This window comes from Streptomyces sp. NPDC090499 (assembly GCF_044769305.1).
GTDB lineage: Bacteria > Actinomycetota > Actinomycetes > Streptomycetales > Streptomycetaceae > Streptomyces.
In genome coordinates, this window is the sequence record NZ_JBIVXP010000018.1 from 1 (window position 1) to 57370 (window position 57370).

Below are 57370 nucleotides of genomic sequence, written 5' to 3' on the forward strand. Positions count from 1 at the left end.
CGGCTGCCACCCGCTACCGCACCGCCCCCGATCTCCTCGCCGCCACGGACGAGCAAACCAACACACCGACAAGTTGATTCTTTACGGCTTCTGTGAACCCAGCACCTCTGATGGCGGGCCTCGGGGAATACTTCGGCCGGGGCTTTCCAGGAGCCGAGCGCCCCGTCGCCGACCGCGAGGACGGGAGCATGCATGCCCCGGCCCGCACAGTCTCGCAGCAAGTCGGCCCGGGAGTCGGCAGATTCACGGTAGCCGTCGCTCATAGCGATCAGCTCTTTGGTGCCGTCCTCGCGCACGCCCATCAGCACCACGACGCACGACTTTGCCTCGGCGAGCCGTTTACGCAGGTGGATACCGTCCGCCCACACGTAGACGAAGTCGCTGCCGGCAGATCCCGCTCGCCGAATGCCTGGTGATCGGCCTGCCATTGGGCTGTCAGCCGTGTCACGGTCGCCGGAGAGAGTCCGGCGGAGCTGCCGAGGAACTGCTCCAGCGCCGGCACGAAGTCACCGCAGGACAGGCCGTGCAGGTAGAACAGGGGCAGCACCTCGCTGATCTTCGGGGACTTGCGGCACCACGGAGGCAGAATCGCCGAGGAGAACCGCTTGCGCTCGCCCGTTGCCTCATCGACGCGCTTGTCGTTCACCTGCGGTGCCTTCACCTCGACCGCCTGGGCCACGGCTGTGACCGACCTTGGCCGGTGGTAGCCGTTACGGACCACCAGGCGGCGCCCGTGCTCGTCACGCTGGTCCGCCAACTCGGATATGCAGGCGTTGACTTCGGCTTCCAGCGCGGCGGCGAGCATCCGTTGCGCACCCTCACGGACGATGTCGTCGATCAGGGAGCCGGTCTGGGTCGTCCCGTCGGCATTCACTAGGCTCAGCACGGACGTGCCTTCCCGACCGACGGTGCAACGTCGGCCTACTCGATGACCGGAAGTCGATCACTCGGGAAGGTACGCCCTTCGCGTCCGCCCGAGGTCGATCCACAGGTCATGAGCATTGCTCGGACCCCCCCGGTGCGCGCGCTGACTCCGTCAGGCAGTTGCCCTCACCTGTTCGACGACGCGGCGAGGCGCGTGCATTTACCGGGCTCTTTCAGTGTCGGAGCGCCTGCCCGGTCAGGGGCGTCCCTCTTTGTCTCGGAGCCGGCGGTCAAGGAACTCGATCAGTCCCGACTCCGAACGTGCCAACCGCTCGCGTTGCTCAGGGAGAAGGGACTCGAGGGCATCGACCAGAACTCGCTTCCGCGGGACGTGAACCATGTTCCCGGAGTAGCACCTGCAAGTTGAGCACCAGGCGAACCCGATGCAGCGCTCGAACATGGACGACTCGGGCGGATAGAAGCGGTACCGGTACGAGCGGACGGGCGTCCCGCATGCGGCGCAGATCCGGCGTTCGCCGTCCGGAACGGACCAGCCGCTCCCGACCTTGCGCCAGTGCTGCCGCCCGGCCGGTGCTCTTCAAGTCGTCATGTCCGGCATTGTGCCCGACCGGGGCTGCGCCGCACAGCCGTCCGTACACATCTTGGCCGTCGGACACCGTGCCGGCCGCGCCGAAGGCCGGCCGAACGGTGGGGTGATCACTCGCAGCGCTGGCGCAGGGTGCCCGGCATTGAGGATCTCCTCAACGGGAATGGGGGGCTGGGCCGCCGGGCGATGAGACGGGGACGTGGCTGGCCTGCGATGGACATCCCGCACGGCAGTCTGAACATCGGTCAGGTGACCGACAAGTCCTGGGAAGGGCGGGCGGCCTGTGTATCCGTGTCCAGGCCGCCCGACGTGATCAGCTGAAGAACGGGTCGTCCACGACGTGGACCCAGCCGCCGCCCGGCTGGCGTCGGAGGATCTCGGTGGTGGTGGTGACCAGCGGTTCCGGTCCGGCCCCGGTGAGGGTGGCGATGTTCGACACCAGGGCGACGTCGTCGACCTGCCGGATCTCGCGCGGTTCGAGCTTGAGGCGGGCGCCGCTGTCGACCATCTGCTGCATGGCCGTGCGGATGGCGTCCGTGCCCACCAGGTGGTTTCCGGGAGTGGGGACGAAGTGGGCGTTCGGTTCGTAGAGCGACACCAGACCCTCCACGTCGCCGGCCTCCAGGTACTCCATGTACAAGGCCCCCACCTGCTGGGGTGTCTCGGCGCGGCGCCGGGCGGTGACGCCGACCGGCTTGTCGCCCCAGCCGGCCGCGTCGATCAGGTCGTACCAGGTGGGATAGGCGCCGTAGGGCAGGTGGCGACGTACCAGGTCGCCGATGAAGGTCGTCGGGGACGCCTTCTGGGGCTTGGCCACGCCCTGGGTGATGATGAGGTCGCTGAACCCGTGGGCCAGATCCCGACGCGGCAGCAGGGCGTGCACTTCGTCGGCGAGGCCGGCCGGCAGGCTCTCACGCTGGATTCCGAGGATGTCGGTGGCGATACCCAGGTGGGCCAGCGCCACCTCCGTGCCCTTGCGTGACGCGATGCCTTCCGAGGTGTGCAGAGCGATGGCGTCCCAGGCGACGGCGACACGCTCTTCCTCGACACCGTGCTCGCGGAGGAACGCCGCCGCGATGTCGGCGCCTTCGACTTCGAAACGCTCGTCGCCGTTGCTGCCCTCCTCGCTCAGTCCCAGGTCGTGCAGGACGCAAGCGACGAACAGCAGTTCGTCGTCGTAGTCGGTACCGGCGCGCAGCCCCTTGTTCCGGGCGTGGGCGCGGGCGAAGACGTAGCTGCGGACGCAGTGATCGTGGATGAAGGCAGGCGTGGCCTGTGCCGCGAAGACGAATGTGTCCCGGGTCAGGCTGGTGTCGGGGAGGTCGAGCTGCTCGAAGACGGACAGGTCTGCTTCGGCGGTCATGATGTGTCTCCTTCTGTCGGGCCCCGGTTCGGGGCGGACCGGCACGGTGGCCGGGCGGCACGCTCACGCGTGCCGGGTACGGGGGTGCGGCTGCACGGCACGTGGTGTGACAGCCGGTCGCCACAGGGGGGATGTGCGGCTGGGGCGCTGCGCCTACAGCTGGGCGACGAACGCGCCGAGGTGCGCGGCCACCTGGCCGGGCACCTCAAGGGGGGAGAGGTGGCCGGTGTCCTTCAGGACGGTCAGCGTGGCGGTCGGTATCAGCGGCAGCAGATGGTCGGCGAGCACGGCCGGCGGGTCGACCCGGTCGTGGCTGCCCGCGAGAACCAGCACCGGCACCTCGATGGCCGGGACACCGGCCGACACGTCCTGGACCAGGCCCTGGCGCGGCCACTCGAGACGGGCCTCGTCGCCGCCGCGCAGACTGTCCTCGACCACCTGCCGGCGCAGCTCGGGAGACAGCCCGCCGTGCGTCAGCATCAGGTCGATGCTCTGCAGAACCGCCTCCTCGCTGTCGTAGGCGTGGGAAACCGTCTCCTGCGCCTGCTCGGTCACCCCGACCGGCGCGGGCGGCGCGGGCGCCACGAGGACGACTCCCCTCAGACCGGCCGGCTTGCGCGCGGCCAGCAGCTGAGCCACCTTGCCGCCCATGGAATGCCCGACCAGCACATAGCGGGAGTATCCGAGCGCGTCGACGACCCGCTCGGCGTCGTCCGCGAGCTGCTCCAGGCCGTAGGGTCCCGGCACGCTCGTGGAGTCGCCCCAGCCACGCTGGTCGTAGGCCACGAAGCCCTGCCCGGGGTCCAGCCGCTGCAGCACCGGGATCCAGGTGCGCCGTGAGCCTCCCCAGTAGTGCAGGAAGACCAGCGCCGGGCCGTCACCCTCGCGGACGTGGGCGTACACCTGGCCGCCCCGCACGTCGAAGAAGCGGCCCACCACGTTCTGCAAAGTCATCGCCGGCTCCTCGTCCACGGCCGGGTTTCTCGGACCGCTCCACCGGTGTGTGGCGTCGGCTGCCCCGTGCTCGCTCTTCGATGCTGCTCCGGAACCTCCCTTCCGGGCCACGGCTCATCTGCCAGTGTTCGCAATTTTCGGGCCAGGTCGTGCAGCTGGACATTTGCTTTCAGGTCACGTGGTCAAGGGCTTGATCTGGGAATTTACCTCCGGAACAGTCCTGGGCGGAGGAACGGCGCATCCCCGGCCCTCCCCGTGATATTGGTGTCGGACGTAATATTGCGGCCATGAACAAGCACCGGGTCATGGTCCTGGCGGTCGACGGCGTGCTGCCCATGGATCTGGGGATCCCCACGCAGATCTTCAACGCCCGCCCGACCACTCCTTACGAGCTCACCGTGTGCGGCGACACCGAGGAGACCGTGACCACGAGCGCCGGGTTCACCCTCGGGCTGACCGCGGGTCTCGAGGCGCTCGCCGAAGCGGACACGATCATCGTCCCGGGCTTCGAGGACTTCCGGCGTCCTCCGCGCCCACGGGTGAGGGCCGCGCTCAAGCTCGCCGGCCGCGCCGGGATACGCGTCGCCTCCATCTGCACCGGCGCCTTCGCCGTCGCCTCGGCCGGACTGCTCGACGGCCGTACCGTCACCACGCACTGGGCCAAGGCGGACGACCTCGAAGAGCTCTACCCCCGGCTGCGCGTCGACCGCAACGTCCTCTACATCGACAACGACACCATCCTGACCTCCGCGGGCTTCACCGCCGGCATCGACCTGTGTCTGCACCTGGTCCGCAAAGACCTCGGCGCGGCCGTGGCGAACGACATCGCCAGGGACATCGTCGCCGCCCCGCACCGCGACGGCGGCCAGGCCCAGTACATCAACAGGACCCTCCCCACCCCGCAGGCCACCACGCTCGCCGACACCCGTGCATGGGCCCTGCTCCACCTCGAAGAAGACCTCACCATCCCCCACCTCGCCGACCAGGCCGGCGTCTCCCCGCGCACCCTGACCCGCCTGTGGCGCCAGGAAACCGGGGTCAGCCCCCACCAGTGGCTCCTGACCGCCCGCATCAACCGCGCGCGTGAACTCCTGGAGGCCACCGACCTCCAGGTGGAGCAGATCGCCGTCCGGTGCGGACTCGGCAGCGGCGCCAACCTGCGCGCCCGCTTCCGTGACACCGTCGGCAACACCCCCACGGCCTATCGCCGCACCTTCCGGCACCGGACCGCCTGACGGCGAAGGCCGGACCGCGCGGTGACCGTGTCCGTCGACCCGGACGCGGGTCCGCCGCGGCAGTGTCCAGGGCCGGAAGGCCGCCGTACGGCAGGGCGTCGAGAAGGCCCGTGGCCCCTGCGCGGGAGCCCTCACCGGCCGCTGGTCCACCACCGAAGGCTCCAGCGCGTCCGGTCCGTGACCGAAGGAGCTGCGAAGTGGCGCCCTCCGTGGCTGCGTCCGGTCGACGACAGCTTCAGGAAGCGAAGGTGCGGCGGTAGTTCGACGGGCTGGTCCTGGTCGTCGCGGTGAAGTGGATGCGCAGTGACTCCGCGGAGCCGAAGCCGCATCGGTGGGCGATGTCGTCGATGCCGAGGCGAGTGGTCTCCAGGAGTTCGCGCGCACGGGCCACGCGTTGTGCGGCCACCCAGTTCATGACGCTCGTTCCGGTCGCGGCCCGGAATCTGCGGCGCAGGGTGCGGGTGCTCATGTGGCTGTGCCGGCCGACCGACTCCAGGGTGAGCGGCTCGTCGAGGTGTTCCAGGATCCAGGTGATCACGCCGGTGATCTCGGTGTCGCCGTCGGGCGGGATGTGTTCGATGAACTGGGCCTGTCCTCCTTCGCGGTGGGGCGGGCTGACCAGGAAGCGGGCCATCGTGTTCGCGGCGGCCTGGCCGTGGTCGAGTCGCAGGAGATGCAGGCACAGGTCTGTTCCGGCGAGGACACCCGCGGAGGTGAAGACGCCGCTGTCCTCGATGTAGAGCTCCGCCTCGCGGACCTTGACCGACGGGTGGCGGTCTCGCAGCAGGCCGGCCCAGTGCCAGTGGGTGGTGGCGCTGCGGCCGTCCAGGATGCCGGCCGCGGCCAGGGCGAAGGCGCCCGTGCAGATCGACACCATCCGGCTGCCCCGGTCGTACGCGTCACGCAGCCGTTCGACCAGTTCGGCGTCGGGAGCCTCGGTGGGGTCCTGCACCCCGGCGACGATCACGGTGTCCGCCGTGTCCAGCCGGTCGAGCGGCTGGACCTCGCGGGGCACCAGCGGGTTCTGTGCGGGAACCGCACTCACCAAGGTCAGCTCGTAGGGGGCGCCGCCGGGCCAGCAGGCGGTCACCCAGTCCGGCCAGTGACCGAACACCTCCTGGGGAACGGCTACGTCCAGCAGCACGTAGCCCGGCTGCACCACCAGGGCGACCTTGGCCGGATCCTTGGGATTAGTGTCCATCTGGCCATCGTAACGGTGACCTCGGTCTTTCTAGGCTGGTCGCGTCACGTTGATCGCGATTGGTGAGGAGATGCGCAACATGTACGTAGTCGTCGAGACGTGGACACCGAAGCCCGCGTTCTTCGCCGCCGACGAGGAGGCGCGGAAGGACCTGTTCGCAGGGATTCAGGAAGCCATGAAACGGCTCGCGGAGATCGGCGTCGTGACGCTCGGCTGGGGCAGGGCGGAACCGGCGTCGCACTCCACTTCCCACGAGTGGTTCGCGGTCTGGCAGGCCCCTTCGAAGGAGCTGGCCGACGCGTTTCTGGACGGCGTCGAGGACTCCGGCTGGTACGCGTACTTCGAGCAGTCCAATGTCGTCGGTGAACTGCGGTCCGCCGAGGCCGTCGCTGCCGCGCACGTAGCAATTGAGGTCGAAGCCGAGTGAAGTCGCTGAACCCGCTCGAGAATCTGCCGGACGCCATCGGAGGGTGGCCGCGCACGGCTGCCGCGGAGGCCGCCGTCGCGCTCGCCGCCGAGCACTCCCCGGACTGGCTGTTCAACCATTGCGTGCGCAGCTATTTCTACGCGCGTAGTATCGCCGCCGCCAAAGACCTCGTCGCCGGGACGGACTACGACGACGAGACCCTCTTCATCGGCACGGTGCTGCACGACATCGGCCTGACCGACGAGGGGCAGGGGCCGAACCGGTTCGAGGTGGACGGTGCGTTCCGGGCCGCCCGCTTCGCCCGTGAGCACGGCCTGTCCGATGCCGCGGTCGACCAGATCTGGGATGCGGTGGCGCTGCACAGCTCCGCGGGGATCGCGGCCCACAAGCATCCGAACGTCGCCCTCGCGCATTTCGGTATCGGGGCCGACATGTTCGCCTTCGGTGTCGAGGAGGTGGACCGGGCGGTGCTCGACGCGGCGCACGAGGCGTTTCCGTATCTGGATCTGCGGGACAGGATCCATGCGCAGGTGGTCCATCAGATCGACGAGCAGCCGTCGAAGTGGGCGCCGGTGTCGTTCGTCGACATCGTGTATCGCAAGCACTGGCCGGACAATCCGTTCCCCGGCCTGGACGAACTGGTCGCCACCCCGGTACGTCCGGACTGACGACGCCGCGCGGCCACCGCACCCGGCCGCAGCCGCCGCGCGGCCGGGTGCCGTGGCCGTTCGCCGACGGGCGGCTGCGACGAGGAAGGCGCGGAGCCGGGCACCCCGTGTGCCCGGCTCCACGCCGGTGCCGACCCGGCATCCCGTCCCGGGCCCCTGAACGTCGGCATCCCGTCCCGGGCCCCTGAACGTCGGCATCCCGTCCTCAAGGAAGGCCAGGGCACCGACCGGCGGGGCGGCGGCCCGGTCGCCTCGGCTGACGCGCTCGTCCACGGCCTGGAACAGCACGTGGCCGCCACCACGGCCACCCGAAGCCACCCCTCAGGACTCTGTGAACGAAAGCGCACGCATGCCCGCCCTGACCCGGAAATTCCACGCCGCCGGTGACACCGGCCTGAACAATGCGTCCGTCCCGATCACGGGCGAGCGCGCCGCGCCGCTCCCGGTCGACGGAGGGATCACGCTCGCCGAGCAGCATCGGATCCCTGCGTCCGCCACCGGCAGCGGCAGGCAGCCGACCACTGTGGTGGGCACGGCCGCCGACGCGGACCACGGTCTGCAAGAGGCGATGCTCCAGCGGTGTCCCGCTCTGGGTCTGCCGGTGTTCCCGGACCGGGGTACCAGGGCCGCCGTCGGTGTGACCGGCCGGGGCTGACCGTGTCCACGCTTGCCTGTGTGCCCGCGCGGCGGACTGCTGGTGCCACCGCCTGGGCGGCGATGGCCGCGGAGTTCGTCCTCACCGGCGGTGTCCTGTTCGTCGTGGTGACCGCGGTCCGATGGGTGACGGCATCGCCACTCAGCCGGGCCCTGCCGGAACCGTATCTTCAGCATGTGCTCGTGGCGGTGTCGGTCGGCGCGGCGCTCGCGGGGGCGCTGTCCTCTCCCTGGGGCCGCTGGTCCGGCGGGCATCTCAACCCGGCGGTGACCCTCGGCCTGTGGCTGACCGGTGCCTTCCCCGGCCGCCGGGTTCCGGCGTACTTCGCCGCCCAGTTGACCGGTTCGGTGGCGGGTACCGGCCTGGCCCGCCTCGTGTGGGGCCCGGTCCTCGGGGACCGGATGGCCTACGCCGTGGTCGAACCCGCTCGTTCCTGCTCGCCGGCCTTGCTGTTCCTCGTCGAGGCCGTGTCCACCGCCGCCGTCCTCACCGTCACCCTGCTGCTGATGTCCCGTGGCGCGTGGGCGCGTTGGGTCCCGCTGGCTCGCCCCGCCGCCACCGCTGTGATCGTGATCGCCCTCGGCACCCTCACCGGCGGATCCGCCAATCCCGCCCGCCAGTTCGGCCCCGTTCTGTGGGCCCACCGGCCGGGTGACTGGTCGCATCTGTGGCTCTACCTGGTGGCACCCCTCGCAGGCGCGGCCCTCACCGGTGGGGTCGCCCGGTACCGGGCGTACCGCCCTGCCCATCCTCCGGAGAGCGACGGCGGACGGTCGTACGAGGGGCGATCGGAGCGCGGCCGATGAGCTCATGGAGGAACGTGCCGAAGTCTGGTGGCGCTGGTGAATGCCAGGCTGTGTCCGGGGCGGGTGGGCCGTGTTCCCGGTGCGGCGCGATGCGGTGTCGAGTGCGGCGTGCCGGTACGGCCGCCGACCGGCAGGCGGAGGGCGGTCGTCCAGCGGCGTGCGCCGGCCTCGTGGTCAGCGGGCCCGGGGCGGAGGAAGCTCGTCGCCGCTGTGGCCGCCCGCAGCTGCGATCATTGGTGGATGGCGGGTACGGAAAGCCCGGATGTTGTCGACGTCAGCTATCACAACCCGGATCAGCCCCGGCTGGGGTTGGAGGTCCTGTCCTTCGCGACACTGCGTGAGCGGCTGCTGCCGCCCGTCGCGGCGGCGCCCAGTCGTCCGGACTTCCATCAGCTGACCCTGGTCACCCGCGGCGAGGGCACCGCGTTGATCGACTTCGTGGCTCACCCGTGCGCTCCGGGAACCCTGCTGCATGTGCGTCCTGGCCAGGTGCAGCGTTTCCCCGCGGATCCTCGAGGGGGCATTGCGGATCTCGACGCGACCTTGGTGGTGTTCACGCCCGCCTTTCCACCACCGGTGCCCGCCGGCGCGGCCGTCATCGACGAGGGGCTCAGCCCTGCCGCCTTCGCACTGTCCGCGGGGGAGTACCGGGCCATCTCGGTGGCGGTGGCCGAGATAGCGGCGGAATACGCCACGCTGGCCGGGCGGGACGCTGCACAGGCGGAACTCACCGTGGAACTGCTGCGGCAGCTTCTTGCCGCGCTGCTGGTACGCATGGCCCGGCTGCCGCATCCCGGTGCATGGAATCCCGCGGCGGGAGGCGAGGTGTTCCGGGTCTTCCGCGGCGAACTGGAGCGCGCGTTCGCCACGCGGCGCCGTGCTGCCGAGTATGCCGCGCACCTCGGCTACTCGCCGCGGACGCTCACGCGAGCCTGTCTGGCCGCCACCGGCCGTACCGCGAAGGATCTCATCGACGACCGTGTCGCCCTGGAGGCCAAGCGGCTGCTGGTACACACCGGCCTTCCTGTCGCGTCCGTCGGGCGCATGCTGGGCTTCACGGAACCCACCAACTTCGGGAAGTTCTTCGAGCGGACGGTGGGTGCCACTCCCGGGGCGTTCCGCGCCACGCAGCGCTGACAGCCCCGACCGCCCGGACAGCCGGCGGTATCGGGACCGCGGGGCGGAGACGGCACCGGACCCGGGCTCTGCGAGGCGCCCGCCTTGAGCGGATCAGCGAGTCCAATTTCGACCATGGCGCGTCTCCTGCCCACCTCGCCTGCGCAGCACGCATCGCGCACTGTTTAAGCACGCAGTCAGCGCGTTGTCCACGACCGGTCGAGCCTCTGACTGCCTGGTGAGGCCGGGAAGAATGGAGAAAACAACCATGCCGTACGCAGACGTCAACGGTGCCCGTCTCTACTTCGAGGACAGCGGTGGTGAGGGCCCGGTCGTGGTCTTCAGCCACGGCAACCTCATGGACCGTGACATGTGGGTGCATCAGATCCAGGCCCTGGCCGGGGACTTTCGGGTCGTGGCGTGGGACGAGCGGCTGCACGGCCGGACCGAGGACGACGGCAAGACCTACACCTACTGGGACTCGGCCGCCGACCTGACCGGGCTGCTCGATCATCTGGGTGTGCGGCAGGCGGTGCTGGTGGGGCATTCGCAGGGCGGCTTCCTGTCGATGCGGGCCGCTCTGCTGGCCCCTGAGCGGGTCAAGGCCCTGGTACTGGTCGACACCACCTCGGTCTCCTGGCCGTCCGAGGCGCTGGAGCAGATGCGTGGGGTGTCGGAGGGATTCCGCGGAGCGGGTCCGGAGGCGGTGGGGCCCGTTCTGCTGGGGATGCTGCTGGGCCGGCCCGCGATCCACGACCAGTGGCTGGCGAAGTGGAGGGCGCAGCCGCGTGAACGGCTCGCCGACGCGGTGCAGGTACTGATGGAGGTGGACGACATCACCGACCGGGTCGGTGAGATCACGGCGCCGGCCCTGGTCGTCCATGGCGACGCGGACCAGCCGATCCCCTACCCGTTGGGCCAGGCACTGGCCGGGCAGATCCCCGGCGCCCAGGAACTGGTCACCGTGACCGGGGCCGGACACACGCCGAACCTCACCCATCCCGACCAGGTCAACCCGGCGTTGGCCGACTTCCTTCGCCGGTATGCCTGACGGTCCCACCACACCCCCACGCGGGGAGCCTGCGGCGACGGTCAGCACCGTGCCGCAGCCCGCGGAGCACCCCGGCAGGCCCTCACACACGGCTCGCAGCACCCGACATGTCGACGAACCCCACAACATCCAACCCTGGAAGGAACGGCCATGCCGACTCCCCTCACCGACCCGGCGCAGCTCCCCCCGGCCTTCGAGAAGGCCATGAACTCCGGGAATCTCGACGAGGTCCTGAGCCTGCTCGCGCCCGGCGCCGTCATGCGTACCGTCACCGGTGAGACCGTCACCGGTCAGGCGCTGCGCGACTACACGGCCGGGTCGATCGCCGGCAACGCCCAGCTGTCCAACGGCCCGTCACGCATCGTGGCCGGCGACGACATCGCGTTCATCAGCGAGGAGTGGACCCTCGAGATCACCGGTCCCGCCGGCAACCGGAAGAAGGCCACCGGCACCACCGCCAATGTCGCCCGCCGCGGCCAGGACGGCACCTGGCGCCTGGCCATCCTCAACCCCCTCGGCCCCGCCGCCTGAACGACCCTGGACGGCCGGGCTCCTCGGTGCCCGGCCCCCGCAGCAACCGGCGTCCGTCCCTGACGTACGTGCGCCCATCCACCTAGGGCAGTCCGCTCCGCCGGCCGAAGGTCTGCCGAAGGTCCTGAAGATCCTCTTCAGCGCCTGGCGCGACCGGTCGGGCAAGGTAGAGGGCATGCGTGTGCTGGTGATGGACGACGACACCCGTCTCGTGGAGCTGCTCCAACAGGGGCTTCGCGCAGAGGGGTTCGCGGTGGACGCCGCGAGCGACGGCCTTGACGGTCTCGCCAGGGCGGCGGCGGACACCTACGACGTGATCATTCTCGACGTCATGATGCCGGGCCTGAACGGCTACAAGGTGTGCGCCCACCTGCGCTCGATCGGCGACAACACTCCGATCCTGATGCTGACGGCGAAAGACGGCGAGTACGACGAAGCGGAAGGGCTGGAGACCGGGGCCGACGACTACCTGACGAAGCCCTTCTCCTTCGTCGTCCTCACCGCCCGGCTGCACGCCCTGATGCGTCGCACGCGCCCGGAGCGGCAGATCGTCCAGCACTTCGGGGACCTGGAGATCGACACAGGAGCCCGCCGCTGCCGCCGCGCCGGCACGGACATCGCCCTCACCCCTCGCGAGTTCGACGTCCTCGCGCTGCTCGCGGCCACGCCGGACATCGCCATCAGCAAGGCCGCCATCCTGGACCGGGTCTGGGACAGCGCCTACGAGGGCGGCCCGAACATCGTGGAGGTCAACGTCAGTGCGCTTCGCCGGAAGATCGACCGTCCCTTCGGCCGGGCCAGTATCCAAACCGTGCCCGGCGGGGCCTACCTGCTCCGCTCCGACGGAGCGTGACCGCGGACACCGCCGGCGCCCGTGGCTGCGGCCGCGGACCGTGCGCGTGCGGGCCACCGCCGCCGTCGCACTGGTCGCCAGCCTCGCCCTCGCCGCCTGCTCGGTGGTGCTGCTCTACGCCGTCCACACCAACCTGGTCACCTCCGCCCAGGACACGGCCCGCGACCACGTCGACAAGGCAGCCCACCAACTCGGCTCGGGAACACCTCCGTCCGACGTACAGGCCGCCCTGCCGGACATCATCCTGGACACCGCGCCCCCTGCCGACGCGTTGTCGACCTCGTCGGCGGACCAGGGGGCCAGCGCCAGTGTGAGCACGCCCACGGGGCCGATCCTGGTGCAGGCCTTTGCGAACCGTGCTCCCGCGCACACCGCCGTCATCACTCTCACCTGGGCCCTGGTCCCCTGCACCGCCCTGCTGGTCCTGCTGGTGGCCTACCTGACGTGGTACGCGATGGGCCGGGCACTGCGACCGGTGGAGCACATCCGGGCCGAGTTCGCCGACATCACCGCCCACAGCCTCCAGCGGCGCGTCCCCGTCCCCGACTCCGAGGACGAGGTCGCCTCGCTGGCGGAGACGATGAACGGCACCCTCGACCAACTCCAGCGCGCCGTCGGCCGCCTGCGGACCTTCACCTCGGATGCCTCGCACGAACTGCGTGGCCCCCTCACCACCCTGCGGGCCCGCCTCGAACTGGCCCTGGCCCGTCCCGACCTGGCGGAATGGACCGCGGTCGGCAGCGAGGCGCTGCGCGACACCACACGACTCGAGGACATCGTCGCCGATCTGCTGCTCCTTGCCCGCCTGGACGCCCGCCAGCCCCTGAAACTCCAGCCCCTGCGCGTGACCGACCTCCTGCGCCGGATACTCGCCGAGCGCTACCCCGGTCAACCTGTCGTCCTCGTGGCGGGCCCCGGCCCCGACGAGGCGGTTCCGGGCAGTCCCACGGCACTCGCCCGCCTCTTCACGAACCTCCTCGACAACGCCCTGCGCCACGCGCACAGCACCGTGACGGTGGAGGTGCGTCACACGGAGAACGAAGTGGCCGTCGAGGTGAGCGACGACGGTCGGGGCATCCCCGCACCCGACCGGGAGCGGGTCTTCGACCGCTTCACGCGTCTGGACAACGCCCGTACCCGCAGCGAGGGAGGCACCGGCCTCGGCCTCGCCATCGCCCGCGACATCGCGACCGCCCACGGAGGGACGCTCACCGCGGAGCCCCCTCGGACCACGGACGGGGGCGCCCGTCTGCTCCTGATCATCGCCGGGCAGGAGGGTGACCGGGTGTCTACGGCACCCCGGACCGGGCACCCGGGCACGCTCCGGTGAGGAGCCCGGGACAGCAGGTGCTGAAGCGGATCTTCAGGACGTTCAGCGGATCTTCAGCCGGCCGGGGCGAGAGTTGCCTCGTTCTCGATCCCGAGGGAGCCGGGGCCGGACGCGTGCCGGTACCCCGGTCTCCCTCCACCTGCGAAGGAGTTGAACGCATGAAGGTGCGCATGAACGGCATCTCGCGTCGTCAGGGCGCCGTGACGGCCGGCGTACTGGCCGTACTGCTGGCCTCGGGCGGGGTTGCCGCTGCGGCCTCGACCGGCAGCGGTACCACCGAGCACGGCGGCGTCACGGTCTCCGAGGCGCCCGGCAACCCGCACCCGCACCACATCAAGCCGGGCACCGCCAGGAAGCTGCGCGACCTCGCCGTCGTCAAGGGCGGTCGCGTCACGGCCGAGGAGCCGTCCCTGGTCGAGGTGCCCGGCGCGCAGCCGAAGGGCTGGGACCTCGGCGAGGCCACGCCGGTGAAGGACGCCCCGGTCGTCGTCGGCGGCGAAGGCAACACCACGCTGCGTTAGCCGCACAGCGACAGGGCAGACGTGGGGCTGCCGGGTCGCGACCACAGAACGCCCGGCCGGAGATGTCCGGCCGGGCGTTCTGCAGGACATCTGCACGACGCGCGGCCGACTCCGCCCGAAGGCCGGTCCTGCTCCTCCGAGGGGGCGCCGGGCAGTCGGATTCTGACCATGGAGAGTCGTCTGCGTACCCGGCGACGACGGGCCTCCGAGCATAGTTTCGACGGTGCCGGCCCGGTCACGCAGAGAGCCGGTTGACGGATTCCGGAAAGGACGAAGCACGATGAGTTCTGTGGAGCGCATTCGGCTGACCTACGCCTTCGATGCCTACTGCGGCTGGTGCTACGGTTTCGGACCCGCCTTGCACGAGTTCGCCGCCGCCAACGCGGACCGGATCGAGCTGCGCGTGCTGTCCGGCGGTCTGTTCACCGGCTCGCGTGCCTTGCCGGTGTCGGCGTACCCGCACATCCCGGGCGCCGACGAGCGCATCTCCGAGCTGACCGGCGTCACTTTCGGCGAGGGCTACCGTGCCGCGCTGGCCGACGGCACGGTCGTGTTGGACTCCGCCGATGCCGCCACGGGCCTGGTCGCGCTGCGCAGCCGGCCGGGCGTGAACGCCCTGGAGGCGGCGGCCGCGATGCAGCGTGCCTGGTACGTCGACGGCCGCAGCCTGTCCGGCGCCGCGGTCTACCGGGACCTCGCCGCCGAGCTGGGGCTGGACGCCGAGGCGGTGGCGGCCGCGTTCGCCTCGCCCGCCGCCCGTGCCGAGGCGGAGGCCGACTTCCTCGAGGTGCGCCGGCTGGGCGTCGACGCCTATCCGACGCTGCTGCTGCACACTCCCCACGGCACCGACCGCCTGGGCGGCGCGGCCACTTCGGCCGACGCGCTCACCCACGCCCTGGACCAGCACGTGGCCGCCACCACGGCCGCCTGAAGCCCGGACCTGGGCCCGGCGGCGGCTCCGGCCCCGGGCGCCAAGGCCGCCACCGGCGCGATGAGCCGGGGCTGACCCATGCTCGCGACGGCCTGCGCGCCGGGTGGTGGGCCACCACGACCACCACCTGCGGGTCCTTGTCTCCTGGTCCCGATTCCGGCAGCGATGCTCACCTCCCGGGCCGCCTGGCGTCGGGCGCTTCGCTCCCGCCGTCCTCCGCGGAGTGGCCGCGGACGGTCGCGCGGAAGGCGATCGGAGACCGGCCGGTGCGCTGGTGGAAGAACTTGCTGAAGTTGGTGGCGCTGGTGAAGCCCAGTTGCGCCGCGACACGGGCGGCTGACTGGTCGCCGTGCGCCAGCAGGCGCTTCGCTTCCAGAACGACCCGCCGGTCGATGAACTCCTTCGCCCCCACCCCGGCTCCGGTCAGCGCGGCCCTGGACAGGGTGCGCGGTGAGTAGCCCAGGACCCGGGCGTAGTCCTCCAGGCGGCGGGTGCGGGTGAAGTCGCGTTCCACCGCGTCACGGAAGCGCAGGAATGTCTCCCCCGGGTCCGGTGCCGGGCTGCCCACGGGCGCGGTGCGCTGCGAAAGGCGCAGCACGAGGACCGCCAGCAGGTGGCGCAACACCGCCACGTGAGCTTCCAGGGAGATGCCGCGCAACGCCTGGAACTCCAGCGCCAGATGGCCCACGGCCATCTCGAGTGCGCGACGGTCCTCGGGACCGGGAACCTGGAGCACGGGGGCGTACGGATCGTCCGTCCGCGCTGCTGCCACGGCGGCCGGATCCAGGAAGTCGCCCTCGAAGAGGACCAGGGTGCCCTCGGCGTCGTCCAGATCACCCCACTGCTGCACCTGACCGGGCCGCGTCCAGAGCCAGGAGCCCGGCTCAAGGGCGTAGCCGGTGAAGTCCACCGTGTGCCACAACGAGCCGCTGGACAGGGTGATCAGGTGGTGGAACGTGGGCCGCTGCGGCGCCTGCAGCCGTCCTTCGCCCATGCGGACAGCGGCCCGCTCCCGCAGGTCGGCCAGAGAGATGATCTCGATGCCGGCAGGTGTTCCGACGGCCGGCGCGAAGCCGACGTCCGCGATCTCGCGCGACGCGTCCTGTCGCTTTCTCACCGCCATCACAAGCCGCCATCACGCAGGGAACCTGGCCGATGCCAGCCTAACCGGAGTACCTGGCACACCCAAGTGTCGGATTCTGACCATGATCTGTCGGCCTCCTACCCGGCTCACCCGTGAGGGCGCCAATAAGTTGAATATCGAAGCTTTCACTTTCAACCGTAGGAGGTACCCGTGACGTCGCCCATCGTGTCCATCGCCTATCACTCCGGCTACGGCCACACCGCCGTCATCGCCGAGGCCGTCCAGCGCGGCGCCAAGGAGGCCGGCGCCGTCGTGAACCTGATCGCCGTCGGTGAGATCACCGACGCCCAGTGGAGGCAGCTGGACGCCTCGGATGCGATCATCTTCGGTTCCCCCACCTACATGGGAACCGCCGCCACCGCTTTCCACGGCTTCGCGGAGGCCAGCTCCGAGCGCTGGTTCGGGCAGGCCTGGAAGGACAAGCTCGCGGCCGGATTCACCAACTCGGCCTCCAAGGCGGGCGACAAGCAGTCGACGCTCCAGTACTTCGCGACGCTGCCGTCGCAGCACGGTATGCACTGGATCGCGCTCGGTCTGCCGGGCGGCTGGAACTCGTCCAAGGGGAGCGAGGACGATCTCAACAGGCTGGGCTTCTTCCTGGGGGCCGCCGCTCAGTCCAACGCGGATCAGGGGACCGAGGCGGTGACGGCCAGCGACATTGCCACCGCCGAGGCGCTGGGGCGGCGGGTGGCGGATACCGCCGCCACGTGGGTGGCCGGCCGCGCCGCTCGCGCCGCCTGATCGCGGGCTCCTCGCCCCGGCTGCCGGGTTTCCGTACGGCACCGGGGCGGGCGGCAGACCCCCGGTCCCGATCGACCACCCGGCGGCGAACCCGCCCCGGACGGTCAGGCCTCGACGACGAGTTTCTCCCGAGGCCGGGAGCAGCACAGCAGGATCTTGTTCCGGGCGATCTCGCGCGGCCGGATGCCCCCGTTGTGCCGCATGTCGACGGATCCGGCCAGCCGGGTGGTCCTGCAGGTGCCGCACATTCCCTGGGCGCAGGAGGCGGGCAGGCTCAGGCCGGCCCGGGTGGCGGCCGCCAGGAGGGTGGTGTCCGCGTCGCAGGTGAGGGTGCGCCGGCTGCGCGTGAACTCGACGGTGAAGACGCGTCCTTCGGCGGTGTCTCCGGTGCCGGTGCCGGTGCCGGTGCCGGTTCCGGAGACGGGGACGGCGACGGCTTCGGCGGCCGGTGGTGCGTCGAAGGCGAAGCTCTCCTCGTGGTGGCGGTCCATGGCGAACCCGGCCGTGGCGAGCATGTGGCGCACGGCGGCCATGTAGCCGGCGGGGCCGCACGTGAAGATCTCCCGCTGCCGGAAGTCGGGGGCGACGAGGAGCGCGTCCTGGTCGTTGGTGGCCGTCCACACCCGCGTCAGGCTGTCGAGGTCGTAGTCGACCCCCTCGACCGCGTCGGGGTGCACCAGCCAGGTGGTGCGGACCAGGGTGCGGTCCGGTGCGAGCGGGATCACCGAGAAGGTGATCGCGTGGTCGGAGAGGAAGTGGAACCAGGCGTTGGGCTGCAGGTGCATCGAGAGGCGGCCCAGGCGGGGCGTGCGGAAGTCGGCCAGCAGGCGTCTGCAGGCGGCCGTACCGTCCTCGGTGAAGGACTCGCCCGCGCCGTCCAGCGGTTCGCGCTGGATGCGGAAGCCGGTGGTGCGGGTGTCCAGTTCCTCGATCGCCTCGTACGGCAGACCCAGTGACTCGTACGTCGTGCGGGACTCGGCGTCGGCCCGCAGACAGCGTTCGTAGGCCGGTCGCAGGACCGGCGGCACGTCCTGCTCGGCGTAGCCGTACACGGGGAAGAGGGAGCACTGCAGTTCGGGGTGGCCGCCGCAGTGGTAGCACTCCCGGTTGTTCTCCATGGTGAGCTTCCAGTTGCCGTTCTCCACCAGGTCGATCTGGGCGGCCACCTTCGCCCGGCGCAGGCCGTGCGGCAGGATGTACGGCTCGATACGGGCGGCCACCTCGTCGAAGTCGGCCGGCGGTTCCCCGGCGAGGCAGACGAAGACCAGGCCGGCGACCGTGCGGGCGTGCACGGTCCGCAGACCGAAGCAGGACGGGTCGAAGTCGGCGGGTTGCGACTCGGCGTGCAGCAGGCGGCCGTCCACGCCGTAGGTCCAGCGGTGGTAGCCGCAGACGATGTTGCCCACCGAGCCGCGTTCGTCGTCGAGGATGCGGGCGCCGCGGTGGCGGCAGACGTTGTGGAAGGCGCGTACCTCTGCGTCGTCGTCCCGGACGACGACGACCGAGTACGGCCCGAGGGCCACGGTCACGTAGTCGCCGGGCTCGGGGAGTTCGGCCTCGGCGGCGACGAACAGCCAGTGCCGGGCGAAGACCGCGTCGATGTCGAGGTCGAAGAACTCCCGGCTCGTGTAGAAGGGGGCTTCCAGGCTTCGGCCGACGGGACGGCGGGCCACCAGGCCGGCCGGGTCCGTCGCGGGGGCGAGCGTACTCAACTCGATGTCTCCAGAGGGTCGGTGCGGGTCAGACCGGCAGGCACAGGCGCAGCGCGTCGTAGACGGCGGCGTGGATGTTGCGGCTGGCGACCGCGTCGCCGATGCGGAACAGCCGGTAGCGGCCGGCGTCGTTGCGGACCACCGTCTGCTCCCGGTGGTCCAGCAGGGCGCGGTGGTCGATCTCGCCGAGGTTGATGGATCCGGGCAGCAGTTCGCGGTACAGCTCGTCGGCGGGCAGGGTGCCGTGTTCCACGATCACGTGGTCGACGGTCAGTTCGGTGCCGGTGCCGGTGTAGTCGCTGTGGAGGGTGGCGGCCAGGCGGCCGTCCGCGGTGCGGCGTACGGCACGCAGCCGGCGGGCGAGGGTGGTGGTCACGCCGTGTTCCGCGAAGACCTTGAGGTAGGCGGGGGAGTTCATGCTGCCGACGTCGGGCGCGAGGGTGCGTTCCGGTGTCACGAAGTGCAGGCGGGCGCCGGACGGGGCGAGGACCTCGACGGCGTCGAGTGCGGGGTAGCCGCCGTGGTCGTCGTAGACCAGGACCTCGCCCCGTGGGCGCAGTGAGCCGGTCAGCACGTCCCAGGTGTCGGCGACCAGGTCCGCGCCCGCGTCGAGGAAGGACCGGTCGGGCAGGCCGCCGGTGGCGAGGACGACGAGGTCGGGGTGTTCGGCGAGCACGTCGCGGGCCTCGGCGTACCTCCCGAAGCGGAGGTCGACGCCGTGGTGCCTGCAGCGTCCAGGAGATCCTCTCCGAGGCGATGGTGCTGCAGATCGAGCGGTACTACGCGGCCCTCGACGAGGCCTCGGACCGGGCGACCAGCGGAGCCGAGGGGCTGCGGCTGCTCGTGGACGCGCTGTTCACCGAGGACACCGACCGGCACTGGCGGATGTGGTTCGAGTACTGGAACGCGGGCGAGCACCACCCCGACCAGGCGTTCGCCCGCGGACAGGACCGGCGCTACGCGACGTGGCACCAGCAGATCCGCACACTGGCCGAACGAGGCGTCGCCGACGGCGAGTTCAGCTGCGACGACCTGGACGGCTTCACGGTCCGCTTCGCCGCACTCGCGGACGGCCTGGCCCTGCAGCGGCTGCGCCAGGCCCCGCCGCTCACCACTGAACACGCCCGCCGCCACATGAACCACTTCGTCGAGACGGAACTCCGCGCACGGCCCCGGCCATGACGAGGCGCCGGTGATCCGTCGCCCGTGGCAGGCGGTGGGTGAGGGCCGCGCCGCCCGCGCCTGGATCAGCGACGGCTGCCCGACGCGGCGCGCCGGGGACCGAGGCGACGACGTGCCCGGGGCTGAGAGACGTCGAGCGGCAGTTCTCGGCGGTCGTGACACGCACGACGGCGCGCCGAGTCCGCACGTCGGCGCGCGCGTCGAGCCCGGACGCGGCCCGAACGCCCAGCCCAGGGGCGTAGCGGCGGGTAGTACCGCGGTACTACCGGTGCGGCGTGGATCAGTCCCCGGTACCACCGAATCGGGGCGTTTCGCCTCCTAGCGTTGCCGGTGAGGCGTCAGGGGCGACAGGCGGGCGCCGGTTCCCACAGGAAGAGGCGCGCATGATCGACGCACAGCAGCTGACCAAGAGATACGGCGAGAAGACGGCCGTCGACGGACTGGACTTCGCCGTACAGCCGGGCACGGTGACCGGCTTCCTGGGGCCCAACGGCGCGGGGAAGTCCACGACCATGCGCATGATCGTCGGGCTCGACGCCCCGACCAGCGGATCGGTGACGGTCAACGGGCAGCACTACGCCGGTCACCACGCGCCGCTCCAGGAGGTCGGCGCGCTGCTGGAGGCGAAGTCGATCCACCCGGGCCGCTCGGCCTACAACCACCTGCTGGCGCTCGCGCTGACCCACGGCATCCCGCGCCGCCGGGTCGACGAGGTGATCGAACTGGCCGGCCTCGGCAGCGTGGCGAGGAAGCGGGCCGGTGCGTTCTCCCTCGGCATGGGGCAGCGGCTCGGCATCGCGGCGGCGCTGCTGGGCGATCCGCAGACCGTGATGCTGGACGAGCCGGTCAACGGGCTGGACCCGGAGGGCGTGCTCTGGATCCGCAACCTGCTCAAGGCCCTCGCCGAGGAGGGCCGCACCGTGTTCGTGTCCTCGCACCTGATGAGCGAGATGGCCCTGGTCGCGGACCACCTGATCATCGTCGGGCGCGGGCGGCTGCTGGCCGACACCACCGTGGCGGACCTCGTCCGGGAGGCGGGCGGCGACACGGTCCAGGTGGCCACCCAGGAACCCGCCCGGCTGCGGGAGGCGCTGGCCGGTCCCGGCGTGGACATCACCGGCCGGGCCGGCTCCGAGGAGCTCCAGGTGACCGGGCTGAGTGCCCGCGAGATCGGCCTCAAGGCGGCCGAGCACGGGATCGCGCTGTTCGAACTGACCGCGCGGACGGTGTCGTTGGAGGAAGCGTTCATGAACCTGACCAGGGATGCCGTGGAGTACCACGGCACGACGGCCGGCATCGAGACCCGCGCGACCGAGGGGAGCGCGGCATGAGCACCCTCACCGCACCCGTCGAGACGCCTCCGGCCGCCCCCGCCCGCCCCGCCTACCGGGTCACCGGCCGGCGCGTGCTCGCCTCGGAGTGGGCCAAGCTGTGGTCGCTGCGCTCGACCTGGATCACCCTGGGCCTCGGCCTGCTCTTCCTCGTCGCCTTCGGCCTGATCGCCGCGAACCACTACAGGTCCGGCATCGGCTCGGGACACCAGGACCGCGACTTCGCCACCGCGACGGCCGTGAGCCTGTCCCTCTTCGGCACCAACTTCGCCCAGCTCGCCCTTGGCGTGCTCGGCGTGCTGGTCACCGCGGGGGAGTACTCCACCGGCATGATCCGCTCCACGCTCACGGCCGTGCCCCGCCGGCTGCCCGTGCTGTGGTCCAAGGCGGCGGTGTTCGGGCTGGTCGCGCTGGTGGTGGGAACGCTGGGCGCGTTCGTCGCGTTCCTCTTCGGCAGCCAGATCGTGTCGGGCACGCCCGCGGCCATGGGCCTCTCGCACGCCGGTGTGGTGCGGAGCCTGCTGGGCGCGGGGCTCTATCTCGGCCTGGTCGGCGTCATCGGCACCGCGCTCGGCGCCCTGCTGCGGTCGGTGGCCGGCGGCATCTCGGTCCTGGTCGCCTCCCTGATGCTGGTCCCGGGACTGATCTCGCTGCTGCCGAGCTCCTGGCAGGACAACATCAGCCCCTACCTGCCGTCCAACGCGGGCGAGTCGATGTTCGCCCTGACGCACGACTCCACGACCCTGTCGCCGGGCGCCGGGCTGCTGGTCTTCCTCGGCTGGACGGTGCTCGCGCTGGCGGGTGCCGCGTACCGGCTGGTGCGCAGCGACGTCTGACGGCCTGCACCATGGGCAGGTGACCACCTTGACGACGACCACCTCCGCCGCGGACATCGGCGGAACGGGACCGCTGGCCGCCCGGCTCGTCCGGGCCGGCCAGCGGCTGCGGCACGCGGACCGCGCCCGTCCGTGGGTGCTGGACACCGCGGTGGCGGCGCTGGTCTTCCTCATGTTCTGCCTGCCGGACCTGCTGCACCACGGCGGCGCGAGGTACGGGGACGGCGACGGGGACGGCCGGCACAAATTCCAGTTCGCCTTCACCGAGCTCCCGCTGGCGGCCGTGCTGGCCCTGCAGGCCGGTCTGGTGGTGCCGCTGCTGTGGCGGCGGCGCCGGCCCATGGCGGCCTTCGTCGCCGTCGCCGCGGTCTTCGTCCTGCAGTGGTCGCTGAACGCCGCGCTGCGCGCGGACGTCGCCCTGTTCGTCGCCCTGTACAGCCTGGCCCTGCACGGGCGGCTGCGCCGGCTGCCGTGGGCCTGCGCGGTCATGGCGGCGGGCATGGTGCTGGTCGCGGTGCGGGTCTCGCCGGCCGTGTCCGTCTGGGACGCCCTGTTCTTCCTGCTGAGCACGGCGACCGCGGCCCTGGCCGTCGGCCTGATGGTGCGCACCCGGCGGGCACAGCTCGCCGGGCTGCGGGAGCGGGCGGCGCGGCTGGAGACGGAACGCGACCAGCGCATCAGACTCGCCACCGCGACGGAGCGCGCCCGGGTGGCCCGTGAGATGCACGACATCGTCGGCCACAACCTGTCCGTGATCATCACCCTCGCCGACGCCGGCGCGTACGCCACCGACACCGCTCCCGAACGCGGCAAGGAGGCCCTGCAGCTCATCGGCGACACCGGCCGGACCGCCCTCGGTGAGCTGCGCCGGGTGCTCGGCGTCCTGCGCGAGGCGTCGGACGGCGCCCGCCAGGCACCCGAACTCAGCCCCCAGCCCGGCCTCGCGGACATCGAGACGCTGTGCGACGGCGTACGCACCGCGGGACTGGAGATCGTCTACCGGACCGTCGGCGAGGTGGACGCGCTGGACCGCGGGGTGCAGCTGACGGTCTACCGCATCGTCCAGGAAGCCCTGACGAACACCCTGAAGCACGCGGGCGCCGGCACCCAGGTGAAGCTGTCGGTCGTCGTCGGGGAGGACCGGCTCGTCGTCCGGATCCGCGACGACGGGCCGGGCGGACACCCCGGACCATGGAACGAGGAGGGACACGGACTGGTGGGCATGCGCGAACGGGCGGCACTGTACGGAGGGAGCGTGAGCGCCGGACCCGCGGCCGACGGGGGATGGACCGTCGAGGCCGCCCTCGACCTGACACCGCGGGGAGGCGCCCGGTGACCACGGTGCTCGTCGTCGACGACCAGCAGCTGCAGCGCTACGGCTTCCGGGTGCTGCTCGACTCCATGCCCGAGACGGAGGTGGTCGGTGAGGCCGCGAACGGCTCCGAGGCCGTCCGCAGGACCGCCGAACTGCGTCCCGACGTCGTGCTGATGGACGTACGGATGCCCGGCATGGACGGCATCGAGGCGACCCGCCGGATCACCGGGGCCGGGGGGCGGTCCCGGGTCCTCGTGCTGACCACCTTCGACGTCGACGAGTACGTGCATGCCGCCCTGCGGGCCGGAGCCAGCGGCTTCCTCCTCAAGGACGCGCGCCCCGACGAACTCCTCGCCGGGATCCGCGCGGTCGCCGCGGGCGACGCGGTGATCGCGCCGGCCCTCACCCGCCGCATCCTGGACGAGTACGCCCGGCACGTGCCCGCCACGAGGGGTGACCCGGGCGAGGACCCCCGGCTGGCCGCCCTCACCGAACGCGAGCGGGAGATCCTCGTCGCCATCGGCAAGGGCTGGACCAACGGCGAGATCGCCGCCCGCTTCGTCGTGGCCGAGTCCACCGTGAAGACGCACGTCGGCCGCGTCCTGGCCAAGATCGGCGCCCGTGACCGCGTCCAGGCCGTGATCTTCGCCTACGACCAGGGCATCGCCCGCCCCGGTGCCGGCTGACGGAAACCGGCGGTCACAACGGGACGGGCCTCTTCTCACCCGCCTCTCACCCTACAAGCCGTAGGGTGGGACGTCCTCCTACGAGCTGTAGGAGGACCCGGCTCCGCGGCGGGTTCCGTGGCGTGCGACGAGGAGAGATACAAGATGGCCGAGGCCTTGAACGCCACGACGGCCGGCGTCCCTCGCGGCGGCCTCCCCGCGCGTGCCGTCCGGTCCCGGCGTGCGCGGGGCGAGCCCCGGCTCGGGGCGGTCGCGGCCGCCTTCACACTCGCCCAGCTGGTCCTCGTACGGCCCGGCCTCGGCCTCGGCTGGGACGAGAGCGTCTACGTCAGCCAGGTCAGCGGTCATGCGCCCGCCGCCTACTTCAGCGCCCCCCGCTCCCGCGGCATCTCGCTCCTCGCCGCCCCGATCGCCTCGTGGTCCGACTCCACCGTCCTGCTCCGGATCTACCTGGCCGTCCTCTCCGGCCTCGCCCTCTACCTCGCCCTGCGCGTCTGGCGAGGCCACCTCCGGCCCGGCGTCCTGGCCCTGGCCGGCGCCCTGTTCGCCTCGCTGTGGGTGACGCTGTTCTACGGCTCCGAGGCCATGCCCAACTACTGGGTCGCCATCGGCGCCCTGGCCTGCGTCGGCTGCTTCCTGCGGGCCCGCGCCGACGCCCGCGACCGGGCGGCCCGGTGGGGGGTGTGCGCGGGCGCGGCGCTGATGGCGTGGATGCGCCCGACGGACGCGGTCTACGTCGTCCTGCCCCTGCTCGCTCTCGCCCTGCGCCGACCGCGCCGCCCCCTGCTGCTCGCCGTGCCGGTCGCGGGGCTGGTGGCGGGCGCCGGCGAGTGGGTGATCGAGGCGTACACGAGCTACGGCGGCCTGGCACACCGGCTGTCCGCCGCCTCCGCCATCCAGGGCGGCCTCGGCTGGCACCTCGCCGTGGTCGACCAGTTGCACAGCCTCGGCGGGCGCACCCTGTGCCGGCCCTGCACCGGACCGGCCCCCAACCCGGCGGTGACCCTGTGGTGGTTCGCGCTGCCGCTCCTCGCCGTCCTCGGTGCGGTGGCCGCCGTCCGTGCCCGGCGTGCGCTGCCCGTCCTGCTCCCGGGGGCCTGCGCCGTCACGGCCGCGGTCCCCTACCTGTTCCTCATCGGCTACGCGGCCCCGCGCTTCCTGCTGCCCGCCTACGCCCTGCTCGCCCTCCCCGTCGCGCACGGCCTCGTCCACCTGGTCACCACCCCCGCCCACCGGGCACGGCGCACCCTGGCCGCCGGCCTGGTGGCGACCGGTCTGGCAGGCCATGCGGCCGTGCAGTACGTCGTCCTGGAGCACACCGTGCACAGCTCCGCCGTCTCCCGCGCCGACTGGGCCCGTACCGCCGCCGCCCTCCGCGAACTCGGCGTACGCTCGCCGTGCCTGCTCAGCGGGTACGACGCCGTCCCCGTCGCCTTCGCCGCCGGCTGCGGCTCCGCCCAGACGGCCGGGCACGACGCCAGCACCACCGTGGCCGGGCTGGCCCGCGCCGCCCACCGCGCGGCCTTCGCCGTCCTGACTCCGCCCCGCGGCCGCCCGCCCGCGTACGCGCGCGCCTGGCCGGAGCAGCGGGCCGGCGTTCTCCGGGCGTACGTGGCACCCGACGCACGGCAGGGGAGGTGACCGCCGTGACCGAGGCCGAGAGCCCGCCGATCACCGTGGGCAGGCACCGGTACGTCCAGCTGGGCATCACCCTGCTGGTCCTCACCGCGGCCGGCGGGATGCTCGCCGCGCACCGGTCCACGCTGGACAGCGGCACCGACCGGCTGGCCGCCGCCGACGGGGAGTGGCTGGTGCTCGCCTGCCTCGCCGCGGTCGGCACCTGGGTGTGCGCCGCCGTGGCGCAGCAGGGGGCCGTGGTCGAACGACTGCCCAGGGGGCGGCTGGTGGCGGCGCAGTTCGCGGCCGGCGCGGCCAACCACCTGCTTCCGGCGGGGGCCGGAGCGGCGCTGGTCAACCTGCGGTTCCTGACGCGGTGCGGGCTGTCCACCCGGCGCTCGGCGACCGCGCTGGCGGTGAAGGCGGCCGTCGGCGGCATTGTCCGGTGCGCGCTGGGCGTGGCCCTGCTGGTCACCTCCCCCGGCACGGTCCGTCTCTCCGCGCGGGTCCCGCACGTCCTGGTGCTGCTGCCGGTCGCGGCCGGGGCCGTCGTCCTGGCGGTCGCGCTCCGCGGACGCCTCGCACGAGTGGTGAGCCGGGTTCTCGCCGACGTGCGCGACGTGCACCGGTGCCCGGCACGGGCCGGTGCGCTGTGGGGCGGGTCGGTCGCGTTCGCCCTGCTGCATGCCGCGGTGATCGTCGCCGTGGTCCACGCCATCGGCCTCGGCCTCCCGGCGAGCCGCGTGGTCATGGCCTACCTGGTCGCCAGCGGCGCGGCGGCGCTGCTGCCCACGCCGGGCGGACTGGGGTCGCTGGACGCCGCACTCGCCCTCGCCCTCACGGCGGCCGGCGCGCCGGGACCGGCGGCGGTCTCGGCGGTCCTCGGCTACCGTCTGCTGACCGGGTGGCTGCCGCTGGTCCCCGGGCTGCTGGTGCTGGCGCTGCTGGCCCGCCGCTCGGCCCTGTGAACCGTCTCGACGCCCCGCCCTCCTCCTGGTCGTCAGGCCACTGCCCCGGCCCACCGGCAGCGCGTCAGTGCGGCGGATCCGGTTGCCGTTCCAGCCGGTACCCGTGCCCCCGCAAGGTGGTGATCGGGGGCAGCCGGGCCTGCCGCCCGCCCGCCTGCGCCGCGTCGGTCAGTCTGCGGCGCAGGCCCGCCAACGTCACGTCGAGGGTCTTGGTGGAGCCGAACCAGTTCTCGTCCCACACCTCGGCCATCAGCGTCTCGCGGGAGACCGCCTCGCCGACCCGCCCGGCCAGCACTGCGAGCAGGTCGAACTCCTTGGCCCGCAGCGGGATCTCGACACCGAGCAGGACGCAGCGCCGGGCCGTCACGTCGACGACCAGATCGCCCAGCCGCACCGGCCCCCGGGCCGGCACGGCCACCGCGTGCCGCCTGAGGTGAGCCCGTAGCCGGGCGAGCAGCACGGTCATGCTGAACGGCTTGACCAGGTAGTCGTCGGCGCCGGCGTCCAGCCCGGCGATGACGTCGATGTCGTCGGTCCGTGCCGTCAGGACGACGATCAGCAGGTCGGGGAGGCGGGCGCGCAGCTGCCGGGCGACGTCCAGGCCGTCCATGTCCGGCAGCCCCAGGTCCAGCAGCATTACCTCGTACGGTGCCCGCCCGGCCTCCGCGAGTGCGCCCGCTCCGGTGCGGCACCACGTCGGCGCGTAGTCGTGGCCGCGCAGGCCGGTCTCCAGGTGACGGCCGATGGTGTCGTCGTCCTCGACGACGAGGACGCGCAGTGGGCTGCGGTCCGGTGCGGCAGGCGTGCGCATGGTCGACAGCCTAGGAGCCCCTGGAGCGAGGGGCTCGTCGTCGGTGTACGCCGTGTTCACAGGTCGCGGAGCTCCTCCACGGCGGGTCGGTCGCTGCCGCGGATGCCGTTGAGGGCGGCGGCCAGGACGGCGGCGACGGCTGCCGTCCCGGCGAGTGCCAGGTAGGCGCCGGGGACCGACAGGGCCGCGGGCGGCGGATCGAAGACGCCGGTCAGGACCTTGACCAGCATCTCCGACAGGGCCCAGCCGATGAGGGCGCCTCCGGCCAGGCCGCCGACGGCCAGCAGCAGGGCCTCGGAGAGGACCATGCCGCGCAGGTGCCGCGGCTGCGCGCCGAGGACGGTCGCGACGGCGAACGTGCGGCGGCGTTCGGCGAGTCCGAGGCCGAGGACCAGGCCGCCGGCCCCGGCGGCGAGCAGCGCGGCGAAGGCGAGCTCGATGCGGGTGAGGCCGGCCAGGTCGACGGAGGTCAGGCTGGTGCCGACGGTGCCGCGGGTCTGGGTGAGGTCGGTGACGACGGCCCGGGTATCGAGCTGCCGGCGCAGCCGGCCGGCGATCCGCTGCTGGTTCGTGCCACCGGTGTCGAGCAGGAAGGCGCCGGCCGAGTCGTCGCCGGTGACCCTGGCGACATAGGAGGCGTTGGCGACGAAGAAGCTGTCCTTGGGGGCGGTGGGGAACTCCTTGGCGATGCCGGCGTAGTGGAAGGGGACCGTGCGCAGGGACTTGGTGCGCGCGTCCTGGATGCGCAGGTTGACGGTGTCGCCGGGGGAGAGCTGGAAGTCGTTCACGGTCTCGACGCTGACGAGGAGGTTGTCCGGGCGCTGGGCGAGGCGGCGCATCAGCCGGTCGGCGGTGCCGCCCGCGAAGTAGGCGTCCTGGAGCGAGGTGGCCCTGGCGACGCTGTCCGGTCGGACGCCGTACAGGTCCTGGAGGTCGGAGCCGACGTAGGCGAAGCGGTGCTGGAGGGGTTCGACGTGCCGTACGCCGGAGATCTTCAGTGCGGCCCCGGCGGTGGGCGGGATCCGGGCGCCGGGTGGTTCGGTGACGGTGACGTCGGCGCCGTTGGTCAGCCGGGCGTCGACCTCGGCCTGCTGGTGGTAGGTGGCGTTGAAGACGGCGGTGGAGATCGCGAAGGAGACGGCCAGGGCGAGCAGGACCACCGACCGGGCGAACGGGCGGCGGCGCCGGGCCAGGACGGCGGCGGTGGTGCCGGCCAGGGTCCCGGTCAGCGGCCGGACCAGCCGGACCAGGGCGGGACGGCCGTGGGTGAGGGCGAGCAGGGTGAGGCGCCACAGCAGCAGGGCCGCGCCGATCCACAGCAGGGCGGGGCCGAGGAAGGCCCAGTACGACACGGAGATGCCGGGCACGCCCTCGGGCGCGAGGACGAGCGCGTACTGGTTGCCGGAGGAGGCGCGGAAGACGAGCCAGGAGCCGATCAGGAGGGCGAAGTCCACGCCGTACCGCGTCCACCAGGGCGATCGGGAGCGCCGTACGTCCTCCTGCCTGCGGGTGTCGGCCACGGTGACCGTGCGCAGGTCCCGCAGGGCGGGGACGAGGACGGCGCCGGCGGCCACCGCGGCTCCGAGGGCGAAGGCGACGGCGTACCAGACGGACCAGGTCGCCGCGCTCGCGCCGAAGGAGGCCGTGCCGAAGGCGAGACGGCCGGTGAGGGCGGCGATGCCCAGCCCGGCCAGACCGCCCGCGAGGCCGATCAGGGCGGCCTCCAGACCGGCGAGTGCGGTGATCTGACGGGGCCGCAGGCCACGCAGCCGCAGGAGCCCCTGTTCCTGGCGGCGCCGTTCGCCGCCGGCCGAGGCGACCGCCGCCGTCAGCGCGGCGGCCAGTACCGCGCCCGGCACACCGAGGAAGAGGAAGAGGATCTGGGCGTACAGGGCGTCCTGGCGGGCCGAGTCGAGAGCAGCGCCGACGTTGTCGCCGACGAGGGCGGTGCCCGCGGAGCGGGCTTCGAGGTTGTGGGCGGCGCCGGTGACGGCGGAGTACGCGGATGCCGGGTCGGCGGGGAGCAGGGTGTGGTCGCGGGCGGCGTGGATCTGGGTGGTGACACCGGTGGCGCCGCGGGTGAGGGCGGTGAAGCGGGCGATGGGCAGCAGGACGACGTTGTCCGGGGGCGCCGTCGGCTGGGACCGGCTGGGGGCGCCGACGGTCTGGAAGAGGGAGTCGGCCTGCGGCAGGTCCACCACACCGTCCACCTTCACCTGCCGCGGACCGGCACCGGGCAGCTGGATGCCGATGGTGTCGCCGGGGGCCGCGTGCAGGTTGGAGGCGGTCTGCTGGGCCAGCAGGACACCGGTGGACGCGCCGGAGAGCGTGCGGAGGGCGTCGGGGAAGCGGGCGCGGTAGCCGTCGGGCAGGCCGAGTGCCATGCCGGGGCCGGTGGTCTGGGCGCTTCCCCGCACGCGGGCGGTGAAGCCGCTGGTGTGCGCGAAGCCGACGGGCAGGGCGGCGCGGACGCCCGGGGTTCCGGCCACCTGGGACAGGACCGAGTGCGGGTCGGCGCCGGGCTGCACCTGGACCTGCCAGTCCACGGCGACCGAGCGCACGGCGCGCTGGGTCATGGTCGCCTTCGACGCGGTGAGGAAGGAACCGAGCGCGGCGACCAGGGCGACCGCGAGCGCGATGCCGGTCAGCGCGGCCAGCAGCCGGCCGGTGCGGTGGCGGGCCAGCCCGCGGGCCCAGGCGGTGATCACGGCGTCTCCTCGGCGGTCGGCGGGTTTCCGGTGCGGTTTTGGTGCGGTCCCTGGGCGCGGGCGGTGGTCACGGGACTTCCTCGGGTGCGAGCAGCCGTCCGTCGCGCATGGTGTGGCGGACGGCGAGCCGGGCGGCGACGGCCGGGTCGTGGGTCGTGACGACGAGTGCCGCGCCGGTGTGGTCGGCGGCCGTCAGCAGGGCGTCCAGGACGCGGGCGCCGGTGGCGTGGTCGAGGCGGCCGGTGGGTTCGTCGGCCAGGATCAGGCGCGGCGTCTGGGCCAGGACCCGGGCGGCGGCCACCCGTTGGGCCTGGCCGCCGGAGATCTCCTCGGGGAACCGGTCGGCCAGGTCGGCGGCGTCCACCAGGGCGAGTGCCGCGAGCGCGCACCGTCGCGCCTCGCCCTCCGGACGATCGGCGAGGACCAGGGGCAGAGCGGTGTTCTCCGCCACGTCCAGGGCAGGGATCAGGCTGTCGCCCTGGAACACCAGGCCGATGTCGTACGGCCCGAGCGAGGCGGCCCGGGTGACGGTGCCGCTGGTGGGTTGTTCGAGTCCGGCCAGCAGGTGCAGCAGCGAGCTCTTGCCCGACCCCGAAGGGCCGACGACCGCGAGCCGGTCCCCGGCCCGGATCTCCAGGTCTGCGCCGTGCACGGCCACGACCGCCTGCGGGCCCCGGCCGAAGGTCAGGGCCGCGTCCGCGCAGCCGACAAGCACCTCATCCGACGGCATCGGGTGCCTCCTCGCGGTCCTGCCGCCGGGCGTCGGTGGCCTTCCCGTCCGTCAGGGTGATCACCCGGTCCGCGATGCGGACGGCTTCCCGGCTGTGCGTGACGATCAGCACCGCGCACCCCTCCGCGGCCCGCTCCCGCAACATCGACAGGACCAGCTGCTCGGTCTCGCCGTCCAGTTCACCGGTCGGTTCGTCGGCGAGCAGAACGGCGGGCGCGTTGGCCAGCGCGACGGCGAGGCCGGCCCGCGCCAGCTCTCCGCCGGACAGCCGGCGCGGCAGGGCGTGCGCCCGGTCGGCCAGCCCCACCCGGGCCAGCAGTTCCCCGGCCGGGACGGGGGCCCGGCGGCCCCGCGCCCGCTGCGGCAGGCGGACGTTGTCCCGCACACTCAGGTGCGGCAGCAGGTTGCGGGTCTGCAGCAGGACGCCGATGTGCCGGGCGCGCAACCGGGCCCGCTCGGTCTCGGGGCGGTGACTGATCCGTACGCCGTCGACGCGGACCTCGCCGCCGGAGGGCTCGTCGAGTCCGGCCAGGCACGCCAGCAGGGTCGACTTGCCGGCCCCGGACGGGCCCACGACCGCGACCGTCTCGCCACGCCGCACCCTCAGGGACACCCCGCGCAGCGCGAGTGTCTCCTCCTCCCCGGCCCGGTAGAAGCGGTACAGCTCGCGGGCCGTGAGGACGTCGTCGGCGGTGCCGTTGATGTGTGCGCCGTCGGGCATGGTGCGCTCACCGCCAGCCGAAGGAGTCGCTGACGATGCGCCACGGGTCGACGTTGTCGGCCCTGACCGGCCCCGACAGGGTCAGGTCCACCTCGTGCCCCGCGCGGTGGAACGCGTACCGCTCGAAGGCGTCCCGCACCACCTTGCCGGTGACCGGGTCCTTCGCCGAGTCGCCCCGATAGGTCAGCAGGACCGCACGGCCGGCGTGCCGGGTCACCTCGCTCACCCTGGGCGAGGAGAACTTCGGCACCTGGGTGCGGAGTTGGGGTACGACCGCGTGGGTGACCGAACCGGCCGTGGGTGCGGCGGAGACGGAAACGGCGGTGATCGTCACGGTGTTGAGCTTGTCGGTGAACGCGGTCGTGCCGCCCTGGCCGGTACGGGCCCAGCCCTCGGGCACCTTCAGGGTGAAGCCGGTGAAGGAACCGCCGGTAGGCCGGTAGGAGACGTACACCTGGTTGTCGGGGATGTCGCCGGGCGGGTTGGACTCGGTCGGTGCCGGCTTGTCCTGTCCGCTGACGGTGGCCGGACCGGACGCGGGGCCACCGGAGCCGGCCTGCGACCCGGAATCGGAACAGCCGGCCGTCACCGTCGCCACGAGGGTCAGCCCGACGACCGCGTACGTCCTTGTGTGTGCTGCCATGGCCACTGCCTTCCAGAGGAGCCTCGGACCGGACGGTCATGGCACCGACGCTAGGAAGCGGTCGGTTAACGCCCCGCCCGCTGAGGGTTAGACGACGGCAAAAGCGTGTGGCGCAGTGCATCCGCGCAGGTGAAAGGCCCGCATGATGAGGGCATGAGACAGCGCGTGGTGCGAGTCGCCGTGACCGCCGCTCTGGTCGCCGTCGTCCTCCTCGCCGTCCCGCTGGCCCTGGCGATCAGGTCGTCCCTGTACGCCGACCAGCGCGACACCCTGGAACGGTCGGCCCTGGCCGCGGCCGTACGCGTGAGCCCGGACTTCGTGACCGGCGACCCGGTGGAACTGCCCGCGCCCCCGGCCGGTGGGCGGCTCGGCCTGTACGACCCCCGGTTGCGACTGCGTGCGGGCAGCGGCCCACGGCCCGGCGACACCCCGGTCCGGCAGTCCCTGGGCGGTGCGGCGGTACGGGGCCGGGCGGGCGCCGACCTGGTGGTGGCCGTGCCCGTCTCGCACGCCGAGAAGGTGATCGGCGTCGTACGGGCCTCGACCCCCGCAGCCGCCGTGCGCAACCGGGTCCTCGCCGCCTGGACGCTGCTGCTCGGGGTGGCCGCGCTCGCGCTGACCGTCGCCGTCCTCGTCGCCCGCCGGCAGGCCCGCGCGCTGGCCGCGCCGCTGGAGGAACTCTCCCGGCACTGCCGGGCGGTGACCGAGGGCGACCTGACCGCACGGGCCGCCCCGAGCAGCGTCGCCGAGATCGACCAGGTCGCCCGCACGCACAACGAGATGCTGCACAGCCTCTCCGAACTCCTCCGCCACGAACGTGACTTCACCGCCAACGCCTCCCACCAGCTGCGCACCCCGCTCACCGGCCTGCAACTCGCCCTGGAAGCGGGCCTCGCCCAGGACGACGACGCCCGGTTGCGGCCTGTGCTGGCCGAGGCGCTGGCCACCACGCAGCGCCTGCACCACACGGTGGAGGAGGTGCTGCGCCTGTCCCGCTCCGGCGAGACGGCTCGCCCCGCCGCCGGGACGGTCGGCGTACGACAGCTGCTGCGGGAGACGGAGGAACGGTGGCACGGCCTCTTCGCCCAGGACGGCAGACGTCTGGAGTGCGCCGGCCAGGACGTGCCGGCCGACGTCCGTGTTCCGGGAGCGTCCGTGTCGGAAGTGCTGGGCATCCTGCTGGACAACGCCCGGGTGCACGGGCGCGGCACGGTCCGTGTGACGGTGCGGGACCTCGAAGACGCCCTCGCCCTGGACGTGAGCGACGAGGGCGCGGTGACGGGCGAGCCGTCCCGGCTCTTCGACCGCGGCCGCACCGGGGACGGGCACGGAACGGGCATCGGCCTGGCCCTCGCGCGTGACCTGGCCGTCTCGCTCGGCGGCCGGCTCTCCCTGACCGGGCGGCACCCGGCCACCTTCACCCTGCTCCTGCCCGTCGACCGGGACGGGACGCGGGGGACAGCGACGCCCGGGTGAGACGGGCCGCGTCACCGCCGGGCCGGGCCCCGGTGACCGAGGCGAGCATCGACTGCGCCGTCTTCTCGCTCAACGGTTTCTCGCAAACCGCTTACCGACTACATCCTTGTAGACGTCAAGTGAACTGTAGATGATCGAACAGGGGCGCCCATTCGTCCCTGCCCTGAACGGCGGATGCATGCATCCCGTGCCCGGGAGGCCGGACGAACCTCCGACCCGGCACCCACACGTGCCGCCCGACGGAGGCGAGACAGAGGAGGCAGTCCTTGGCTGACACCCATCGTGGCGGAACGGGCGTCGGGATCCGCCGTCGTACGGCGACGCACCCGGCGGCACCGCCCCCGACCCGGGCGCCGGCCCGCGGTGCCCCGGACGGTGGACCCCAGCAGTGGCACCGGGGTATGACCCTGGTGGCCACCATCAGCCTGTTCATCGGCACACGCGCCGCCTGGACGGCCGCGATGGCGTCGCGCCCGGCGGTCGCCGGCGCCATCTCCGTCTGCTACGCCGCCATCCTCGTCTGCGCCGTCCTCAGCCTCCTCGTACGCAGCCGCCGAGCACTGATCAGGGTCGACGCGGCCGTACTGGTCACCGCCGTCGCCCTGGTGATCTGCGGCTACCTGCTCGACCACGCAGGCAGCGACGAAGGCGTGCTGACCGCCCAGGCCGCGACCGCGATACTGCACGGGCAGCCGGTCTACGGCCGGCCGTGGCCCTGGCTGTTCGCCGCGCACGGCGTCGGGATCACCAAGACCATGTCCGGCGGCGCCGACTACGCGTACGGCTATCCCCCGTTGACCGCCCTGCTCGCCGCACCGGTGTACGCCGTCCTCCACTCGACGGCGGCCGCCACCCTGGTCCCGACCGTCGCGCTCCTCGCCGCCTCGGTTCTGCTGTGGTTCCTGCTGCCGGCGCCCTGGCGGTCCGCGGCCACGGCCGTCTGCCTCGGTTTCGGCTTGCTGCCCCACTACGCCTACTCCGGCTACCCGGCCATCACGGCCCTCGCCCTGCTCGTCCCCGTCGTGGTCCGCTGGCCCGGCACGGGCGAGGGCGGCCGCCTCGACGCGGCGGGCGTACTGCGGGCGGCCTGTCTGGGTGCCGCCTGCGCCGCCCAGCAACTCGCCTGGTTCCTCACCCCGTTCCTCCTGATCGGCCTGTACGCCGTCCGGCGCGGCGAACTCGGCCCCCGGCGCGCCCTCGCGGTCACCGCCCGCTATGCGGCCACCGCCGCCCTCACCTGGTCCGCGGCCAACGCGTACTTCGCCGTCCAGGACTTCCCGGCCTGGCTGAACGGGATCCTGCTGCCCCTGGAGCAGAAGGCGATCCTGCACGGTCAGGGCGTGATGGGCATCTCCTACTACTTCACCGACGGCAGCAGCCGCCTCGACTACTACTCCTACGGCAGCCAGTTGCTCCTGCTCGGCCTGCTCGCGGCCACGCTGCTGTTCGTGCGACGGCTGGGTCCCGCCCTCACCGTCCTGCCCTGGGCCGCCTTCTACCTGGCCACGCGTTCCCAGGACGGCTACTTCCTGATGATGACCCCGCTGTGGCTGGCGGCCGCCGCCACCGTCCCGGCCTCCGCGTTCGCCACCGCCTGGCAGCCACGCCTGCCCCGCCTCGACGGCCACCGGGCCAAGACCCTCGTCGCGGCCGGGCTGCTCGCTCCCGCCCTCGGGTGCGTCGTGATCGCCGCCGCGAGCCCGCCGCCGCTGCGCATGAGCCTCGCGCCGCGCTTCGCCAGGCACGGGTCACGTGTCGGTGTCACCACCATCGACGTCCGGGCCGTCAACACCACCGGCACGGCACTCGAACCGCACTTCGCGAGCCGTACCGGCCAGGGCGCCTCCAACTGGTGGACGATCGCCTCGGGTCCCACCGTGCTGGCCCCGCACGCCGCCGCGGACTACCGAGTGGAGCCCGCGGGGGGATTCCGCGCGATGCCCGGTGGCCACGGACCGGGGAGCTACCTCATCGCCGTCACCGGCACGCCGATGACGATCACCTCCGCCCACATCCCGGCCGTCACTTCGGCCGTCCGGTAAGGCGGTCCTCTTCCGTGCCGGTGCACGGGGCCGTGCCGCCCGTGCGGGATCCTCGGGGCCGCCCGATGCGCGGCGGCGGTCAGGATATGTTCAGGAACCGGCTGGCATGGTCGGGCAGCGTGACCCGTGAAACGTCCGACAGCCAGGTGGTTCCGGAGGCCGGCCGGACAGCCGCTTCGGGTCGTCGCCCGCGCCGGAACAAGGTGCCCGAACCCACCGTCCACTTCTGGATCGTCAAGGTCCTGTGCACGACGGTCGGCGAGACCGCGGCCGACCTGCTGAGCGAGAAGGCGGGCCTGGGGCCGACCGGTGCCCCGGTGCTGATGAGCGCCCTGCTGGCCGTCGTCCTCGTGGTCCAGTTCCGCACCAGCATCTACCGGGCGGGCGTGTACTGGCCCGCCGTGGCGCTGATGAGCGTCGTCGGCACGCTGATCAGCGACAACCTCACCGGCAACGCGGGTGTACCGCCGGCGACCGCTACGGCGGTCTTCGCGGTCGTCCTCGCCGTCGTGTTCGTGGTCTGGTACCGGCGCGAGCGGACCCTGTCCGTCCAGCACGTCGACACCGTCGGCCGCGAGTCCTTCTACTGGCAGGCGGTGCTCTTCACGTTCGCCCTCGGCACCGCCGCCGGTGACCTGGTGTCCGAGCGGCTGGGCCTCGGGTACTGGCTGTCCGGCACACTGTTCGCGGCCACCATCGCCGCAGTGGCCATCGCGTACTTCGCGCTGGACCTGGACGCGGTGTGGAGCTTCTGGACCGCCTACCTCCTCACCCGCCCCCTCGGCGCCTCCCTCGGCGACTGCCTCTCCCGGCCCCCCGGCGACGGCGGCCTGGGCCTGGGTGCCGTCGCCACCAGCGCCTTGTTCCTGACGGTCATCGTCGGCACGGTCGTCCGCCCGTCCGTCACCCGCCGGGACAGCTCCGAGCCGGAGCACCCGGGGGCACCCGCGGCCTGAGCCGCGGGTCCGGCGGTACGGCAGCGGCACCGGCCGTCACGGCTCCGCGCCCGGGGCGGTCCCGGTGATCGGCCGACTGCCCGTCGCGCTGCTGCTGCGCAGGGGTGGGATCTTGCGATGGGCCGCCGAGTGGCTCCGGGCACGGACCGTCGGCACGGGCCGCAGCCTGACGACGGCGTCCAGGCCGCCGCCCGGCGCCGCGTTCAGGCAGACGTCCCCACCGCCGGCCCGGGTGAGCCGCTGAACCATGGAAAGGCCCAGGCCGGTGCCGTCGTGGCGGGCGTCGGCGGCACGCCAGAAGCGGTCGAAGGCCCGTTGCCGGTCGGCCGCCGTCATACCCGGGCCCTGGTCGATCACATGGAGTTCGACCGTGCTGCCGTCGTCTGCCGTTGCGATGGCGGTCGCCAAAGTGATCGTGGTGCCGGGCGGGGAGACGCCCAGCGCGTTGGACAGCAGATTGTCGAGGATCTGTTCGAGTGCGCCCGCGACCGCCCACACCCGGCCGACCTTCGTGCCGCCCACCGCGATACCGACGCGCTGGTCGCCGGCGAACGCCGTCCAGATGGCCGCGCGGTCGGCGACGACGGCGTCGAGATCCACGGCCTCCGGGGTGATCGCCGCGTTCTCCAGCCGGGCGAGGGCGAGCAGCCCCTGGACCATGCGGCTGAGGCGGCCGACTTCGTCGATGGCGTCGCCGAGACTGTCCTGGGCGCAGGCGGCGAGGTGCGGCTCGAAGTTCTCCAGACGCAGGCGCAGCGAGGTCAGGGGAGTCTTGAGCTGGTGCGAGGCCTCGGAGGCGAAGGCCTGCTGGGCGTGGAGCAGGTGCTGCAGCCGGGTGGCCGTGCGGGTGAACGTGGCCGTCAGCCGGCGCAGTTCGGGCGGTCCGCGGTCGGTGGCCGGAGGGTCGGTCAGGCGGCCGTCGGCGAGCTGCGTCGTGGCGCGTTCCAGCGCCCGCAGCGGGCGGGTGATCCAGCGGGCCAGCGCGGAACCGATCAGCGCGACCACCGCCAGCACGGCCAGACCGACGACGCCGAGCGCGGCCCAGGTGGCGTGCACCTTCTCGGCGATCGGGGTGAGCGGATAAAGGGTCCGGACGACGCACGGGACGGTGTCGCCGGACCCGCCCGGCACGGTGGCGAACAGGACCTTGACGCCCGGGACGAGGTCGTCGCGGATCCCGGTGGCGGGCCGGTCGTGGAGGGCGGTGGCGATGTCCGGCTGGGCGGCGAGGTGCGTGCCCACGGCGGCGGCGTCGGCGGAGTCGGCGAGAACCGTGCCGCCCCGGTCGGTGATGACCACACCGCTACCGGTCCGCCGGGCGTAGTCGCGGGCGAATGCGGGCAGGTCCGACGCCCGCCCGTGCTCCAGTTTCTCCTCGCACACGGAGGCGAGCGTGACCGCGCTCAGCTCCGCGGTGTGGGAGAAGCGGTTCAGCTCGTTGCGGGCGTAGACGAAGCCGAAGGGAACTTCCAGGGCCAGCAGGACCAGCGCCATCAGACTGAGGTAGCTGAGCAGCAGACGGCGCGTCATCGGGCGTCTGTGCGGGGCCGGTCCGGGACGGCCGGGGCCGGGCCGGGACCGGCGGGCGGAACGAGACGGAACCCGATGCCGCGGATGTTCTCGATCCAGCAGGGGTCACCCAGTTTGCGGCGCAGGGCGGCGATGTGCACATCGAGGGTCTTCGTGGGGCCGAAGTAGTCGGGCTCCCACACCGTGTCGAGGATCTGCTGGCGGGAGAAGACGGCCCCTGGATCTTCGGCGAGGCAGACCAGCAGGGAGAACTCCTTGGGAGCCAAGGTGATCGGCGTCCGGCCCACGCGAACCTGACGGGTCCGGCGGTCGACGCTGAGGGGACCGATCCGCAGGGCGCCGGCCTCACCGGCCGGGTCCCGGCCGCCGGCCGCTCCTGCCACCGGACCGCCCGCCTCGCCGGGCACGGCCCGGGTCCGTCGGGCCACCGCCCGGATCCGCGCCACCAGCTCCCGGACCCCGAACGGCTTCGACACGTAGTCGTCCGCGCCCAGTTCCAGGCCGAGCACCCGGTCGGCCTCGGAATCCCGCGCGGTGATCATGATGATCGGGACCGCGGAGCGGGCGCGCAGCTCCCGGCAGACGTCGATGCCGTCCATGTCGGGGAGCCCCAGGTCCAGGAGCACCATCGCGGGCTCCGCGGCGGACAGGCCGTCGGCACCGGTGCGCGCGTGTTCCACCGTGAACCCGAAACGGCCCAGTCCCTCCAGCAGGGGCTCGGCCACCCGGTCGTCGTCCTCGATCAGCAGCAGATGCATGCCCACAGGCTCACAAACAGCAGCCCCACCGCGCTGTACAACCGCCGCACCATTCCCTCGTACCAGTGACCTCTCGGGTTTCTCATGTGACGGCGGCACGCACGGGACCGTCGAGCGGCGGGCGCGGAATTCAGCCGGACGGTGGATTCGCGGAGGAGGGCGGTGACGGGACATCCAGGGGGTTGCCAGCCGCTGGCCAGGAGATGGTTAAGAAACGGCACCTCGGGCTCACCGGGATTACGCGGACGTTCCTGTGGCGGGCAGGTGGAAGCAGCACATGACCTGCGCTTTGACATGCGGCAGGCACGGCTGCCCGGTGCGGTGGGTCCCTGTCGAGCCGCCGCCGCGAGGTTGCGGCGAAAATCGCGCGCGGCCCTGATTCTCCGGCGTTTCATGGTTTTCGCCGCCGGGTTTTCCGGAATCCCCTGCATTTCCGCTTGATCGACGCTTGCACGCCTTCCCGTAATGTCCGACGCGCGGTCCGGTCCAGGGCCGCCGCGCGCTGGAAACACCCATCGACTTCCGGGAATCCGCCATGCCTTCAGGTACCCCCCACACGTCCACGAGGCTCCCGCTCCCGCACGGCAGGGGGGAGGAGACGCCCGAGGGGACGATCGACGAACTGCGGCGGGTGCGCCCGGATCTGGCCGAGCCGTTCGCCGCGGCCTTCCCCGGAGCGCGGGCCACCGTCCTGGGGCGGCTGTGGGGCGCCCTGGCGCGCGAGCCGCTGCCCGGCGTGACCGTTAGGCAGCGCGAGGCGGACACACTGGTCGTGACGCTGCACAACGGTGACCGGCTCACGGCGCCCGACACGGCTGCCCGGCGGTTCGCCCGGACGCCCGAGGACTTCACGGTGTCGGGGCCCGCTGGGCCGGTCCGCGAGCCGGTGCAACTCCTCGCCCGGCTGGGGCTGTCCGGTCCGGCCGTGGGCCGGCTCGCCGCCGAACTGGACAACAGCGTCGTCAACCTCGCACTGGCCCGCGCGGCGAATCCCGGAGGGCCCGGCAGACCGCGCGATTCGGCCGACGCCGAGCAGGCGGTGGTCGACGGACACCCGCAGCACCCGTGCTGCCGTACCCGCACCGGCATGTCCGTCGCCGAGGTACTGGCCTACGCGCCCGAGCACCACCCGGTGGTCGAACTGGCCCTGCTGCCCGTCCCGGCCGACCGCTGGCAGAGCGCGGGCACCTGGCCGGCGGAGCTGCGGGACGGCGGCACGTTCCTGGTTCCGGTCCATCCCTGGCAGCGGGACCACGTCCTGGCGCGCCACCGCGACCTCGCCGTGACGGCACGGACGATCCCGGCCCGGCCGCTGCTGTCGCTGCGCACGCTCGCACCGGTGGCCGACCTGCCCGGCCGGCACCTCAAGACCGCCCTCGACGTGCAGGTCACCAACTACCGCAGGACCATCTCGCCGGCGGAGGTGGCCGACGGACCGGTCCTGTCGGAGCTGGTCTCGGCCGTCGTCGACAAGGCCGGGTTCGGTGCGAGCCTGGGGGTGCTCCGTGAACTGGGCGGCGGCGCGGTCCGGGTGGGCGGACGAGCGTCCGACAGCCTCGCCGCGATGCTCAGGGAGTCCACCGACTCCCACCTCGGCGACGGCGAGATCGCCGTCCCGCTGACGGCGGTGCACGCGACCGGCGGCGCCGTCGTCACCGGCGATCCGGTGCGCTGGCTGCGGGACTTCGCCGCACTGGTGCTGCCGCCCGCGCTGACCCTGCTGTCCATGGGGATCGCGCTGGAGGCCCACGGCCAGAACACCCTGGTCGTCCTGCGGGACGGGAAACCGGTCCGCGTGCTCTACCGGGACCTGGACGGGGTCCGGGTCAGCCCGCGCAGGCTGGCCGCCCGGGGAATCACCCTGCCGCCCCTGGCCGGCACCCGGGCGGGCGACGACCCGGACGCGCTGCGCACCAAGCTGTTCGGCGCGCTGGTCAGCGGGGTCTTCAGTGAACTGGTCGACGTCCTCGCCCGCACCCGTGCCGTCGACCCCGGGACGCTGTGGGAGACGGTGGCCGAGGCCGGCCGCCGGGCGTACGCCGAACTGCCGGACGACGGGGACGAGGCCGTCCTCTTCGGCGACACCCTGCCGTTGAAGGCCACCATCGCGATGCGTCTGGCCGACGATCCCGGCAGGGCCCAGTGGATTCCCGTCCCCAACCCCCTCAGCCGCTACCGCCCCTTCTGACGCACTGGAGCCATCCCATGACCACCTCCGCCCTCGCGCCCGGCACCGGCACCGCGGCGCAGACCGACCAGCCGGACGAGACCGCCGACGCCGTCACCGCCCACACCCTGCTCAACTGCCTCGTCCGCGAGGTGTCCGCCCCCGAGCACCAGGTGACCGTCGACCACGACCACCTCCTGCTGCGCCTGCCCCACCGCGACCTCCTGCTGCGGGTCCGGCTCCGCCGGGTCTCGATGATCGGCGCCCACCGCTTCCAGGGCCCCGTCCAAAGGCTGCACGACGCCTCGTGGGCCGCCGTCGACTGGCGGGAACTGGCCGGCTACGTCCGGGAGGAACTGGAACTGCGCACCGGCACCGCCAACGACGAGTTCCTGGACCAGGTCGCCGACAGCCACGAGACCATCCGCGCCACCCTCCACCACCGCGCCACCCTGCACCAGCGCCCCACCCTGCACCACCCCGCCGCCCCCCGGCACCGCGCCCGTCCGGCACCGCAACCGGAGCTCTCTCCGGACCTCTATCTGGCGTCGGAGCAGGCGCTGGTGTTCGGACACCGCTTCCACCCCACGCCCAAGGCCCGCAGCGGGGACCCGGCGGACTGGCTGGCGTACGGACCGGAGACCGGGGCCCGGATCCGCCTGCGCCACCTGGCAGTACGCCGCGAACTGGTGCGGGAGGAGGGCGAGCCGGGTGAGCTGGACGCGCTGTGTCCGGCGACCGACCCGGAATGCGTGATGCTCCCGGTGCATCCCTGGCAGTTCCGGTTGCTCCACGGCCACCAGGGGCTGCGCGCGGCGATGGCGGCAGGCGCCGTCGCGGACGCGGGCGTCGGCGGGCCCGAATGGGTGCCCACCGCGTCGGTGCGTACGCTCTACCAGCCCGAAGCGGACACCTTCCTGAAGTTCAGCCTGAACGTCCGCATCACCAACTGCCTGCGCAGGAACGCCGGTTACGAACTGTCGGGTGCCGTTGCCCTGAACCGGCTGGTCCAGCCCGTCATGACCCGGCTCGCCGACCGGTTCCCCGGCTGCGCGCTGCTCGCCGAGCCCGGCTACCGCACGGTCACCGCCGGCGGCGACACCGACCTGGCCGAGGGGCTCGGCGTCATCGTGCGCTCCGGCCTGCGACCCCACCTCCGACCGGGCGTGACGCCGCTGCTGGCCGCCGCGATCGCGGACGAGTACCCCACCAGCCAGGCCCACGTCTCCCACCTGCTGGCCCGCGGCGACGGAGACCTCCTGGCCTGGTGGGAGACGTACCTCGGGTTGCTGCTGCCACCCGTGCTGGCGGCCTACTTCGAACACGGCATCGTCCTGGAACCCCACCTGCAGAACGTCGTCGTCGGCGTCGGGGCGGACGGCATGCCCGCACAGATGCTGTTCCGCGACCTGGAGGGCACCAAGCTCCTGCCCCGCCACCACGAGGGGTTCCTGTCCACTCTGCCGGAGGACGTCCGCGGGCCGTTGACCTACGACGCCGAACGCGGCTGGAACCGGGTCGCGTACTGCCTGCTGGTCAACCATGTCGCCGAGCTGCTCGGTGCCCTGGCCGACCTTCGGCCGGCGCTGGAACCCGCGCTGTGGGGCCTGGTCCGCGACCGCGTCGACGCGTACGCACGCGGCGCCGGCGAACCGCCCCGGCTGCGCGCCCTGCTCGCCGGCGTCCCACTGCCCGCCAAGGCCAACCTCCTGCTGCGCTGGTCACGCCAGGCCGACCGGCACGCCCGCTACGTTCCCCTGCCCAGCCCGCTCGGCGCGGACTTCCCTCGCGAGGTGATGCCGTGAGGCCCGCGCTCCTGCACCACGTCGGCCGGTTGGCCGACGACGACCTGCCCGCCTACCTCTACGACCTGCCCGGCCTGCGCGCGCACGTCCGCGCCGTCCGGGCCGCGCTGCCCCGCCGCGTCGAACTGCTGTATGCGGCGAAGGCCAACTCCGACCCCCGCCTGCTGCAGACCCTGGCCGAGCACGTCGACGGGTTCGAAGTGGCGTCCGGCGGCGAGATCCGCCACGTCCGCGGGCTCCTGCCCGAAGCACGGATCGCCTTCGGCGGGCCCGGCAAGACCCCGGCCGAACTTGCCGGGGCCCTGGACGCGGGCGTGGAGCGCCTGCACGTCGAGAGCGAACACGAGCTGCGCACACTGACGACCGTGCTCGGCGACCGCACCGCCGACGTGCTGCTGCGCGTCAACGTGCCGGTGCTGCTCCGCTCGGCCTCACTGGTCATGGGCGGCTGTCCCAGCCCCTTCGGTCTGGACCCCGCCCAGCTGGACCGATGCCTGCGGATCATCGCGGCCGACGGCCGTATCCGGTTGCGCGGGCTGCACGTCCACGTGGCGAGCGGCCTCGACGCGCGCGCTCACCTGGCCCTCGTCGCCCAGATCATGGCCTGGGCGGACCGCTGGGCACGCCAGCAGGGGATCACACTCGCCGAGGTCAACGTCGGCGGCGGGATGGGCGTCGACTACACCCGTCCCGACGAGGTCTTCGACTGGGCCGCGTTCGGTGTCGGGCTGTGCCGGACGCTGGAGCGCCACCCCCGGGTCACGCTGCGGATCGAACCGGGCCGCTCGGTCACCGCCTACTGCGGCTGGTACGTCACCCAGGTCCTGGACGTCAGACGCAGCCGCGGCCAGGCGTTCGCCGTCCTGCGCGGCGGCACTCACCACCTGCGCACTCCGGCCGCGAAACAGCACGACCAGCCATTCGAGGTCATCCCCGACCAGTCCTGGCACCACCCCTGGAACCGGCCGGAGGTCCGCGGCGAGCCGGTGACACTGGTCGGGCAGCTCTGCACCCCCAAGGACGTCCTGGCCCGCCGGGTCATGGTCGACCGGCTGCGGACCGGCGACCGGATCGCGTTCGCCATGGCCGGCGCCTACGCGTGGAACATCTCCCACCACGCGTTCCTCATGCACCCCCACCCGGCCTTCCACCACATCGACGACCCGGCCGCGCCCGTCGTCGACGACCCGGCCGCGCCCGTCGCGGACACGTCCGCGGGCGGACCGGCATGAGCCCGCAGCGCCGTCCGCCCCGCGGCAGAGAACACGGTGCGGTGCTCGCCGCCCTCGCCGTCCGGGCCTTCCGCCGCTACCTGCTCGGCCAACTGGCCTCCAACATCGGCACCTGGATGCAGCGAGCCGCCCAGGACCTGCTGGTCCTGCAGCTGACCGGGAACAGCGGCCGAGCGGTCGGCATCGTGACCGCACTGCAGTTCCTGCCCCAGACCCTGTTCGGCCTCACCGGGGGAGTCCTCGCCGACCGCTGCCCCAGACGCAGGCTGCTGCTGATCACCCAGACCGCCATGGCGGCGCAGTCACTGCTGCTCGGCGTCCTGACCGTCACCGGCACGGTGAGCCTGTCCTGCGTCTACGCCCTGGCCGTGGCCCTCGGCACCGCCACTGCCGTGGACGGTCCCGCCCGCAACGCACTCATATCGGACCTGGTCGCCCCCGGCCAGGTGGCCGCCGCTGTCGGCCTGAACTCCGCCCAGTTCAACGTCGCCCGCATCCTCGGCCCCGCCGCCGCGGGCCTGACGGTGGCCGCATTCGGCACCGGCCCGGTGTTCCTGATCAACGCGGTCTCCTACCTGGGGGTCCTGTACGGGCTGTCCACGATTCCGCCCGGTGCACTCCGCCACCCCGAACGACGCCGCCCCGGCCACGAGCGCCTGGGCGACGCCTTCCGCCACATCGCGACCACACCGGAACTGCTCCTGCCGATCACGCTCATCGCGGTCGTCGGCACCTTCGGACTCAACTTCCAGGTCACCCTCTCCCTCATGGCCGTCACCGTCTTCCACTCCGGCGCGGCGGCCTTCGGCTGCCTCTCCGCCGCCTATGCCACGGGCGGCCTCCTCGGCGCGCTCCGCACCGCCGGCGGGAAGCGGCCTCCCACCGCACGACGACTGGTCACGGCAACGGCCGCCTTCGGCGCGCTGGAGGCCACGCTGGGCCTGACACCCGGCTACGGCACGTTCACGGCCCTGCTGGTTCCCGTCGGATACGCCGCGGTGGTCGTCACCACGACCGCCAACGCCCTGACACAGCTGCACGCCGACCCGCGCCTGCGGGGGCGTGTGCTCTCCGTCCACTTCCTCGTGCTCCTCGGCGGCACCCCCGTCGGTGCCCCCCTCGTCGGCGTCGTCTCCGACGCGCTCGGCGCTCGCTCCGTCCTGGTCCTCGGCGGTGCGGTCTCAGCGGCCTGCGCGCTCGCTCTTTCGGCCTGGAGCACCGAACGGCGCCGACTCGGTCAGCGGCGAAAGGCGAAAGACCCGGCCGGTGCACCCGCAGCAGACGGCGGCCGGAGCAAGCAAATGGATCTTCTCCGGTCACAGGGCGAGTGATACGCACGGTCGGCAGTCAGGATGTGTTCAGGTTCCGGCTGGCACAGTCGGGCACCATGACCGATGAAACGTCCGACGACCCGGTGATTCCAGAGGCGGGAGTCCACCGCCGAGGAGACCGGCGGCGCGCCGACGAACAACCGGATGAGACGGGCTCACCCCGTTTCTCCGGAACCGGACGGACGGGGATCCCGGAATTCCGGCGCCTTTCAAGAACGGGATTCGCATCGGCCCGTTGATTTCTCCGGGTTGATTTCTCCGGGCGGGCCAGGGAACCGGGGATATCCGGCCGATCGGCACGCCTCCCCGCCCGGCCGTGCATGTCCAGAAAATCACCGCTCCGCAGACGTGAGGGACGTCCCTGCGCGCTGCCGCTCGTTCCATGCGAGGACTACATGACAACCGCGACGACGTCCGACGGCCTTCGGACGCCTGCCCAGCAGATGCTGAACAAGGTTCCCGAGGTCACGATCTGGTTCTGGATCATCAAGATCCTGTGCACCACGGTCGGTGAAAGCTTCGCCGACTGGATCAACATGAACCTCGGTGTCGGCCTGATCAACACGGCACTGATCTTCACCGTGGTGCTGGCAGGCGCCATGGGCTGGCAACTCAGCACCAAGCGCTACGTGCCGTTCGTGTACTGGCTCGCCGTCGTGGTGGTGAGCGTGACCGGCACCCTCTACACCGACATCCTCACCGACAGCCAGGGCGTGCCGCTCGCATTGAGCAGCAGCGTCTTCGCCGGCCTCCTGGCCGTCGTCTTCGGGATCTGGTACGCCCGCGAGCGGACCCTGTCGGTCCACACCATCACCACCCGTCCCCGTGAGCTCTTCTACTGGCTCGCGGTCCTGGTCACCTTTGCCCTCGGCACCGCGACCGGCGACTGGACCCTGGAACTGACCGGCTGGACCGCGGGTGTCTCCGTCTTCCTGCCTCTCGGGTTGATCGTCGCGATCGTCCTCGGATGGCGCCTCGGCGCCAACGCGGTGCTCTCCTTCTGGCTGGCCTACATCCTCACCCGCCCACTCGGCGCCAACCTCGGCGACTGGCTCGGCTCGCCGGGCGGCGACGGCGGCCTGGGACTCGGCACCGCGGTGACCAGTGTGATCTTCCTGGGTGCGATCCTCGCCACGGTCGTGTACCTCACGGTCAGCCGCAGCGACGTCATCGAGACCCACGATCTCGCGCATGCCCCGCGAGCGCTGAACCCGGCACGCGAGCGGGTCATGCTCGGCTACTACGCCCTCGTGGCCTTCGCCACCGCGGCGCTTCTCGTCTGGGCACACCACCAGCCCCACGCGGCCGCGGCCGGCGAGGAGGACACCCCCGCCCCGGTGACCGCCCATCTCACGCCGGAGCAGGCGACGTCGCCGTTCCCCCCGGCCGAGATCGCGAAGTTCCGCACGATCGCCGCCGACACCCTGTCGGAGCTCGATGCGGGCAAGCAGTCGGCAGCGACCTCCCGGGTGACCGACCTGGAGACCTCCTGGGACAAGGACCAGTCCGCCCTCGAGCCCAGGAGCGAGCAGTCCTGGCACTTCCTCGACAGCGAGATCGACCAGGTCCTGACGGCGCTGCGCGCCCCGAGCCCCGACAAGGCCACCGAGGTCAAGGCACTCAACACCCTGCTCACCTCGCTCGGCTGACCGAGCGCGACGACGGACTGCCCCGACGCATCCCGGGTGCCGGGGCATCCGGCGTGCGGGCGTCCCGCGAGTGCGACTTACTCTTACAACTTGTAGGAGTTTTCGGAGGGTGCCAGGGTGTCCTGGTCCGGCCCCGGGAAGCACCCGGCGGGCGGTCCCGTGGCGATGGCGCGGCCGTGTCCCTGGCTGAGGAGTGGAGAGAATGAGCGAACACCGGCGCCGACCGTCGGGGAGTGCCGCGCCGTCCGGCTCTGACGGTACGCCGTACGGTGGCCGGGCCGCGGGACGCAGGGCTGCCCAGGCCCAGGCCCGGGGCGGGCGCGCCCGCCGTGCCGGGGGTACGCGACCTGCGGACGCCGGACGTTCCGGCCGGCGCCGCCTGATCGACTACCCGCAGGCGGGCAGGCGCGGCCTCCGGCGGTGGCTGCCCTCGTGGAAGCTGGTGTCCGGCACCTTCCTGCTGTTCGCCGGCAGCCTGCTGGGCCTGTTCGGCTATGCCTACGCCACGACGACGATCCCCGGCGCGAACCCCAGTACGCAGGCGCAGAGCAACACCTACTACTGGTCCGACGGCTCGGTGATGGCCACCCAGGGGTCGACCAACCGGCAGAACGTCGACCTCGCGCAGGTCCCGAGACTGGTGCAGTGGGACTTCCTCGCCGCGGAGAACGCCACCTTCTACTCCGACCCGGGCATCGACACACAGGGCATGCTCCGCGCCGTGTACCACATGGCCACGGGCGGTGACGTGCAGTCGGGTTCCACCATCACCCAGCAGTTCGTGAAGAACACCTACCTCAGCCAGGACCAGTCGGTCAGCCGCAAGCTCAGGGAGATCATGATCTCCCTGAAGATCGGCGGCCAGATGTCCAAACAGGAGATACTGCAGGGCTACCTCAACACCTGCTACTACGGCCGGGACGCCTACGGGATCGAAGCCGCGGCCCGGACCTACTACCACGTGCACGCCTTCCAGCTGAACGTCAGCCAGGGGGCCTTCATCGCCGCCACGGTCAACGAGCCGAGCCTGCTGATGCACGCCGACACCGACCCGCAGGCCAGGACCCAGGCCGAGGCACGCTGGAGGTACGTGCTGGACCGGATGGCCAGGATCCAGCAGATCACCGGCGCCCAGGAACAGCACTATCTGGCATCGGGGTTCCCCACACCCAAGCCGTACTCGCCGTCGGCGGGCATGTCCGGGCAGACCGGTTACCTGGTGCAGACCGCGGCGAAGTACGTCGAAGCCCACACCTCCCTCACGGACCAGCAGCTGCAGCGCGGCGGCTACCAGATCTACACGACCTTCGACAAGAAGAAGGTGACCGCGCTGGCGGCGTCCGTCGCGGCGATGGAGCACCGGCACCTCGACCCGCAGCACCGCGCGGCCGACAAGGACGTCCAGGTCGGCGCGGCGTCGATCAGTCCGTCCACCGGCGCGATCGTGGCGCTGTACGGCGGGGCCGGCTGGGACAAGGGGCACTGGACGGACAACGCGGACGCGACCGGTGTGCCGGTCGGCTCGACCTTCAAGCCCGTCGACCTGGCCGCCGCCCTCGACCACGGCGCCGTCCTCTCTCCCGGGCAGCCGGCCGCACCGATCACCCCGGCCTCGAAGTTCGACGGCGACGACGGCATCACCATCAAGAACCAGCAGGGCCAGGAACTGCCGGACCCGAACGACCCCACCGGGCTCCTGCACCAGCGCAACGACGTCTCCACGAAGTGGGGCTACATCACCCTGCGCAAGGCGATGGAGCAGTCGGTCAACACGCCCTACGTCCAGCTCGGCGAGTACGTCGGCTACGACGACGTGGAGCGCGAGGCCCTGAACGCGGGGCTGCTGCGCACGAGCCTGCAGTACGACACCCCGGGCTTCTACATCGGCACCTCCACCCCGTCGGCGATCCGGATGGCGGACGTGTACGCCACCTTCGACGATGGCGGGGTCCAGCACGAGCCGTACTCGGTGACCAGGGTGGTCGCCGACGGCCGGCAGCTGACCGGCTTCGACAGGCCCAAGGGCACCACCGCGATGCCCGCCACGACCGCCGACACCGTCACCGACGTCCTGCGGGACGTCGTGAAGAACGGCACCGGTACCAACGCCCAGGCCCTGGGCCGCCCGGTGGCCGGCAAGACCGGTACGACCGACGACTACAAGTCCGCCTGGTTCATCGGCTACACCCCGCAACTGACCACGGCCGTGAGCATGTTCAAGGAGGACCCGAAGAACGCCGGCCTGCGGTCCATGCAGGGCGTCGGCGGCTACGCCAAGGTCTTCGGCGCCGACATGCCCACCGAGGTGTGGACCGGCTACATGACCGCCGCCCTCCGGGGGCAACCCGTCCAGCAGTTCCCGCCCGCACCCCAACTGGGCCAGAGCACGGACGAATACGGCGCACCCTCGCCCACCCCCTCCGTCACCGCGCCCCAGAACACCCCCACGGCCACCCCGACCGTACCGGCCACCCCGAAACACACCACCGCACCGTGCCACAGGCACCGGAGGCACTGCGCAGGACCGAGCCCGACCGACACCGCCGGCACCACCACCGGCACGACAGGCGGCACCGGCGGCGGGCTGCTCGGCGGCACCACCGGCGGCAACGGCAGCACCTCACCCTCACCGACGACCAGCTCACCGGCCGCGGGCGTGACCCGCGGAGGGGCTTGAGCCCGTACGGCCCGAGACCGTGGCGCCGGCCTGGACCCTGCACCACCCCGGGGTGTGGCCGTCCGTCGGACCGCGGACGACCGCCCAGCTCGACGGCTCGCTCCAGGCGTGCCGCGTCACGCTGACGCAGGAACAGGTCCGGTGGCTCCGGTACGGCCGGTGAGCCAGGCCCCTCCCCGGGCCGGGCCCCGCGCCCGGCCCGGCTACCAGTCGCGCGCCGCCCGCCGCAGGGTGTCGCGCACCCGGATCACGCCGGGGTTGGCCTCGGCGCCGGGGCGCTGCACGAGGAACAGGGTGTTCAGCGGCGGTTCCTCCGGGTCGTGCAGCAGGACCAGCCGGCCGGAGTCGAGGTGGTCCTGGCACAGGGACCGGGGCAGCACGCTGACACCGGCCCCGGCGCCGACCGCGGAGAGGACCGCGTAGAGGTTGGGCACGGTGACCGCGGCGTGCGTGGTGAGCTGCTTGCCGAAGACGGTCCGCCAGTAGCGGCGCAGGATCGGCAGGTCGTCGGCGTAGGTGACCAGGGGGACCTCGCGCAGGGCGGCGTGCAGGCCGCACGTGTCGTCCGGGGCCGCCTGCGCGGCGATGCGCTCGGCCCAGCCGGCACCGGCGACGAGCAGGTACTCCTCGTCGGTGAGCGGAACGGACTCCAGGGCACGCCCGCGCGGCCGCCGGGTGGCGATGACCAGGTCGTGACGGCCCGCCCGCATCTCCTCCAGCAGCGGCTCCGGAAGTCCCTGGGCGACCCGGAGCTGAATGCCGTCCGCGACCAGGGCGCCCAGAGCCGGCAGCACGCGTACGCACAGCAGCTCCGACGGGCCGGCGAGGTGCACGGGCGTGGCGTGGTCGGCCTCCGGGCCGCTCTCCAGGGCGGCGAGCGCGTCGAGGGGGCCCGCGGTCCGCGCGGCCAGCTCGTGGGCCAGGGCGGTGGGCCGCACCCCGCGCGGCAGCCGGGTGAACAGCTCGCGGCCGGTCTGCTGCTCCAGGGTGCGGATCTGCGCGGTCACCGTGGGCTGGGACAGCCCGAGCGCGGGCGCGGCCGCGGTGAAGGTGCCGGCGCGGTAGACGGCCAGGAAGGTGCGCAGCAGGTTCAGGTCGGCGTGCGCCGGGAGCTGTCCGCCGAGGGCGGCCGTGACGTCGGGGGAGACGGGCGTCCGCTTCTTCATGGCGGCCATCGTATCCGCGATCGGCATCGGGGTTCCGATAGCGGGTATCGGTCCTCCTATTGGTACTCCGATGGCGTGCGGGCCTAACGTCGCAAGCAGTTCTCCCGACCGCGCACTTCACCGCAAGGACACCCCATGACCACGCAGAACGCGATCGACTGGCCCGAGAGGTACCTCCCCGGCACCGGCGACAACTTCGTCTCCAACGAGGTGGTCGTCAAGGGCGTCACGGCCGCCCGGATCTGGCACTGCCTGACCGACACCTCCCAGTGGGAGGGCTACTACGACAACGTCGCCGACATCTCCTTCCCGCAGGGCGGCGGCCCGCAGCTGAAGGACGGCCAGGTCTTCAGCTTCGGCACCTTCGGCTTCCCGCCCCTCGACGCCCGTGTCGTCGAGTTCCGGGCGCCGGCCGAGGGCGTCCCGGGCCGGCTGTCCTGGACGGCGAAGCAGGACGGTGAGCCGGAGGACCGGCTTGACGTGCTGCACGCCTGGCTGGTCGAGGATCTGCCGGGCGGCCGGGTGCGCGTCCTCACCCAGGAGACCCAGATCGGCGAACCGGCCGCGGCACTGGCGAACGAGCGCCCGAACCCCATGCTCAACGGCCACCAGGCCTGGCTGGACGGCCTGGTCCGCGCCGCCCGCGGGTAGCCCGGTCCGCCTGCCCTCGCACCACACGGCGGGGTCGACCCGCCGAACGGTCCGGGCGGGGACGGCCGGCGGAGACCGGCAGGACGGCCGGACCGGCGGATCCGGTGCCGCTGCCCCGGCCGGCCCGCTGAAACCGGGAGCGGCCCTCACCTCGCGTTACGCTCGGGGACTGTGAGTGACGCGCCGCGCAAGCAAGCGACAGGGACCCCCGGGGAGCCGCAGGCAGAACCCGGGACCGCCCTGCGTGTCGCCGTCGTGCTTCTGGTGGCGGCGTCCGGGGCGGTGGAGACCATCTCCTTCACCGCGCTGGACCGTGTCTTCGCCGGGGTCATGACCAGCAACCTCGCGCTGCTCGGGATGGCGGTCGGCCGCGCCCAGGGCACGGGCGTGACCGCGGCGGTGCTGGCGCTCGCGGGGTTCGGGCTGGGGGCGGCCGGCGCCGCCCGGGTCACCCGCGGGCACGAGGGCACCGTCACGCACTGGCCGCGGCCGCTGCTGCTCTGTCTCGCCGGCGAGGCGCTCCTGCTGGCCGTGGGCGCGGTGGTCTGGGCCGTCCTGGGCGGAGCGCCGGGGCGGACCGCCCGGGACGTCCTGCAGTTCGGTGCCGCGCTGGCGATGGGCGTCCAGTCGGGCGCCATGGTGGCGGCCGGCCGGGCGGCGGCGCCGACCACCTATCTGACCGGCACGCTGGCCACGTACATCGTCAAGGGAGTGGGCGCGGGGCGCCCCGACCGCTGGGTGCCCGTCCGGCTGGCAGCCCTGATCGCGGGCGCGGCGGCCTGCATGGCGGTACTGCGGACCGCTCCCGGGTGGGCCGGAGTGCTCCCGCCGGTGCTGGTGGTGTGCGCCCTCCTCGCCGCGGGCGCCCCCGTGATCCGGGCGCGCCGCGGGCGCTCCCGGTAGGGAGCGGGGGAGGGAGGTCCCATGCCCTGCCGGGCCGCGCGGCCCGGTCACCCTCACCTCGCTTCTACTAAATTAGTAATTAATCTTGACACGGTTTCGGCCACGGGCCACAGTCGTCGCCGTGACGACGTGGTCCCGCTCCGGCAGAGCGGCCCGCGTCTCGTTCTCCTGCTTCCCAACCCCCGGGAGACGCAAGTGACTTCGCACCCGCCCGCAGCCGGAACCCGGCAGCACCGTTTCACCGGACCCGCCCTCGCGGCCGCCGTCGCGGTGGTCCTGGCCGCCACCGTGACCCCCGACGCCGTCGCAGGGACGACCGTCGACCAAGGCGCACCCGCCGGCTACGACAGCGGTCTCGCGCCCACGCCCTACATGGGCTGGAACACCTACTACGGGCTCGGCGCGCCCACCGAGAAGGAGGTGCGCGCCGTCGCCGACAAGCTGGTCAGCAGTGGTCTGCGGGACGCCGGCTACGACATCGTCTGGCTGGACGGCGGCTGGCAGGCCGACAACCCCCGTGACGCCCAGGGCCGGTTGACGGCCAACCCGGACCGCTTCCCCTCCGGTATCCCGGCCCTCGTCTCGTACCTGCACAAACGCGGACTCCGGGCCGGCATCTACACCGACGCCGGCACCTACGACGGCGGCAAGAGCTGCGGCCTCGGCAGCCGTGGGTACTACGACCAGGACGCACGGCAGTTCGCGAGCTGGAAGATCGACGCCATCAAGGTCGACTTCCTCTGCGGGATCGGCGCGAAACTCGATCCGGGTCCCGCCTACAAGGAGTTCAGCGACGCGGTCGCCAAGTCCGGCCGGAAGATGCTGCTGAACCTCTGCAACCCGCTCACCGACGACTGGGGCCTGCCGCACACCCCGGAGCAGGACGCCCACAACACCTACGTCTACGCCCCGGCGATCGCCGACTCCTGGCGCACCGGCACCGACATCGCCTGGGGCACCCCCAGCCCCGGCGAGTGGCCGAACATCCTGCGCAACATGGACGCCAACGCCTGGCACCCCGAGGCACAGGGCCCCGGCCACTACAACGACCCCGACTACCTCATCCCCATGCGGAAGATGACCGACGGGACGTACGAGCTCACCCAGGAGGAGTCCACCACCCAGTTCGTGATGTGGGCCGAGATGGGCTCACCGCTGATGCTGGGCTCCGACCCGCGCACCCTGTCCGACGCGATGCTCGCCACGCTCCGCAACCCCGAGATCATCGCCGTCGACCAGGACCCCCTCGCCGTCCAGGGCGTACGCGTGGCGACCGACTCGGCCGGCGACGTCTACAGCAAGGTCCTGCAGGGGCACGGGCAGCGCGCGGTCGTGCTGCTCAACCGCTCCGACCGACCGGCCCTGCGTACCGTGCAGTTCGCCGACACCGGTCTCGGCGGCCCGGTCCGGGTCCGTGACCTGCGGGCACGTGCCGACCGGGGCACGCACACCGGGTCGTACACCGTCGAGGTCCCCGCACACGGCACCGCCTTTCTGAAGCTGACCGGCGCCGACGCCCTGCCGGGCACCGACCTGGGCGTGACCGCCACGGCCAGCCCGGCCGTGACGGGCGACGGCTCCACCTTCTTCCGGGGGCCGCACGGCTCGCTCGTCGAGCGGACCGGCGGCCGCACCGAGGACCTCGGCGGTCCCGCGCAGGGGAAGATCCTCGGCCAGCCCGCCGCGTACGCCTCCGCCGGCGGCCGGATCGACGTCTTCGTGCGCGGCGCCGACTCCCGGGCCTACCGACGGGTCTACGCCGACGGCCGCTGGGGACACTGGCAGGCCCTGGGCGGGAAGCTGACCGACGCGCCGTCCGTCGCCTTCACCGATCCCGCCCACTGGACGCTGTTCGCGCGCGGCGCCGACGGCACGGTGGTGCAGCGCGGCCCGGCGTCCGGCTGGACCTCGCTCGGCGCCCCCGCCGCACTGCGGGTCTCCGGCCGGCCGTCCGCCGCCGTCGACGCGCAGGGGCGCGTCCATGTCGCCGTCCGCACCACCGCCGACGACGTGTGGACGCGGACGCGGGACACCTCGGGGGAGTGGTCCGATTGGACCTCGCTCGGCGGGACCGTCAGCGGCAGCCCGACGCTGGTCGCCGCCGGGGACGCGGTGCTGCTGTACGCGCGGGCCGCCGACTACACCCTCTGGCAGCAGCGGTACGCCGACGGCGCCTGGCAGGGCTGGACCAAACGGCAGGAGTTCCCGAGCGCCGCGTTCGACGGCGCGCTCGGCGCGGCCGCCGCCCCGGACGGAGCCGTGGACGCGGTCTTCCGCGGCGTCGACGGCCACGTGTACCGGACCCGATTCAACTGAACGAGGAATTCACCATGGCCAACCCCCAGACCAGCAGACGGCGTTTCCTCGGCGGACTCGGTGCCGCCGGGACCGCGGCACTGCTCAGCGGCTGCGTCACCTCCACCTCCTCCGGGAAGACCTCCTCCAAGGGCCCGGCGACCCTCCAGTCCAACCTGTCCGCCCCGCAGGCCAAGGCCGCGATGGAGGACCTGGTCGCGGCCTACGGGAAGAAGGGGTCCGGCGAGGCGAGCCTGAACACGGTCGCCGCCGAGACCTTCCGCACCCAGCTGCCGACCTACCTCACCTCCGCCAACCCGCCGGACGTCTACACCTGGTACCCCGGCTCGGTCGCGGACGCCTACGCAAAGAAGAACCTGCTGCTCGACCTCGACGAGGTGTGGAGCTCCTCGCCCGACCTCAAGAAGTACACCAAGGCACTGAACTCGCTGTGCACCGCGAGCTCCGGCAAGAAGGTCTTCGTGCCCAACACCTACTACTGGTGGGGCATGTTCTACCGGAAGTCCAGCTTCGCCAAGTGGGGCGTGAGCGCACCCACCAGCTGGGACGGCTTCCTCGACCTGTGCGACAAGCTCAAGTCCAAGGGCGTCGCGCCGATCGGGCTCGGCGCCGGCGGCAACACCCCCTGGGTGGCGTCGGCCTGGTTCGACTACCTCGACATCCGGATCAACGGCGCCCAGTACCACCGCGAACTCCTCGCCGGCAAGCACCGGTTCGACGACCCCGAGGTGCGCAAGGTCTTCGACCGCTGGCAGGAGGTGCTGCCGTACTTCGACCCGAACGGCACCGCCCTCGCCTTCCAGGACGCCACGACCGCCCTGCTGGGCGGCAAGACCGGCATGATGCTGATCGGCACCTTCTTCGCCGACTCGGCACCCAGGAGCGCCCTGGACGACATCGACTTCTTCCGCTTCCCCGTCATCGACGCCAAGATCCCGCTCGCCGAGGAGGCGCCCGTCGACGGCTACTTCGCCAGCGCCCGCACCGGCCGCCGCGACCAGGTCTTCGACCTGCTGAAGTACCTCGCCACGGCCGAGGCCCAGGAGATCTACATCAAGGGCTCCTCCGGGACCGTCCTGCCCTGCAACCCGGACGCCAAGGACGCCGGCACCGCACTGGTGAAGAAGGGCCGCGCGCACGTCGCGGAGGCCGCCGAGATCACCCAGTTCTTCAACCGGGACTCCAGCGACGCCCTCCAGCCCACCGCGGACACCGCCCTGACCAAGTTCCTGGCCAAGCCGAAGCAGATCGGCAGCATCCTGACCGACTGGCAGCGCGACGCCCAGAAGATCTGGAACGCCTGACGTGGCCGTGCTGACCGCCCCCGACCGGAAGACCCCGGCCCGCCTGCCCGTCAGCGGCAGGCGGCCCCGGGGCCCTGGGCGCACCCCGCCGCTGGTCCTCGCCTTCGTCCTGGTCCCGCTGCTCGCCGAGGCCGTGTGGGTGTTCTGGCCTGCTCTGCAGGGCTTCTACCTCGCCCTCACCAAGTGGGACGGCGTCTCCCCGCCGCAGTTCGTCGGCCTGGACAACTTCCGGGAGATGGCCCACGACGACGTCTTCCGCAGCGCGCTCGGCCACACCGTGCTGTGGCTGGTCCTCTTCGGCGGCCTGTCCGCCGCCCTCGGCCTCGCCGCCGCGCTGCTGCTCCAGCAGGAGCGCCGCGGGGTCGGCTTCTACCGGGCCGCGCTGTTCCTGCCGGTGGTCTTCTCGCTGGTGGCCACCGCCCTCGTCTGGCAGGCGATCTACCAGCCCGACGGCGTCCTGAACCGGGTGCTGGAAGGGGTGGGCCTCGGCAGCCTCCAGCACGCCTGGCTCGCCGACCAGGACACCGCCCTGTACGCGGTGATCGTGCCCGCCCTGTGGCGCCAGATCGGCTACGTCATGGTCCTGTACCTGGCCGGCCTCAAGGGCATCGACCCGGCGCTCTACGAGGCCGCCAAGGTCGACGGGGCGAGCGCCTGGCAGCGGTTCCGGCACGTCACGCTGCCCCAGCTGCGCAGTGTCAACGCGGTCGTCCTGTCGGTCATCGTCATCGACTCGCTGCGCTCCTTCGACGTCGTCTGGTCCCTCACCCGCGGCGGCCCCTACCACTCGTCCGAGCTGCTGAGCACCTACATGTACTCGACCGCCTTCCAGTCCCTGCGCCTCGGCTACGGCTCCGCCCTGGCCGTCGTCATCTTCGTCCTCGCCTTCGGGGTCATCGCCTCCTATCTCGTCCGCGCCTTCCGGGAGGCCGACTGATGTCCGCCAACTCCACGGCGCTGCGCCGCAGAAGAGCGGCCACCGCCGGATTCCACCTCGGTGCCGGTGCCCTGGCCGTCCTGTGGCTGCTGCCCATCGCCCTGGTCGTGGTGACCAGCCTGCGCTCCTTCGACGACATCGCCGCCCACGGCCTGGGCAGCTGGCCGCGCTCCTTCACCCTGGGCAACTTCGGCCAGGCCTGGACCGACGGC

At 72.4% G+C, this 57370-nt stretch carries 48 protein-coding genes and 2 pseudogenes (1 of these 50 cut by a window edge); 35 read left to right on the plus strand and 15 right to left on the minus strand.

What is annotated here, in order from left to right:
• Nucleotides 1-89: 89 nt before the first annotated feature.
• The 3 genes and pseudogenes from ACIQVL_RS40720 to ACIQVL_RS40730 all read right to left on the minus strand — a co-directional run.
• A pseudogene (locus tag ACIQVL_RS40720) lies at nucleotides 90-886 on the minus strand (transposase); the annotation flags it as partial.
• Between the two features lie 898 nt (nucleotides 887-1784).
• Complete coding sequence (locus ACIQVL_RS40725) at nucleotides 1785-2834, minus strand: SgcJ/EcaC family oxidoreductase (RefSeq protein WP_403477951.1); 1050 nt, start codon at nucleotides 2832-2834, stop codon at nucleotides 1785-1787.
• A 153-nt stretch (nucleotides 2835-2987) separates the two neighbouring features.
• Complete coding sequence (locus ACIQVL_RS40730; RefSeq protein WP_403477952.1) at nucleotides 2988-3788, minus strand: alpha/beta fold hydrolase; 801 nt, start codon at nucleotides 3786-3788, stop codon at nucleotides 2988-2990.
• Between the two features lie 287 nt (nucleotides 3789-4075).
• Here ACIQVL_RS40730 and ACIQVL_RS40735 point away from each other — a divergent pair, with 287 nt between their 5' ends.
• Nucleotides 4076-5023 carry a GlxA family transcriptional regulator gene (locus ACIQVL_RS40735; protein ID WP_403477953.1) on the plus strand — a complete coding sequence of 316 codons (948 nt, stop codon included), beginning with the start codon at nucleotides 4076-4078 and terminating at the stop codon, nucleotides 5021-5023.
• Between the two features lie 235 nt (nucleotides 5024-5258).
• Here ACIQVL_RS40735 and ACIQVL_RS40740 read toward each other — a convergent pair whose 3' ends face one another.
• Nucleotides 5259-6224, minus strand: a complete 966-nt coding sequence (locus ACIQVL_RS40740; RefSeq protein ID WP_403477954.1) for a GlxA family transcriptional regulator — start codon at nucleotides 6222-6224, stop codon at nucleotides 5259-5261.
• A 79-nt stretch (nucleotides 6225-6303) separates the two neighbouring features.
• Here ACIQVL_RS40740 and ACIQVL_RS40745 point away from each other — a divergent pair, with 79 nt between their 5' ends.
• The 11 genes from ACIQVL_RS40745 (at nucleotide 6304) to ACIQVL_RS40795 (ending at nucleotide 15113) form a co-directional block, all read left to right on the plus strand.
• On the plus strand, nucleotides 6304-6651 hold the full coding sequence (locus ACIQVL_RS40745; protein WP_403477955.1) for a DUF6616 family protein: 348 nt from the start codon (nucleotides 6304-6306) through the stop codon (nucleotides 6649-6651).
• On the plus strand, nucleotides 6648-7319 hold the full coding sequence (locus tag ACIQVL_RS40750; RefSeq protein WP_403477956.1) for an HD domain-containing protein: 672 nt from the start codon (nucleotides 6648-6650) through the stop codon (nucleotides 7317-7319). The genes ACIQVL_RS40745 and ACIQVL_RS40750 overlap by 4 nt, the downstream gene beginning before the upstream one ends.
• Nucleotides 7320-7668: 349 nt before the next feature.
• On the plus strand, nucleotides 7669-7974 hold the full coding sequence (locus ACIQVL_RS40755) for a hypothetical protein (RefSeq protein ID WP_403477957.1): 306 nt from the start codon (nucleotides 7669-7671) through the stop codon (nucleotides 7972-7974).
• Nucleotides 7975-7994: 20 nt separating this feature from the next.
• A complete protein-coding gene (locus ACIQVL_RS40760) occupies nucleotides 7995-8780 on the plus strand; it encodes an MIP/aquaporin family protein (protein ID WP_403477958.1) in 786 nt (261 codons plus the stop codon).
• Between the two features lie 240 nt (nucleotides 8781-9020).
• Complete coding sequence (locus ACIQVL_RS40765) at nucleotides 9021-9917, plus strand: AraC family transcriptional regulator (RefSeq protein WP_403435725.1); 897 nt, start codon at nucleotides 9021-9023, stop codon at nucleotides 9915-9917.
• Nucleotides 9918-10164: 247 nt separating this feature from the next.
• Entirely contained in the window at nucleotides 10165-10947 is a 783-nt protein-coding gene (locus ACIQVL_RS40770) for an alpha/beta fold hydrolase (RefSeq protein WP_403435726.1), read from the plus strand.
• A 150-nt stretch (nucleotides 10948-11097) separates the two neighbouring features.
• Nucleotides 11098-11478, plus strand: a complete 381-nt coding sequence (locus tag ACIQVL_RS40775) for a YybH family protein (protein ID WP_403435728.1) — start codon at nucleotides 11098-11100, stop codon at nucleotides 11476-11478.
• A gap of 175 nt (nucleotides 11479-11653) precedes the next feature.
• Complete coding sequence (locus tag ACIQVL_RS40780; RefSeq protein ID WP_403435729.1) at nucleotides 11654-12331, plus strand: response regulator transcription factor; 678 nt, start codon at nucleotides 11654-11656, stop codon at nucleotides 12329-12331.
• 46 nt (nucleotides 12332-12377) lie between these two features.
• Nucleotides 12378-13661 (plus strand): sensor histidine kinase, encoded by a 1284-nt coding sequence (locus ACIQVL_RS40785; RefSeq protein WP_403435731.1) that lies wholly within the window; start codon nucleotides 12378-12380, stop codon nucleotides 13659-13661.
• 158 nt (nucleotides 13662-13819) lie between these two features.
• Nucleotides 13820-14182, plus strand: coding sequence for a hypothetical protein (locus ACIQVL_RS40790; protein WP_403435732.1), 363 nt, complete (start codon nucleotides 13820-13822; stop codon nucleotides 14180-14182).
• Between the two features lie 280 nt (nucleotides 14183-14462).
• Nucleotides 14463-15113, plus strand: coding sequence for a DsbA family protein (locus tag ACIQVL_RS40795; RefSeq protein WP_403435734.1), 651 nt, complete (start codon nucleotides 14463-14465; stop codon nucleotides 15111-15113).
• 169 nt (nucleotides 15114-15282) lie between these two features.
• Here the strand turns inward: ACIQVL_RS40795 and ACIQVL_RS40800 are convergent, their stop codons facing one another.
• Entirely contained in the window at nucleotides 15283-16236 is a 954-nt protein-coding gene (locus ACIQVL_RS40800) for a helix-turn-helix domain-containing protein (protein WP_403435735.1), read from the minus strand.
• 171 nt (nucleotides 16237-16407) lie between these two features.
• Between ACIQVL_RS40800 and ACIQVL_RS40805 the strand changes: the two genes are divergently transcribed.
• Nucleotides 16408-16998 carry a flavodoxin family protein gene (locus ACIQVL_RS40805; protein WP_403477959.1) on the plus strand — a complete coding sequence of 197 codons (591 nt, stop codon included), beginning with the start codon at nucleotides 16408-16410 and terminating at the stop codon, nucleotides 16996-16998.
• A 104-nt stretch (nucleotides 16999-17102) separates the two neighbouring features.
• Here the strand turns inward: ACIQVL_RS40805 and ACIQVL_RS40810 are convergent, their stop codons facing one another.
• Nucleotides 17103-18710, minus strand: coding sequence for an SRPBCC family protein (locus ACIQVL_RS40810; protein WP_403477960.1), 1608 nt, complete (start codon nucleotides 18708-18710; stop codon nucleotides 17103-17105).
• Nucleotides 18711-18738: 28 nt separating this feature from the next.
• A complete protein-coding gene (locus ACIQVL_RS40815; protein ID WP_403477961.1) occupies nucleotides 18739-19386 on the minus strand; it encodes a hypothetical protein in 648 nt (215 codons plus the stop codon).
• 80 nt (nucleotides 19387-19466) lie between these two features.
• Between ACIQVL_RS40815 and ACIQVL_RS40820 the strand changes: the two genes are divergently transcribed.
• The 7 genes from ACIQVL_RS40820 (at nucleotide 19467) to ACIQVL_RS40850 (ending at nucleotide 26645) form a co-directional block, all read left to right on the plus strand.
• Entirely contained in the window at nucleotides 19467-19892 is a 426-nt protein-coding gene (locus ACIQVL_RS40820; protein WP_403477962.1) for a TetR family transcriptional regulator C-terminal domain-containing protein, read from the plus strand.
• Between the two features lie 383 nt (nucleotides 19893-20275).
• Complete coding sequence (locus ACIQVL_RS40825) at nucleotides 20276-21223, plus strand: ABC transporter ATP-binding protein (RefSeq protein ID WP_403435746.1); 948 nt, start codon at nucleotides 20276-20278, stop codon at nucleotides 21221-21223.
• Nucleotides 21220-22059 carry an ABC transporter permease gene (locus tag ACIQVL_RS40830; RefSeq protein ID WP_403435748.1) on the plus strand — a complete coding sequence of 280 codons (840 nt, stop codon included), beginning with the start codon at nucleotides 21220-21222 and terminating at the stop codon, nucleotides 22057-22059. Before ACIQVL_RS40825 ends, ACIQVL_RS40830 begins: the two co-directional genes overlap by 4 nt.
• Before the next feature lie 28 nt (nucleotides 22060-22087).
• Nucleotides 22088-23395, plus strand: coding sequence for a sensor histidine kinase (locus ACIQVL_RS40835; RefSeq protein ID WP_403478063.1), 1308 nt, complete (start codon nucleotides 22088-22090; stop codon nucleotides 23393-23395).
• Nucleotides 23392-24060, plus strand: coding sequence for a response regulator (locus ACIQVL_RS40840; RefSeq protein WP_403435750.1), 669 nt, complete (start codon nucleotides 23392-23394; stop codon nucleotides 24058-24060). Before ACIQVL_RS40835 ends, ACIQVL_RS40840 begins: the two co-directional genes overlap by 4 nt.
• Before the next feature lie 144 nt (nucleotides 24061-24204).
• Nucleotides 24205-25701: a hypothetical protein gene (locus ACIQVL_RS40845; protein WP_403477963.1), complete on the plus strand. Its 1497-nt coding sequence runs from the start codon at nucleotides 24205-24207 to the stop codon at nucleotides 25699-25701.
• A gap of 5 nt (nucleotides 25702-25706) precedes the next feature.
• Nucleotides 25707-26645: a lysylphosphatidylglycerol synthase domain-containing protein gene (locus ACIQVL_RS40850; protein ID WP_403477964.1), complete on the plus strand. Its 939-nt coding sequence runs from the start codon at nucleotides 25707-25709 to the stop codon at nucleotides 26643-26645.
• Nucleotides 26646-26709: 64 nt separating this feature from the next.
• Here ACIQVL_RS40850 and ACIQVL_RS40855 read toward each other — a convergent pair whose 3' ends face one another.
• The 5 genes from ACIQVL_RS40855 to ACIQVL_RS40875 form a co-directional block, all read right to left on the minus strand.
• A complete protein-coding gene (locus ACIQVL_RS40855; RefSeq protein ID WP_403477965.1) occupies nucleotides 26710-27456 on the minus strand; it encodes a response regulator transcription factor in 747 nt (248 codons plus the stop codon).
• Nucleotides 27457-27512: 56 nt separating this feature from the next.
• Complete coding sequence (locus tag ACIQVL_RS40860) at nucleotides 27513-30164, minus strand: FtsX-like permease family protein (RefSeq protein ID WP_403477966.1); 2652 nt, start codon at nucleotides 30162-30164, stop codon at nucleotides 27513-27515.
• A gap of 67 nt (nucleotides 30165-30231) precedes the next feature.
• Nucleotides 30232-30894 (minus strand): ABC transporter ATP-binding protein, encoded by a 663-nt coding sequence (locus ACIQVL_RS40865; protein WP_403477967.1) that lies wholly within the window; start codon nucleotides 30892-30894, stop codon nucleotides 30232-30234.
• Nucleotides 30881-31615, minus strand: a complete 735-nt coding sequence (locus ACIQVL_RS40870; RefSeq protein WP_403477968.1) for an ABC transporter ATP-binding protein — start codon at nucleotides 31613-31615, stop codon at nucleotides 30881-30883. The genes ACIQVL_RS40865 and ACIQVL_RS40870 overlap by 14 nt, the downstream gene beginning before the upstream one ends.
• A gap of 7 nt (nucleotides 31616-31622) precedes the next feature.
• Entirely contained in the window at nucleotides 31623-32258 is a 636-nt protein-coding gene (locus tag ACIQVL_RS40875) for a hypothetical protein (RefSeq protein WP_403477969.1), read from the minus strand.
• Nucleotides 32259-32411: 153 nt separating this feature from the next.
• Here ACIQVL_RS40875 and ACIQVL_RS40880 point away from each other — a divergent pair, with 153 nt between their 5' ends.
• The 3 genes from ACIQVL_RS40880 to ACIQVL_RS40890 all read left to right on the plus strand — a co-directional run bounded on the left by ACIQVL_RS40880 (nucleotide 32412) and on the right by ACIQVL_RS40890 (nucleotide 36732).
• The gene (locus ACIQVL_RS40880; protein WP_403477970.1) at nucleotides 32412-33734 is read left to right on the plus strand and encodes a histidine kinase dimerization/phospho-acceptor domain-containing protein; all 1323 of its coding nucleotides are present in this window, start codon (nucleotides 32412-32414) and stop codon (nucleotides 33732-33734) included.
• A 401-nt stretch (nucleotides 33735-34135) separates the two neighbouring features.
• The gene (locus ACIQVL_RS40885; protein ID WP_403478064.1) at nucleotides 34136-35776 is read left to right on the plus strand and encodes a hypothetical protein; all 1641 of its coding nucleotides are present in this window, start codon (nucleotides 34136-34138) and stop codon (nucleotides 35774-35776) included.
• 119 nt (nucleotides 35777-35895) lie between these two features.
• Nucleotides 35896-36732: a hypothetical protein gene (locus tag ACIQVL_RS40890; protein ID WP_403477971.1), complete on the plus strand. Its 837-nt coding sequence runs from the start codon at nucleotides 35896-35898 to the stop codon at nucleotides 36730-36732.
• A gap of 36 nt (nucleotides 36733-36768) precedes the next feature.
• On the opposite strand, the gene ACIQVL_RS40895 is transcribed toward ACIQVL_RS40890, so the two are convergent.
• Nucleotides 36769-38262, minus strand: a complete 1494-nt coding sequence (locus ACIQVL_RS40895) for a sensor histidine kinase (protein ID WP_403477972.1) — start codon at nucleotides 38260-38262, stop codon at nucleotides 36769-36771.
• Entirely contained in the window at nucleotides 38259-39020 is a 762-nt protein-coding gene (locus ACIQVL_RS40900; protein ID WP_403477973.1) for a response regulator transcription factor, read from the minus strand. Before ACIQVL_RS40900 ends, ACIQVL_RS40895 begins: the two co-directional genes overlap by 4 nt.
• Before the next feature lie 535 nt (nucleotides 39021-39555).
• On the opposite strand from ACIQVL_RS40900, the gene ACIQVL_RS40905 reads away from it, so the two are divergent.
• From ACIQVL_RS40905 to ACIQVL_RS40930, 6 genes and pseudogenes are all read left to right on the plus strand, one after another.
• On the plus strand, nucleotides 39556-41208 hold the full coding sequence (locus tag ACIQVL_RS40905) for an IucA/IucC family protein (protein ID WP_403477974.1): 1653 nt from the start codon (nucleotides 39556-39558) through the stop codon (nucleotides 41206-41208).
• Between the two features lie 17 nt (nucleotides 41209-41225).
• The gene (locus ACIQVL_RS40910; RefSeq protein WP_403477975.1) at nucleotides 41226-42992 is read left to right on the plus strand and encodes an IucA/IucC family protein; all 1767 of its coding nucleotides are present in this window, start codon (nucleotides 41226-41228) and stop codon (nucleotides 42990-42992) included.
• Nucleotides 42989-44224 carry a type III PLP-dependent enzyme gene (locus ACIQVL_RS40915; protein WP_403477976.1) on the plus strand — a complete coding sequence of 412 codons (1236 nt, stop codon included), beginning with the start codon at nucleotides 42989-42991 and terminating at the stop codon, nucleotides 44222-44224. The genes ACIQVL_RS40910 and ACIQVL_RS40915 overlap by 4 nt, the downstream gene beginning before the upstream one ends.
• Nucleotides 44221-45555, plus strand: a complete 1335-nt coding sequence (locus ACIQVL_RS40920) for an MFS transporter (RefSeq protein ID WP_403477977.1) — start codon at nucleotides 44221-44223, stop codon at nucleotides 45553-45555. Before ACIQVL_RS40915 ends, ACIQVL_RS40920 begins: the two co-directional genes overlap by 4 nt.
• A gap of 395 nt (nucleotides 45556-45950) precedes the next feature.
• A pseudogene (locus ACIQVL_RS40925) lies at nucleotides 45951-46730 on the plus strand (hypothetical protein); the annotation flags it as partial.
• Between the two features lie 676 nt (nucleotides 46731-47406).
• Nucleotides 47407-49881: a transglycosylase domain-containing protein gene (locus ACIQVL_RS40930; protein WP_403477978.1), complete on the plus strand. Its 2475-nt coding sequence runs from the start codon at nucleotides 47407-47409 to the stop codon at nucleotides 49879-49881.
• Nucleotides 49882-50084: 203 nt separating this feature from the next.
• Here the strand turns inward: ACIQVL_RS40930 and ACIQVL_RS40935 are convergent, their stop codons facing one another.
• Nucleotides 50085-51047 (minus strand): LysR family transcriptional regulator, encoded by a 963-nt coding sequence (locus ACIQVL_RS40935; RefSeq protein ID WP_403477979.1) that lies wholly within the window; start codon nucleotides 51045-51047, stop codon nucleotides 50085-50087.
• Between the two features lie 135 nt (nucleotides 51048-51182).
• Here ACIQVL_RS40935 and ACIQVL_RS40940 point away from each other — a divergent pair, with 135 nt between their 5' ends.
• The 6 genes from ACIQVL_RS40940 to ACIQVL_RS40965 all read left to right on the plus strand — a co-directional run.
• Nucleotides 51183-51698: an SRPBCC domain-containing protein gene (locus tag ACIQVL_RS40940; RefSeq protein WP_403477980.1), complete on the plus strand. Its 516-nt coding sequence runs from the start codon at nucleotides 51183-51185 to the stop codon at nucleotides 51696-51698.
• A 171-nt stretch (nucleotides 51699-51869) separates the two neighbouring features.
• Nucleotides 51870-52601, plus strand: coding sequence for a DUF1275 family protein (locus tag ACIQVL_RS40945; protein ID WP_403477981.1), 732 nt, complete (start codon nucleotides 51870-51872; stop codon nucleotides 52599-52601).
• Nucleotides 52602-52796: 195 nt separating this feature from the next.
• A complete protein-coding gene (locus tag ACIQVL_RS40950) occupies nucleotides 52797-54917 on the plus strand; it encodes a glycoside hydrolase family 27 protein (protein ID WP_403477982.1) in 2121 nt (706 codons plus the stop codon).
• 14 nt (nucleotides 54918-54931) lie between these two features.
• Nucleotides 54932-56221, plus strand: a complete 1290-nt coding sequence (locus ACIQVL_RS40955; protein ID WP_403435774.1) for an ABC transporter substrate-binding protein — start codon at nucleotides 54932-54934, stop codon at nucleotides 56219-56221.
• A gap of 1 nt (nucleotide 56222) precedes the next feature.
• On the plus strand, nucleotides 56223-57158 hold the full coding sequence (locus ACIQVL_RS40960) for a carbohydrate ABC transporter permease (protein ID WP_403477983.1): 936 nt from the start codon (nucleotides 56223-56225) through the stop codon (nucleotides 57156-57158).
• Nucleotides 57158-57370, plus strand: the start of a protein-coding gene (locus ACIQVL_RS40965) for a carbohydrate ABC transporter permease (protein WP_403435778.1). 636 nt of this gene lie beyond the right edge of the window; only the first 213 of its 849 coding nucleotides appear in the window; its start codon is at nucleotides 57158-57160; the stop codon falls past the right edge of the window. The genes ACIQVL_RS40960 and ACIQVL_RS40965 overlap by 1 nt, the downstream gene beginning before the upstream one ends.

What these genes read in the sequence shown, in the direction of transcription:
- ACIQVL_RS40725 (WP_403477951.1), bottom strand. Translation starts at nt 2,834, where the DNA reads ATGACCGCCGAAGCAGACCTGTCCGTCTTCGAGCAGCTCGACCTCCCC.
- ACIQVL_RS40730 (WP_403477952.1), bottom strand. Translation starts at nt 3,788, where the DNA reads ATGACTTTGCAGAACGTGGTGGGCCGCTTCTTCGACGTGCGGGGCGGC.
- ACIQVL_RS40735 (WP_403477953.1), top strand. Translation starts at nt 4,076, where the DNA reads ATGAACAAGCACCGGGTCATGGTCCTGGCGGTCGACGGCGTGCTGCCC.
- ACIQVL_RS40740 (WP_403477954.1), bottom strand. Translation starts at nt 6,224, where the DNA reads ATGGACACTAATCCCAAGGATCCGGCCAAGGTCGCCCTGGTGGTGCAG.
- ACIQVL_RS40745 (WP_403477955.1), top strand. Translation starts at nt 6,304, where the DNA reads ATGTACGTAGTCGTCGAGACGTGGACACCGAAGCCCGCGTTCTTCGCC.
- ACIQVL_RS40755 (WP_403477957.1), top strand. Translation starts at nt 7,669, where the DNA reads ATGCCCGCCCTGACCCGGAAATTCCACGCCGCCGGTGACACCGGCCTG.
- ACIQVL_RS40765 (WP_403435725.1), top strand. Translation starts at nt 9,021, where the DNA reads ATGGCGGGTACGGAAAGCCCGGATGTTGTCGACGTCAGCTATCACAAC.
- ACIQVL_RS40770 (WP_403435726.1), top strand. Translation starts at nt 10,165, where the DNA reads ATGCCGTACGCAGACGTCAACGGTGCCCGTCTCTACTTCGAGGACAGC.
- ACIQVL_RS40775 (WP_403435728.1), top strand. Translation starts at nt 11,098, where the DNA reads ATGCCGACTCCCCTCACCGACCCGGCGCAGCTCCCCCCGGCCTTCGAG.
- ACIQVL_RS40780 (WP_403435729.1), top strand. Translation starts at nt 11,654, where the DNA reads ATGCGTGTGCTGGTGATGGACGACGACACCCGTCTCGTGGAGCTGCTC.
- ACIQVL_RS40790 (WP_403435732.1), top strand. Translation starts at nt 13,820, where the DNA reads ATGAAGGTGCGCATGAACGGCATCTCGCGTCGTCAGGGCGCCGTGACG.
- ACIQVL_RS40795 (WP_403435734.1), top strand. Translation starts at nt 14,463, where the DNA reads ATGAGTTCTGTGGAGCGCATTCGGCTGACCTACGCCTTCGATGCCTAC.
- ACIQVL_RS40800 (WP_403435735.1), bottom strand. Translation starts at nt 16,236, where the DNA reads ATGGCGGTGAGAAAGCGACAGGACGCGTCGCGCGAGATCGCGGACGTC.
- ACIQVL_RS40820 (WP_403477962.1), top strand. Translation starts at nt 19,467, where the DNA reads ATGGTGCTGCAGATCGAGCGGTACTACGCGGCCCTCGACGAGGCCTCG.
- ACIQVL_RS40825 (WP_403435746.1), top strand. Translation starts at nt 20,276, where the DNA reads ATGATCGACGCACAGCAGCTGACCAAGAGATACGGCGAGAAGACGGCC.
- ACIQVL_RS40830 (WP_403435748.1), top strand. Translation starts at nt 21,220, where the DNA reads ATGAGCACCCTCACCGCACCCGTCGAGACGCCTCCGGCCGCCCCCGCC.
- ACIQVL_RS40845 (WP_403477963.1), top strand. Translation starts at nt 24,205, where the DNA reads ATGGCCGAGGCCTTGAACGCCACGACGGCCGGCGTCCCTCGCGGCGGC.
- ACIQVL_RS40855 (WP_403477965.1), bottom strand. Translation starts at nt 27,456, where the DNA reads ATGCGCACGCCTGCCGCACCGGACCGCAGCCCACTGCGCGTCCTCGTC.
- ACIQVL_RS40865 (WP_403477967.1), bottom strand. Translation starts at nt 30,894, where the DNA reads ATGCCGTCGGATGAGGTGCTTGTCGGCTGCGCGGACGCGGCCCTGACC.
- ACIQVL_RS40870 (WP_403477968.1), bottom strand. Translation starts at nt 31,615, where the DNA reads ATGCCCGACGGCGCACACATCAACGGCACCGCCGACGACGTCCTCACG.
- ACIQVL_RS40875 (WP_403477969.1), bottom strand. Translation starts at nt 32,258, where the DNA reads ATGGCAGCACACACAAGGACGTACGCGGTCGTCGGGCTGACCCTCGTG.
- ACIQVL_RS40880 (WP_403477970.1), top strand. Translation starts at nt 32,412, where the DNA reads ATGAGACAGCGCGTGGTGCGAGTCGCCGTGACCGCCGCTCTGGTCGCC.
- ACIQVL_RS40885 (WP_403478064.1), top strand. Translation starts at nt 34,136, where the DNA reads ATGACCCTGGTGGCCACCATCAGCCTGTTCATCGGCACACGCGCCGCC.
- ACIQVL_RS40895 (WP_403477972.1), bottom strand. Translation starts at nt 38,262, where the DNA reads ATGACGCGCCGTCTGCTGCTCAGCTACCTCAGTCTGATGGCGCTGGTC.
- ACIQVL_RS40900 (WP_403477973.1), bottom strand. Translation starts at nt 39,020, where the DNA reads ATGCATCTGCTGCTGATCGAGGACGACGACCGGGTGGCCGAGCCCCTG.
- ACIQVL_RS40905 (WP_403477974.1), top strand. Translation starts at nt 39,556, where the DNA reads ATGCCTTCAGGTACCCCCCACACGTCCACGAGGCTCCCGCTCCCGCAC.
- ACIQVL_RS40910 (WP_403477975.1), top strand. Translation starts at nt 41,226, where the DNA reads ATGACCACCTCCGCCCTCGCGCCCGGCACCGGCACCGCGGCGCAGACC.
- ACIQVL_RS40920 (WP_403477977.1), top strand. Translation starts at nt 44,221, where the DNA reads ATGAGCCCGCAGCGCCGTCCGCCCCGCGGCAGAGAACACGGTGCGGTG.
- ACIQVL_RS40930 (WP_403477978.1), top strand. Translation starts at nt 47,407, where the DNA reads ATGAGCGAACACCGGCGCCGACCGTCGGGGAGTGCCGCGCCGTCCGGC.
- ACIQVL_RS40935 (WP_403477979.1), bottom strand. Translation starts at nt 51,047, where the DNA reads ATGAAGAAGCGGACGCCCGTCTCCCCCGACGTCACGGCCGCCCTCGGC.
- ACIQVL_RS40940 (WP_403477980.1), top strand. Translation starts at nt 51,183, where the DNA reads ATGACCACGCAGAACGCGATCGACTGGCCCGAGAGGTACCTCCCCGGC.
- ACIQVL_RS40955 (WP_403435774.1), top strand. Translation starts at nt 54,932, where the DNA reads ATGGCCAACCCCCAGACCAGCAGACGGCGTTTCCTCGGCGGACTCGGT.